Below are 57,671 nucleotides of genomic sequence, written 5' to 3'. Positions count from 1 at the left end.
AAGCAGTATTTTTGAAGAACTAAAAGGGCGCATCGTAAAAGATGACAACACGGTGCCGGTTAAAGATGGCAAGTACTGGTATCACTCAGAGGTACGTGGTGACGATGAGTATTCGCGTCATTACAGAAGCACAAGTATTAACACCGATAACAAGCAGTTACTACTTGATGTAAATGCTTTAGCTCAAAGCCATGAATTTTACGAACTAGGTGAAGTCGCGCTAAGCCCATGCGAGCAATTAATGGCATACAGCGAAGATACCGAAGGGCGCAGAATTTACAGCGTACATTTTAAAAACCTGCAAACAGGTGAAATGCTCAGCGATGTTTTAGAAAACACTGAAGGGCAAGTTGTTTGGGCTAACGACAATAAAACCGTATTTTACGTTAAAAAAGACTTACAAACGTTACTGGGTTTTCAGGTGTTTAGGCATGAACTAGGCACAGCGCAAAGCCAAGATGTTATGGTGTACGAAGAGCACGATAAAAGCTTTTTTATGGGCTTGGGTAAAAGCCGTGACGAGAGCCTTATTATTATTGATTTGGCCACCACCGAAACAAACGATACCTGGGTGCTTGATGCCAATAACCCGCAAGGTCAATTTAACGCATTACTACCGCGCGAAGAAGGGCATGAGTTTGATATAGATAAACACGGCGATACTTTTTACATAGTAACCAACTGGCAAGCTAAAAATTTCAGACTGATGACGGCAACAAGCGAAACGATTGCAGATAAAACGCAGTGGCAAGAGCACACCGCGCACCGTGAGCATGTGTTGCTTGAAGGCGTAGAGATATTTGACGATTTTTTAGTATTAACTGAGCGCGAGCAAGGTCAAGCTCGCTTTGTTGTTATTAACCAAGCTCAAGAGCGCATGGCGCTTGAATTTAGCGACCCATGTTACTATGCCGCTGTGGCGATGAACCCCGAGCCACAGGCGCGTTCGGTACGTATTTATTATTCAAGTCTAACCACGCCAGGAACGTTGTACGATGTTGATTTAGCCACGGGCAAAAAAACATTGTTAAAACAGCAGCAAGTACTGGGCGGGTTTGATAGTGCACTTTATGCCTCTGAGCGCTTATTCGTGACAGCACGTGATGGCGTGCAAGTACCTGTTTCGTTAGTTTATAGAAAAGACACCTTTACCAAAGATGGCACTAACCCACTGTTTCAATATGGCTATGGTGCATATGGTTACACGATAGATCCGAGCTTTTCGAGTACCTCATTGAGTTTGCTAGATCGCGGTTTTGTGTATGCGATTGCACATGTTAGAGGCTCCGAAATGCTAGGACGCCATTGGTACGAGCAAGGTAAAAAAGAGCATAAACAAAATAGCTTTAGCGACTTTATTGATATTACAAAGGCTCTTGTAGAGCAAGGCTACGGTGATAAAAACAAAGTATTTGCCTCTGGCGGCAGTGCAGGTGGTTTGTTAATGGGCGCTGTATTAAACCAAGCGCCAGATCTTTACTTAGGTGTAGGGTGTCATGTGCCATTTTTAGATGTGTTAACCACCATGCTAGATGAAAGTATTCCACTTACCACTAACGAGTATGATGAATGGGGCAACCCAAACGATGAACACTTTTATGATGTAATAGCCGCGTACTCACCGTACGATAATATTAGCGCCCAAGACTACCCGCATATTTTAGTCACCACAGGCCTGCACGACTCTCAAGTACAATATTGGGAGCCTATGAAGTGGGTAGCAAAAATGCGAGAACTCAAAACCGATAACAATATACTGGTATTTAAAACCGACATGGATGCAGGGCATGGCGGCGCATCTGGGCGTTTTAAAAGCCTTGAAGAAAAAGCCCTCGAAATGGCCTTTTTTATCGCGCTTATAAATTAACTGCAAAATACGCAAAATGTATTAAGCTTTAATGAAGCACTGATATATAAAAGGTTATTTATGTTTGGAGCACATGGAGAGTTTTATATTTGCTCTCAGCCACCCACCATGTATTTAAAGCTAATGGGTAGTTTTAATAATGAAGGAATTACTTTACTAACGAATGGCGTGGTGAACGAACTAAGTATGCACCCCAAAGGCGCGGTAAAGTGTGTTGTGGTTAATTTAGAAGAATTTGAGTTAATAACTGTAGATAGCATGGACTCGTTAGAGGCGTACTTTGCCAGCGTAAAAGAGCGTGGCTACGAACGCGTAGATTACTTATATGCAAACATTATTGCTAAAAATATGTTCGAGAAGGTCTGGAACAACAGCGATATTGAAGTTAACTTTTATAAAGACTCAGAAAGTTACCTACATCAACACCCAGACGATGAATACATTAAAACCTACTGGTAAATAGTCATTATAAGCCCCTATGCTACGGGGCTTATAATGCTCTCTAGGCAGTTTTTGTACCTTCTTGATAAATTTAACGAGATATTGTTTTTAAGCTTCACTTTATAGTCGCCGCTGTCTGTTGGCATAAGCTCTTTTATGGCATGTTTTCTAACTAGCGTGGAGCGGTGAATACGTATAAAACCTTCAGGCTCTAGCTGTTGCTCAATGTTTTTCATGGTTTCACGGTGTAAAACGGGGGCGCTGTTACCATTAAAGTGCAGCTCTACATAATTACCCGCACCGTTAATCCATACAATATCGTTAATATCTATTAAACGTACCTTACCTACATCTTTAACAACAATATGTGCAGCAATAGGTTGCTCGTTTTCAGATGCGGCTTTAAACAAGCGCTCGGCTTGTGTGGCTAATGGGCATAAATGAATAAGCTTATCGAAGCATTTTTCAAGCCTTGAAGCGGTTGCATCGACGGTTAAAAAATCGACTGCGCCGACTTCAAACGCAAAATTAGCAAATTCAGCCGACCTAGCAATCACCACCACTTTCATTGTTTTAGCCAATTCAGTTAGGTGCACTATTTGAGTAGGATCATTTAAATTAGATAATTCGTAAAAAAGCACATTAAAACGAGAGGTATCTATTTGATCTAAACGCTGCTCGGGCAGTTGTGTTTGCGAATCAAAGTGACGGTGAGCTTGCACCTGCTGAGTTAAGAATGTTGCAAATTTGCTCGTGCTAACTCTAATTAGTGCATGAAAGTAAGTAATCATAAAAAAATCCATCTCTAGAGTGTGTAGTTATAAAGACCGTGTATTTAATAAAAAATGTTAAAAAAATTTAATCTAATTTATAACAATCTGGGATAAGTACCTTCATCCCATATATCTTGCTGTTTGTACCTGACTAAATGCCTATTAAATAATGCGCATAGTGTCTTAAAATTATTCCACTTAATGTTGAAATGTTTGTAACCAACCAGTTACAAAAATAACATTTCAGGGACATTATAGTATGAAAAAAATAAATAACTTAGATAGTCGTACATTTAAAAAATCTTCATTGTCTTTAGCACTTAGTGCGACAGTGCTTGCTGGCTTTTCTTTTCAAGGTTTAGCCGCAGAAGAAGACGAACTAGAAAAAATAGAACGCGTGCAAGTAACGGGTTCTCGTATTCGTTCAGCCGAGGCGATGTCATCTGCACCTATACAGGTTGTAAGTGGCGAGGCAATTGATGCATCGGGTTCTTTAAACATCCAAAACCTACTGCTAGAAAACCCAGCATTTGGCTCTCCAGCTATTAGCCGTACTAACTCTAACTTTTCGACGGCAAGCGCGGGTGTAGCTACTGTTGATTTGCGTAACTTAGGTTCAAACCGTACTTTAGTACTTGTGAATGGGCGCCGTTATGTATCGGGTGTACCTGGTAGCTCGGCAGTTGATTTAAATACCATTCCTAGTCAATTCATTGAGCGCGTGGAAATTATGACCGGTGGCGCATCATCAGTATATGGTTCTGATGCGGTTGCAGGTGTAGTTAACTTTGTACTAAAAGATGACTTTGAAGGCGTAGAATTTGAAGGCCAATACGGCGAATCAAGCGAAGGTGATGATGAATCTCGCCAGTTTTCTTTTACCTCGGGTTTAACTACGGGTGATGGCAAAGGTCAAGCCATGTTCCACTTAGGCTACTCAGACCAAGGAGCTGTGTTTTCACGCGATCGTGAGCGCTCTGCAGTAGACCAATTTTCAGGTATTTATTTTGAAGACGATCCGGCGGCAAATCCGGGTTCTATTTTTGAAGCCGTTAATCCGTTTTTCTCATCATTTCCGCCACAAGGGCGTTTTGATGCAGGCGATACACGCTTTACTTACGATCCAAACAACAACTTACAAGACTCGTTTAGCACCAATGGCGGTGACGGTATAGATGCCAACGGCTTTAACCGAAGCGGCGTACGTACCATTGCTATACCAACAGAGCGCTACTTATTTGCCTCAAATGGTAGTTACGAGCTAACAGATAAACACAGCTTCTTTTTTGAAGGGACGTACGCATCTAGTACCACTATTTCAGAGTTAGAGCCTTTTCCGTTTGCCTCAGATGACATTTATGCCAATGGCCGCGTGCCAATTGAGTTTGACGTAAATGGCGAAATGCTCAGAAATGCCTTTGTGCCAGATGATATCTACAATGCAGCAACAGACACCGACGGTGATGGTGCTAGAGATATCTTTTTTGCAAAACGTTTAAGTGATGTAGGTAACCGTGGTGCCCGTGCAGAGCGTGATACATTCCGCTTAGCTGTGGGCTTTCAGGGTGAGATTAACGACAGCTGGTTTTACGATACCTACTATGTGTACGGTAAAACGAAAGAGTCGCAAGTCTCTGGTGGCTTAGTAAATGTACAAAGCTTTCGCCAAGGTTTAGAGGCGGTAATTGATAGCCAAGATTTAGATGCGGATGGCATTACCGATGAAGCGATTTGTATTGATGCAACAGCGCGTGGTTTTAATTGTGCGCCAGTAAACATTTACGGATTTAATTCACTATCGCAAGGTGCAATTGATTTTGTTAGTGCGCCAAGTACGCTTTCTACGTCGGTAGAGCAAGAAATTATTGGCGGTAATGTCTCAGGTGATTTATTTGAGCTGCCTGCGGGTATGGTAGGTATTGCGGCTGGTTTTGAATACCGCGAAGAGTTTTCTCGTAGTGAATTTGATGCCCTACAGCAAGCGGGCTTAAATGCCGGTAATGCAATTCCTGCAACCGAAGGTTCTTTTGATGTAACTGAATACTATGTTGAGGCTAACATTCCTGTGCTGGATGCGGTAACAATGAACGCTGCAGTCCGTTTATCTGACTACTCAACAGTGGGTAATACAGAAAGCTGGAACGTAGGTGTTGATTGGGAAGTGATGGATAGCTTACGCCTTCGTGCTACCCGCGCCCGCTCTACACGTGCGCCTAATATTGATGAGTTATTTTCACCGCCTTCGCAAACCTTCCCAAGTGGTTTAAATGATCCATGTATAGGTGTTACAAACAGTGGCGGTGGCGCTGTAGGTGATGCGTGTCGTGCCGATGCGGGTGTTGCAAATAATATTGCATCAAACGGTGAGTTTACCCTTAACCAGTCTGATTTACAGGGTATTAGTGGTTTTAACCGTGGTAACCCAGACTTAAAAGAAGAAGTGGGCGACTCTGTGACTGTGGGTGTGGTATTTACCCCAGAGGAGCTAATTTCGGGCCTTGACGTTACCCTTGATTACTTTGATATAGAAATCACAGATGCGATTGTATCTACACCGCGCCAATTTATTTTAGACCAATGTTATGGCGGTGGTGACGATAGCTTCTGTAGCTTTATAACTCGTCGTAGCGGCCCTTCTGGTAATAATAGCGCAGGGTCACTTGAGTTTATTGACAGTGGTGTATCAAATAGTGGTGGTTTAGGAACTGAAGGTGTTGATTTAACACTAACCTACTCTGCCGACATTGGCCCAGGCGCATTTAGAACTCGCCTCGCATACACTTACTTGATTGACGGTTACACTATTCCGTTACCGGGTGCGGATAAAGATGAGTTTGCAGGTGAAATTGGCGCATCTGAGCACAAAGCTAACTGGAACTTAGGCTATAAGCTTGATGACTTTGATTTTAACTGGAGCATGACCTACATAGGGGCTGCTGACTTTGATGATCAATTCTTAAGTGGCTTTGGTATTCCAGCTGGCGGCGTGGGTATTGGCTCAGTAACCTACCACGATGTACAAGCAAGCTATCATATAAGTGACGCGGTAGAGCTATACGCCGGCGCTAACAATTTATTTGATAAAGAGCCTCCACGTATACTTTCAGGTGTAAGTGGCTCAAGCACAGGTACTGAAACCGACGCAGGTACGTATGACCCAATCGGGCAAACCTTCTATATTGGTTTTAGAAGTAAATTTTAAGCAGTTAATACTGCACAATTGTCGTTTTTCCAGCTTCACTTAATTAAGGAACTGGTATTAATAAAAGCCCCAGCCGTTGCTGGGGCTTTTTAATGCAAGCGCGAAAAGGGTGGGCTGGTTTGCTTTAAAATTATTTATGCTCCGCTTAAACCAAAAACAACGCCACTGGTAACAGTGGCGTTGTTTAGTCAATAGGGGGCGCTAATATAGTATCCGAATCGCAAAGAAATTTACGATTCTCCCTATTTGTAGCCCTCCCCTTTTGAGGGCTTATTTTTTAGCTTAGTCTAAGTACGCTTTTAACATCCATACTAGTTTTTCTTGCTCTGAAATATAATCACCCATTAATGACGCTGTACCTTCATCATCTGCATCACCTGCTTGAGTAAGTACTTCACGTTGCATTTTAATTAGTGTGCTGTAGCCAGCTAATAGGTTTTCTACGGCTGCCGTACCATCGCTAATGTTTTTAGCTTCTTTAATTTCACTTACTTCTAAGTAATCAGAAAACGCATGTAGTGGCGCGCCATCTAACGTTAAAATACGTTCAGCAATTTCATCTACTTTTTCAAGCAGAAGATTGTAAATCTCTTCAAATTTAATGTGTAATTCAAAAAAGTTACGGCCTTTAATATTCCAATGAAAACCGCGCGCATTCATGTATTGAATTTGGTAGCTGCTCAATAATGTATTGAGTGACTTAACAATGTCTTCGCTTTTTGCGCTGTTTAAACCAATTGCATTTACCTGTGACATACCTTGCTCCTTGATGAACCGTTTATTTATGAACTGATGATCATTATTGCTCAGTGCTATTAATTAGTAAAATTGTTTAAACCAGTCAATGCAATAGGTTTTAACTATTAATAACGTGCAGCGCAATAAATCACTCATACAATATAGATGGGTTGAATTTATTAAAATTCTACCCCTTAACAATAAAATAAAGACAAAACATGGATAAATTATGATCTAAAACAAGTTTTCTACAAGGTTGAATATTGGCTATTTGATGTATTGATCTAAATCAGTAAATGCTTATGGCTGTAGCGCATAATTCACTCAAGCAAAATAAATATCTTAAATTTATTGGAGAGCGATTATGGATGCAAAAACAGTAAAACAAAATAAAGCAGAGTTAATAGTGGTAGGTATAGCCGTTATAGCATTTGTATTGGGGCTGGTGGCGCATTTAGCAGGCGCAAGTTTTGCTAATGCCGACACGTTTGGCTACATTGCCGCACCCATGCCACTTATTTTGGGGGTGATATTTTTAATCAGTTATAAAATAGCAGAGGCGGGGGAAGACTAGGCTGCTTCGTTAAGGCACTTAATAATGTATTCAAGCACTTGGCGAGAATAAATCATACTGGTATGGCTTAAATGAAACACTTTATGCTCAGCCATGCCTTTAAGCTTGGTTTCGTCTAGTAAAACGGTGCCATCGGACTGACTGCCTTTGACAATTAACGGCATTAAACCAATGGGCAAATCGCCAGCAATACTGTAAAGCTTGGCCTTAAACGGCCAGTTACCATTTTTAGTGAGTAAAAACTCGACGCTGTTTTTTAAAAAGGTTTCAAACCCTTTTTGCTTCATCTTTTGCGCTATGTGGCTGCCTTGATGGGGTGTGCCAAGCGTAATCACTTTAGTGACATGGTGACTCGCTGGCGTGCCTGCCTCTAAGTAGGCGCGGGCAATTAATCCGCCCATAGAGTGACATACTAATGCAGAGGGCTCATCACCAATAAACTCATCAATTTGTTTAAATATGGTGCTTAAGTTTGGGTCGAGCGTATTGTAAGTGAGATTCAGTACTTTAACTCCAGACTGTTCAAGACGAGAGCAGAGCGGGCGCATAACAAAGCCCGACATATAAAGGCCGTGTAATACAATAACGTGGTTTATTTTCATACGCCCTTACCTACAATTTACATTAACTGTTGTGGTTTTATTTCGATATTAGCCGTATCAGAGCTGACCCACACATCACCATCTTGAACGGTAATGGTAAGTTTTATATTGCGGTCGGCTAAATCTGCAAGTGCCTGAGTAGCGGCGTAATCAAGGCTAAAAATACTTAAGTTTTTAAAATCGTACAATTTAGGTTGATGTTTTTGCCACCAAATAGCTTGGTTGTTTTCGCCATAGGTATAAAGCACCACTTTTTTAGCTTTATTGCAGGCTTTTTTAAGACGCTTTTCATCTGGCAAGCCCAGCTCAATCCACAGCTCTATCTCTTCACTGTAGTTTACATGCCAAAGCTCAGGTTCATCGTCGGCACTTAAGCCTTTGGTAAATTCTAAGCCATCACAACTATTTAGCGCATAGGCTAATAAGCGAATCATCAAGCGTTGCTCGGTTTCAGAGGGATGCTGTGCCAACGTTAAATTAAAATCTTGGTACACGTGGCGGTCCATATCGCTTAACGATAATTGCGCTTTAATAATGGTAGATTTAAGAGCCATAATATCTAATCTAAAAAAATTTGCGCCAGTATAGCGCAATTAAATGAATTGCCAGTTAAAATAGCGTCAAATTATATGTTAGGAGTTAAAAATGGCTATCCAGTGGTTCCCTGGGCACATGAATAAAGCCCGTAATGAGATTAAAGAAATAATGCCGCAAATGGATGTGATCATTGAAGTGCTTGATGCACGCATTCCTTACAGTAGTGAAAACCCTATGGTAACCACGCTTCGTGAAGGCAAGCCGGTCATCAAAATTTTAAATAAGGCGGATTTAGCCGATCCTAAAATGACCCAAGCGTGGAAAGACTATTTTGAGCAAGAAAGTGGCGTTAAAGCCATCGCGTTTGGTCATGATAAAGCCGCTGAGGTGCACCGAATTAATGAGCTTTGTAAAAAATTAGTGCCACATAAAGTGGGCGCCGATAAGCAAATTAAAGCCATGATCATGGGTATTCCAAATGTGGGCAAATCAACGTTAATTAACGTATTAGCTGGGCGCATAGTTGCAAAAACGGGTAACGAGCCTGCGGTAACAAAAGCGCAGCAACGTATTAAGCTTGAAGACGGCATTATGCTTTACGACACGCCGGGTATGCTGTGGCCTAAAGTAGAAAACGAGAACTCGGGTTATCGTTTAGGTGCCACCGGTGCAATACGTGATACAGCGCTTGAATACGAAGATGTGGCAAGTTATACCGCAGAGTATTTATTAAAAGCCTACCCAGAGCTTTTAAAAGCACGCTATAAAATAGATGAACTGCCAGAAAGTGACTGGGAGTTTGTAGAAATGGCCGGTAAAAAGCGTGGTTGTATTCGTGGCGGTAACCAAATAGACACCTATAAAATGTCTGAAATACTGATTAACGAATTACGTGATGGGATTATCGGCCGTATTACCATGGAAACCCCAGCCATGCGTGAAGAAGAAGAAATTATGGTAGCTGACTTACGCGCCGCTGCAGAGGCCAAAAAAGCCGCTAAAGAAGAAGAGAAAAAACAGCGCCGTGCACGTGCACGTAAAAACCGCCGTTAATATGTGAATTTATGTGAGTATGTTACTTACTAAATTACAGACATAAAAAAAGCCCGTAAGGGCTTTTTTAGTTTCATATCTACCGTCACCGATATGAGCAATGTAGCAAGTAAAATAGTAGGGCGGTTACTTATCATCAACATCAAGGGGCGTTGCGGTTCATAACAAGTAACCATAGCTGTTTACGTGCGCCACACGTTGTTTCAGGGTCGAGAAACAAATTAGTTCATTCCGTCACAAGTGGGTATGCATTCCCGTCTTGTTGATATTGATTATCAGTTAGATCTAATAAACTGTCAACACCTAAATGCAAATAATTCTTATTTTATTAAGTGCGTTTTTTAGTCATCGCATAGGTGTACTTCACTACCCTTCTTATTAATTTTTGTTTATGTCTATTTTGTTCATGGTTTTTATGAACAAAATGTACTTTACCGTCATCAATGCACCTTTCCCTCAAAATATTTCGTTAATTTCACGTTAACAATAAGCTGCGCTTTAGATAGCAGTTTGTCGTCGCTTATCTACCTGACAATAAAGATACAAACACAGCGTGGAGAAAATAATGAAAGCAAGTAACACACAGCTCGCTTTAGCAATTACAGCAGCGTTGGCTAGCACATCAGCTTTAGCCGATAACGATACTCAAAAACTACAAGCACAATTAGATGCATTGCAAAAAGAAGTTAACTCTTTAAAAACATCAAGTGGCTTTAATTTGGAGTTTGGAGGACGAGTACAGCTTGATTACAACTATTTTGAAGGTGCCTATAACGCAGGCAATGATGGCTCAGGTGGAAGCGACTTCTTCCCTCGTCGTATTCGTACCTACGTAGAGAGCGAGCATGGAAACTGGGATCACAAATTACTTTTAGAATTTGGCGAAGGGGATGCCGAAATTGTACTTGCCCGCGTGCGCTACGCCTTTGAAAACGGTCTTAAAATTAAAGCGGGTAAAATCCGTGAAGACATGTCGCTAAACGCACTTACTAGCTCAAAGCACATTAATACTATTGAGCGTAGTACGCTTGCTAATACTTTCTCGCCTTTTTTCCGTTGGGGCGTATCTGCTTATCAATACTTTAAAGACTCAGGCTTTCGATATGCCGTTGGGGTTTATAAAAATGATGCCTTTGGTGCAACGGGTAACGATGAAAACGACCGTCTAACGCTTGCTATTACAGGGCGTGCTACGTGGTCAAGTGCAGCACCTGGTGACGTGATTCATTTAGGTGCATGGCATTCATACCGTGATATGGGTGGCAATGAACTAGGCGAGCGTTTTGCGCGTGGTGAAGTGCGCGAAACTAATGTACGCCTTGTTAATTATGCTACAGGCGGCACAGCGGTAGCACTGGATAGCTTATTGCAGTCTGGGCTTGAATTTGCTTTTCAGGCTGACTCTTTAACATTAGAGGCAGAATATGCAAGCCGTGCTTTAGATGCGCTCAATAGCAGCGATGATCTAGATGGCGAACGTTTTGACGGCTTTCATATCTCAGCAAGTTACTTTTTAGGGGGTGAGCAACGACAGTATAAAGCTGGCTCTGCACTATTTGTACAACCTAAAAATATTAAAAATGCATGGGAGTTAGTTGCTCGAGTTTCGCAAATGGATGCAACGAGTAAAAACCAAGGTAGCGAAGTAACTACCTACACACTTGGTACAAGCTATTACGTTAGTAGTGACATTAAATTTATGGGTAATCTTATCTACAGCGATGTAGATGGCCCAGGTACCGCTGCGCTTGTAGGTGATGAAGACTCTGGTATGGGCTTTAGTGCACGTATGCAGTATTTATTTTAAGGGGACACACAATGAAATTATTTAAGTCAGTTAAAACAACATTATTAGCGGCATCATTAGTACTAAGCAGCCCTATGGCATTGGCCGATATTCACTTTTTAGTACCGGCAGGCCCAGGTGGCGGATGGGATACAACTGCGCGCGGTGTAGGTGAAGGTTTAGTAAAGGCAGGCATTGATAATAATGCGTCTTTTCAGAATATGTCGGGCGGTGGCGGCGGGCGCGCCATTGCCTACTTAATAGAATCAGGTACTAAAAAAGGCGATATATTAATGGTTAATTCAACGCCTATTGTATTGCGAGCCTTAACGGGGAAAATTCCCTATAGCTACCGAGATTTAACTCCCGTAGCCAATATGATTGCTGATTTTGGTGCCTTTGTTGTTCGTAACGATTCGCCCTATAAAACCTGGCAGGATGTTATTAAAGCGCTTAAAGAAGACCCAAGCTCAATTAAAGTAGCGGGTGGTTCTGCCCGTGGCAGTATGGATCACTTAGTTGCTGCACAAGCGGCTAAAGCAGGCGGGGTTGATGGCCGCAGAATTCGTTACATTCCTTACGATGGCGGTGGTAAAGCAAAAGCTGGTTTACTCTCTGGTGAAGTAAACTTACTTTCTACCGGTTTAAGCGAGGCGTTAGAAGTTGCAAATGGCGGGCAGGCGAGGGTGTTAGCAGTTACATCGCCAGAAGCTTTAGCGGATTACCCTAAAATACCTACGTTAAAGTCGATGGGTTACGATATGGAGTTTGTTAATTGGCGCGGCTTTTTTGCTGCTCCTAATTTACCTGCCGATAAACTTGCTCAATACACCGAGAAACTTCGTAAATTACAATTAACTCCTGAGTGGGAAACTGTTCGCGCGCGAAATGGCTGGTTAAATCTCTTTCAAGAAAAAGATGAATTTATCCAGTCACTTGAAAAACAAGAAGCGCAGCTTAAAGTGGTAATGCAAGAGCTTGGCTTTATTCGTAAAGCGGATTAATCGAGGTTTTTATGATGAATCGCGAACTACTAGGGCCAAGTTTATTCTTGGCGCTATTTACACTCTACGCCATTGTAGCGTGGCAAATTCCACTATTACCATTTGAAGAGTACGAAACGGTTACTTCTGCTACATTACCAAAAGTATACGCAGCTTTTGGCATTGTGGTGTGCTTGCTTTCTATCGGTTCTACTTTGCTTAAGCCAAACGAAAAAGCGGCAGAAAACCAGCCTCTAGAAAAGTCGCATGTCGTACGAACTTTAGGCTTATTAGTTTTAATGGTGATTTATAGTGCAATGTTGGAGCCTGTTGGCTTTTTAATCTCGACCAGCGCCTTTTTATTAGCGGGTTTTTTTGTAATGGGTGAAAGGCGCAAGAAGATTCTATTGTTTGCCTCTATTCCTGTTGCCGTAGTGTTTTGGTTTTTGATGACTCAAGTATTAGGTATTTACTTGGTTCCGGGCGATTTATGGAGTTAAGTTATGTTTGATGGAATTATGCTTGGTTTGTCGACCGTGCTCGACTTTAATAATTTAATGTACGTGATAGCAGGCTGTTTGGTGGGTACTTTTATTGGTATGTTACCTGGGCTTGGGCCAATAACTGCTATTGCATTGATGATCCCTATTACTTACAGCATAGGTGCTGATTCAGGGATGATTTTAATGGCTGGGGTTTATTATGGCGCTATTTTTGGTGGCTCTACATCATCCATTTTAATAAATGCGCCAGGGGTGGCGGGTACGGTGGCTTCATCTTTTGATGGCTATCCGTTAGCAAAGCAAGGGCATGCTGGTAAAGCCTTGGCTATTGCCGCTTACTCCTCATTTATAGGTGGAACTATAGGCGCCATACTACTTATGGTTGCCGCACCTCTACTAGCAAAGGTTTCGTTGAGCTTTCAATCTCCTGATTATGTTGTGCTAATGTTTTTAGGTTTAACAGCTATTGCTGCATTTTCAAATAAAGGCCAATTTTTAAAAGCAATGATGATGACAGTATTTGGTTTAATGCTGGCAACGGTAGGTATAGATCCATCCTCGGGAACCGAGCGATTTACCTTTGGACAAGCCGACTTACTCGATGGTATTAGCTTTTTATTAATTGCAATGGCAACGTTTGCACTTGCTGAGGCATTAATTAATGTAGTTAAGCCAGAGAAGAAAGACGCTAAAAGTCTTAATGATTCAGATACGCCGCAAATAGGTTCAACTAAATTAACAAAAGACGAAGTTAAAGATATGGCGCCGGTTGTTGGCCGTTCGTCATTTTTAGGATTTATTGTTGGTGTTTTACCTGGCGCAGGAGCCACTATTGCAAGCTTTATGGCCTATGCCACTGAGCGAAATTTGGCACCTAAAGGCCTAAAAGAAAAATTTGGAAAAGGCTCTTTACGTGGTCTTGCCGCTCCTGAGTCTGCAAATAATGCAGCATGCACAGGCTCATTTGTACCTTTATTAACATTGGGGATTCCTGGCTCTGGCACGACGGCCATTATGCTAGGAGCATTAATAGCGTATGGTATTCAGCCAGGCCCTATGCTCATGCAAGAAAACCCAAGTGTATTTTGGTCTGTCATTGTAAGCATGTATTTTGGCAACATTGTTTTATTGATTTTAAACCTACCTCTCATTCCTTATTTTGCAAAAGTATTGGCAATGCCAAAGTCGGTATTAACCATTATGATTTTGTTCTTTAGTTTAATTGGCGTGTACTTGGTGTCGTTTAACACATTCGACTTATTTATGATGGTTGGTGTTGCCTTGGTTGCGTTAATATTACGCCTATTGGCCTTTCCAATGGCTCCTTTGTTACTTGGCTTTATTTTAGGCGATATGATTGAGCGAAACTTTCGTCGCTCAATGATGATTTCGGATGGCTCATTAAGCTTTTTATGGGAGAGGCCACTCACATTAAGTATTTTTATACTTTCTATTTTAGTGTTGTTGTTCCCATTAAAAGATTATTTGAAGCAGCGCCGTGCGGATAAAACAGCTTCTAGGTTACAGCAAGAGCAAGCTTAATAAGGACGTTAATGACAAACACCAACAAACCAAGCCCATTGCAGAGCATGGTAAAAAAACCTAAACGATTAGAAACACGTTTAATTATTTGGGTAACTGGGCTATGTGTTTTACAAGCAATATTGTTTGGGGCGTTGGTGTATCAGCTTACGGCGCAAAGTTTACATAATCACATAGGTGATAAAGCACTCGCTGTAGCAAGTAGTGTCGCAACACGTACCGATGTTATAAATGCGTTAGAGGGAAAAGGTGATTTAACAGCATTTAATTTGCAAATAGAAAGCCTTACGGAGCTAACAAGCGCTGATTTTATAGTGGTTGGCGATATTAATGCACTGCGTATTATACATCCTGATGCGCAAAAAGTTGGCAAACCTATGGTTGGAGGTGATAGTCAGGAGGCCCTTCAAGGCGAGCGCTATATATCGGTAGCTCATGGCAGCATGGGGGAGTCAATTCGCGGTAAAGTACCTGTATATAATGCTAACAATGAAATTATAGGCCTAGTGTCTGTTGGTTTTTTGGTGCAATCAATTGATCCGCTTATTTTATCTCGTAGTGCTGAAATACTTATTTGGGGGCTGATGCTTGTTGGTTTAAGTATTATTGCCGCGGTTTATATTGGTCAACGAGTACGTAATGCTATATTTGGTTTGCAACCAGATGAGATAGCAAGATTATTTTCAGAGCAGGATGCTATTTTAAATACTGTACGTAGCGGCATTATTGCACTGGAGCCTGATGGAACCGTGCGTAAACTAAATCAACGTGCCTGTGAAATTCTTGATAAGCCTACATCTACAATCCATAAAAACCTTACTCTAGAAGACCTATTGCCTGAGCATGCTGAGTTTTTACTGCGCAATCAAAGCCGCAAAATTGTTGGGTTTGAGTTATTTGCTGCAGATAAACGAATTATTTTGTCGCGGTTTTCTTTACAAGTTCAAGGTCAGGATGATGGTATTTTGCTCAGTATGCGCCCGTCTGATGAACTGGAATATTTAAGTCAGCAGCTAACAAAAGTACAAGCATTTGCTGAGTTACTTCGTGTTCAAACACATGATTACTCGAATAAATTAAACCTAATTGGTGCTTTAGTACAAATGGGCAAAAACGAGCAAGCAATTGAACTTATAGGGCAGGAAAGTCAGGGTTCTCAAGCACAAATTCACAACTTACTTGAGCGGATTCAAGACCCCGTATTAGCTGGTTTATTGGTGGGAAAATATCACAAAGCACGAGAGCTTAATGTTGCTCTTGAGCTTAACCAAGATAGTTTGCTTGGTGTTATAGAACGTAAGGATATGCTTGAACGAGTGGTTTCTATTTTAGGCAATTTAATAGATAACGCCATTGAAGCTGCTATTAGATCATCTGATACTCGCCCTGCTAAAGTAAGGGTAACAGTTGACGAAACCAGTCAAACTTTATTGTTTGACGTGGAAGATACGGGGTTTGGCTTAGGCTCTGATCATGAAGTCATTTTTACGCCTCAATTTAGTTCTAAGTCTGGGGCGCAACACGGTATTGGATTGTACTTAGTAAAAACCAATTTAGACTCCTGCCGTGGTAGTTTAGAAATTGGTGAGTCGGATTTATTAGGGGCGCGGTTAAGTGTTTATATTCCAAAATAATAAGAGTAATTAAGCAATGACCTATTCTGTAATTATAATTGAAGACGAAGTTGAAGTTGCACAGCTAATTGCCCAGTACTTATTACTGCCGGGGGGCGCTGCGGGAAGTCAAATTGCAAAACAGAGTTTGCGCCAAGGACAGTACCAAGTGGTTGGAATTGCAGGTAATTTAAGTACTGCAACAGCTCTATTGCAAGCGATAGAGGCAGATCTTATTTTACTCGATATACATTTACCTGATGGTAACGGACTCGATTTATTATCAGATTTACGGCGTCGTGAAATTAAGAGCGAAGTGATGCTACTAACGGCTGCCAAAGAAGTTGAAACACTTGAAAAAGCAATGCAACTTGGTGCCTGTGACTTTTTAGTTAAACCGTTAATGTTAAATAGATTAGATCAAGCTCTTTCGCGCTTTGAGGCGCGTCAACAGTGTTTTTCTGATGCAAACGAAGTGACCCAATCAATGGTTGATGTGTTATTCGGCTCAAAAGAGAAAAAGCAGGGTGCTATTAGGCTGCCCAAAGGCGTTGACCAACTTACATTGCAAAAAATTCATGATGCATTCGTACAGCATGATTCAAGTGCATTTACTGCTCAGCAAATGGGCGATTTAGTGGGGGTAAGCCGCTCAACTGCTCGTCGCTATTTAGAGTTTTTATTAGAGTCTGAAAAGTTAAGTGCTGATCAAAGCTACGGTAGTATTGGCAGGCCAGAGCGTTGTTACAAAATAATTAAGTAACTGAGTGCTCTTCAGATTACAAGAATAAAACATAATCTTTTTAATGGGTTACATAATAATCAGTGCTATTTAACCAGTGCTTGATGTAAATCTAGAAAAATTTTATTGAATTGATTGCATTTTAAGCGACTTGTATGGTGATGTTCGCTTTAAGTAATGCTATACTCCCGCCGAATAATTTATCGACTTTATTAAGAGTAAAATAATGGCAGATTTATCGAAGTACAGAAACATTGGTATTTTCGCGCACGTTGATGCGGGTAAAACCACTACTACTGAGCGTATCCTGAAGCTTACAGGTACTATCCATAAAACAGGTGAGGTTCATGATGGTGAATCTACTACTGACTTCATGGATCAAGAAGCTGAGCGCGGTATTACTATCCAGTCTGCGGCAGTAAGCTGTTTCTGGAAAGATCACCGTTTCAACGTTATCGATACTCCTGGACACGTTGACTTCACAGTTGAAGTTTACCGTTCACTTAAAGTATTAGACGGCGGTGTTGGTGTATTCTGTGGTTCTGGTGGTGTTGAGCCACAATCAGAAACTAACTGGCGTTACGCTAACGAATCAGAAGTTGCACGTATTATCTTCGTAAACAAATTAGACCGTATGGGTGCTGATTTTTACCGTGTAACTGAGCAAGTACGTAAAGTACTTGGTGCTGTACCACTAGTTATGACTTTACCAATCGGTATTGAAGATGACTTCGTTGGTGTTGTAGACGTTCTTACTAAAAAAGCATACGTTTGGGATGACACTGGTCTTCCTGAAAACTACGAAATCACAGACGTTCCTGCAGACATGGTTGACAAAGTAGACGAATACCATGAAATGCTTATCGAAACTGCTGTAGAGCAAGACGATGACCTAATGGAAGCGTACATGGAAGGTGAAGTACCTTCTTTAGAAGATATCAAGCGTTGTATCCGTAAAGGTACTCGTGACCTTGCTTTCTTCCCTACATTCTGTGGTTCTGCATTCAAAAACAAAGGTGTTCAACTAGTACTTGACGCTGTTGTTGATTACTTACCATCTCCTACAGAAGTTGACCCTCAACCTCTTATGGATGAAGAAGGTAACGAAACTGGCGAGCATGCAATCGTATCTGCTGATGAGTCTTTCAAAGCATTAGCATTTAAGATCATGGATGACCGTTTTGGTGCATTAACATTCGTACGTATTTACTCAGGTAAACTTAACAAGGGTGACACTATCCTTAACTCGTTTACTGGTAAAACAGAGCGTGTTGGCCGTATGGTTGAGATGCAAGCTGACGAACGTAAAGAGCTAACTAGCGCACAAGCTGGTGACATCATTGCAATCGTAGGTATGAAAAACGTTCAAACTGGTCACACTCTATGTGATCCGAAAGACAAAGTAACTCTAGAGCCAATGGTATTCCCAACTCCAGTAATCTCGATTGCTGTACAGCCTAAAGATAAAGGCGGTAATGAGAAAATGGGTATTGCTATCGGTAAAATGGTTGCAGAAGATCCGTCTTTCCAAGTTGAGACTGATGAAGATTCAGGCGAAACTATCCTTAAAGGTATGGGTGAGCTTCACTTAGATATCAAAGTAGATATCCTTAAGCGTACTTACGGCGTAGACCTTATTGTTGGTCAACCACAGGTTGCTTACCGTGAAACTATCACTCGTGAAATCGAAGATAGCTACACGCATAAGAAACAATCTGGTGGTTCTGGTCAGTTCGGTAAAATTGATTACCGCATCAAGCCAGGCGAAGCGAATTCAGGCTTCACGTTCACTTCATCAGTTGTTGGTGGTAACGTACCGAAAGAATTCTGGCCTGCAGTTGAGAAAGGCTTCAAGTCAATGATGAACGAAGGTGTTCTAGCTGGCTTCCCAGTACTTGACGTTGAAGTAGAGCTTTTCGACGGTGGCTTCCACGCCGTGGATTCATCTGCAATCGCATTCGAAATCGCTGCTAAAGGCGCTTTCCGTCAATCGATCCCTAAAGCGGGCGCACAACTTCTTGAGCCAATCATGAAAGTTGACGTGTTCACGCCAGAAGATCACGTTGGTGACGTAATCGGTGACCTTAACCGTCGTCGTGGTATGCTAAGCGACCAAGAAGCTGGTTTAACTGGCGTTCGCATTAAAGCAGACGTTCCGTTATCAGAAATGTTTGGTTACATCGGTTCACTACGTACAATGACATCAGGTCGTGGTCAGTTCTCTATGGAGTTCTCACACTACGCAGCATGTCCACAAAACGTAGCTGACACTGTAATCGCTGCAGAAAAAGAGAAAAAAGCAGCTAAGTAATTAGCTCTGTAACTCTTTAAAAAAACCCGCACACGTTGCGGGTTTTTTATTGCCTACGATTTAATTACTCTTTGAGTTAGCGTCTCTCAAAAACAGTAATACCAACAATGACAGCCTAAATAAAAGGCTGCTTAAAGCGGTGAGCTATACATGCTTTAATTAAAGCTGAAGTGATGACCGTAGGAGTAATGGCTGCTTAGCTTCGCACAGAGTGCGTAAGAGCGCTCACCTAATACAGTAATTTTGAGGCGCAGTTATGAAAGGGAAGTTGTATAGCGGCTTATTTTAGGTATAAAAAAAGGAGCAATCATGCTCCTTTTTGTATTTAGTGCGTGCCCATTGCGCTAATTAAACTTCTTAATTGCTTTAGCTCTTAGCGCTTTCATCTTTGGCAAGCGAGGCTTATTAAAGCTTTGTATTGGCATAACCACTAAATGCTCTTGTGGCAGGGCTGGCACCGTTTTAGGGTATTGCCCAGGCTCTGGTACCGAAATCTCTTTTAAATGCACTTTAAGGTTGTTTAGCATAGGGTCGTTATCAACTTCGCTAGGGCAAATAAATATTCCCATTTTACGCAGCTGCACACCTAACTTAATGCTACTGGTGTAGCGTATTATTGGCGCTCCAAGTAATAGACCAAGTAATATAGGCGATAACCACCAAAAGAACACTGGCGTAAAGTAATAGGCTGTAGCGCCCCATACTATGGCAACCAAGGTAGAAAATAGTGTGTAATTAAACGCCTCTTTCCACGGTACCATGCGGCCTTCGCGCGGTTGTGCATCCCACTTAACTTTTTTACCCAAAAATACACACACTACAAAGTAAGCATGAAACACCATCATAAGTGGTGCCACAATAATGGCAAATACAGTCTCTATTATTGAGCCTAGTATTAATTTAAACGAGCCGCCAAAGCGCTTATTTCTGTGCACTAGCGTGACAATTACACCCATTAATTTAGGCACCAATAATATAATAATGGTTAAATAAAGTAGTGAATCAATTAGGTCTGTTTTAGCTATTTGCCACGTTGGGAATAACTGATAAACCCGATTAAAGTACACATCGCTATTTAATGCACGTGTTACCGCATCTATGGTGCTTAGTGCCAGCATAGATAACCAAATAAGCGATGAAATATAAGCGGTTGCGCCTAATAAAAAGTGAAACTTACTCATTAACTTTAATTTAGACGAGCCTAATAAACCAAGATGCTGAATGTTACCTTGAACCCAACGTCTGTCGCGTATGGCATAATCTAAAATGTTACTTGGTACTTCTTCGTAGCTACCTTCAATATCGCTAAGTAATAAAACATCCCAGCCTGCACTGTGCAGTAGTGAAGCTTCTACAAAGTCATGACTTAAAATTTCGCCACCAAAGGGGGCATTGCCTTCAAGCGTAGGTAAACCACAATAGTTAATAAATGCTTCAACACGAATAATGGCATTGTGGCCCCAATAATTAGCTTTGTCGGTTTGCCAAAAAGCAGACCCCGTTGCCAGCATTGGGCTGTAAAGCACTGAGGCAAATTGTAAAAAACGACCAAAGTAGGTGTCTTGACGAACTGGAATAGGAATAGTTTGAATTAAGCCAGCTTGCGGGTTGTTGATCATGCTTGTGGTCAGCTCTAGCATACATTTACCCGTCATTACGCTGTCGGCATCAAGTACAATCATGTGATCGTATTGGCTGCCCCAGCGCTCGCAAAAGTCGGTTAAGTTACCTACTTTACGGTGTTTGTTATCTTCGCGACGACGATAGAAAACCTGTTTTGCAGTATCGCCTAAACGCTCACATAAAGCATGCCATGCGCTTAGCTCGTTTTGTGCTATTTCAGGGTCTTGCGTGTCGCTAAGTAAATAAAAGTCAAAATTGGCAAGTTGCCCAGTCTCTTTTAGCGATTGTAAGCTCACTTCAAAGCCGGCAATAACACGGTGCGTGTCTTCGTTATAAATAGGCATTACTACCGCAGTTTTTTGCTGTGCAAGCGCGGCATTGTCAAACTCAATAGGCTTAATGCGTCTTAGGGTGAGCGGGTCAATACGAAATAATTGCAGTACAAATCCTATCGTGCCGCTACAAAATGCCGTAACAATCCATGCAAAGGTTATTGAAAATAAAACCAATAGCGCGTATTCAAGCAAGGTCATTCCGTTTGAGCTTAAAATTTCAAACATAATGGAGATGCCGTACCCTGAAACAGTGAGTGCAGCAATAGCAAATAACCATACGCGCAGTGTTTTGAATGGCATTGGTGTGCCCTTTCCTTTATTACTTGATGTCATTTGGGTACCAAACATAGCTCCATACCTCACTAATTTCTTTATCACGAAGTTTTAACGATAAACGCATATCTACGGGTTGATCGTCCTGTGGTGCAATTTTAAACGCTACTCGCCAACCAAGAGATTTAGGAAGTTTTTGCACTGTTACATCCCTTACTTCACCTGTTGTAAGCTGAATGTCGGCTTCAAGAGTTAGCTTTTCAGACAGGTTGTTTAAATCGGGGCCTGCAAAGTCAACGGTAAACTGGCGATGGCTTTGCGGTGGTGGATTATCTTCACCTGGCAGCGCTGCGCTACCAATACGTGTGCGTGTTACACGCGCCTTTTGGTGTTGAGTTAAATGGGCGTTAAAGGTGCTCATTTTGTAGCTTAGCTTTAATGAATCACCAGCTTTCATTGGCTTTTCAGGCACCCAGTAACTCACTATATTGTCGTTCGTTTCTGTGTCTGTTGGTATTTCTACTAGCTCAACTCGGCCATTTCCCCATTCACCTTTTGGCTCTATCCACAGGCTTGGACGGTCGTGGTAGTGCGCTTCAGTATCTAGGTAATTGTTAAAGTCACGGTCACGCTGTGCTAAACCAAACCCCTTAGGGTTGGTGTATGAAAACGACGTAACGCTTAACTGTGTTGGGTTGTTAAGCGGGCGCCATACCCATTTGTTATCAGCTGATTGCGTTAACAAGCCGTCTGAGTCATGCACTTCTGGGCGGTAGTCATCAAAAAACTTAGTGCTGTTTTCACCGTGGTAAAACATACTTGTTAAAGGGGCTACGCCTAGCTTTTTAATATCTTTACGGGCAAAAATTTGCATATCAACATCAACTAACATGCTGGTTGTTGGGTCAATATCAAATTTGTAAGCGCCTGATACCGAAGGGCTATCAAGCAATGCAAAAATAGTGATGTTAGTTTGCTCAGCCTGGGGCTTAACAAGCCAAAACTCTTTAAACATAGGGAACTCTTCACCCGATGTTTCGGCGGTATCGATTGCTAATCCGCGTGCTGATAAACCATATACTTGATTAGGACCAACAACTCTAAAATAAGAGGCCCCTTGAAACACCATTACCTCATCTTTGTATTCGTTTGTGTTAATTGGGTAATGTAAGCGAAAGCCTGCATGGCCTAGTTGCGTGCCGGCTACGCTTTTTGCTATTTCGTCTTTTAAAGGGGCGGCTGTGCCATCGTATTGATAAAAATCAGTACTGAAAGGTAGGCGGTTACGTTTTGAGTCGCCTTCTACGGTATTAATTGTTACCGGTGTTTTATATAAAAAACCAGGGTGAAAGAGTTGTAGCTCATACAGACCTTCATCTTTCCACACCGATTTGTCATGCTTAAATCGAATTGAGCGGTAATCTTGGTAATCAATGTTATTTAATGCTTCTAGCTCTATATTTTTTGGAGGTGCATATTCTTGTTCGGCTAGTTTTTTAGCGCGGGCGCTTATTACTTCAAATAGGCTTTCTTGCGGAATTGCTGCATCAACACTTGCTGCTATTGCCTGCGTGCTATAGCCCCAGCCAGAAAAAATAAAAAGTAGACCCAATAATGGCGTTGCTTTTTTCTGCCAAGTAGGAGGTGTTTGGGTTAATTGTTTCATTTCCATTCCTTTATAAAAACACGACTTATTTTTACGCTTAGGGTTTGTTACTTAACTACTACACAAGGGTGACGAATTTATAGTGCAACTTTTAATCCGTAAATAAAGTGTTTACATTTCAACAGTTAAATTTATTAAAAAGGGTTTTAACTACGGCTTATGTGTAAAAAATACTCATTTAATGTATTTGTTGCGCGGCTAATTCTATTAATAGTTAATAAACGGTATGGAAGATATTAAGGGTTGTTTACTGAAGCTTGTCTGAATTACATTTTTATAAGCATAAAAAAAGCCGCAAAAATGCGGCTTTAAAACAAATCACTCGTTATTTTTTCTTAAATCTGCGCACTAATGAAAGTGGTGCTAATAAAAGAGATAACCAAAGCAATGAGCCTGAGTCGTTATCGTCATCACCACGTAGGTTGTTTACTCTTACTACAACCGTTTGTGCTTCAGATACGTTACCTACACTATCCTCTGCTTGTACTGTAAGGGTAATACGATTTTCAAACTCGTAGTCTACTTCGCTTGCAACAATTAACTGACCTTGCTCGTTAATTGATACAGAATCGTTACCTGATACGATAAATTTAACCACAGGTGATACATCAGCGTTAGGGTCACTAAAATCAAGTGTGCCAATCACAGTGCCTACAGCGCTGTTTTCATCTACTGTGAATATTTGATCAGGTGCAATTACCGGTGTTTGCTCTTCAGGGGTAAGTACTACTTCAGATTTTATATCAACAATAACTGGGTCGTGATCAGATGCACGGTATGGCCCTTCTGCGTATAGCGTAGATTGATGACCTTCGCTTTTATACTCTAGGTTGTAATCAAGCACGATAGGCTCATCAGCATTGATATGCCAATCATTTGCTGCAACAACTTTGCTTAGTAAAGACTCGGTTGCTAAAGCATGGTCAAGGCTACCTGCACGACCAGAGAAGCTATAAGAGTAGCTTAGTGTATCGCCATCAAGCTCTGCGACTACGTTTTTATAGCCTTTTTCATCAAACTTACGGATTGGATCTTCCATTGCATAAGCGTTCATATCACCAACAAGAATGATATCTTCGTCATCTACGCCAGTAGGTTTGTTGTCTAACCAATCAGTAAACGCATCAGCAGCTTCGGTACGAATTTCATTCCAACAGCCTTGGCCATCACCTAGGTCGTCGTTGTTATCATCACCACAGCTACCTTTAGATTTAAGGTGTGCAACAGAAACAGTAAATACTTCATCTGTTGAAAGTGACTTAAAGCTTTGTGCAATTGGTGCACGGTTGCTGTAATCAAACGGATAATCAGTAGTAATAGCCGCTGTGCCTACTTCTTCTACTTTATCTGCGCGGTAAATAAGGGCTGTGGTGATTTCGTCGGTACCAATTTGGGCTACGTTAAAATCTACAAACGCGTAGTTGTTAGCGCTGTCAGCATCGTTTAATGCATTTACTAAACTTGCTATAGCACTGAACTCACCAAAGCCATCATTTTCAATTTCCATTAAGCCAACAACATCAGCTTGCATTGCACTAATAGCACTTACAAGTTTTGCTTCTTGACGTACAAACTCTTCTGCTGAGTCTGCACCACGGCTAGTAGGGAAACCACCGCCTTGGCCATCACCGTTAAAGTAGTTGAGTACGTTAAAGCTGGCGATTCGTAAATCGGCTTCTTCACTTTGCTCAGGCGCATCTTCACGCGCATTAGTCGCTATAAACTGTGGTGTAACTGTTGGGTGAATGCGATACGTGCTAAAGCTGTATGTAACTACCCCTGTTACCGCATTTACTGTATTGCCGGTACGTAGAGTATTTTCTGCCGATAGGCCTGGCGCTGGGTAAGCCGTTGGATCTGAGTTTTGAGCTGTAGAGCCATCATCTAATAAGATTTTTTTAGTCAAGTTAGCCGCTTCAACAGCATTGGCTGCATCACCTGGCAATGCAACTTGAGTGCCTTGGTATAAACGCTCAGTGGCTAGTTCTACTTCACCATAGCGACCTAAGCCGTAGTTGTTAGTAACTACAAGTGTTTGATCTAGGCTTACTAGCATACCTTCATAAGCTTCTAGGTCAGCTTGGCTCTCTAAAGGTAAGCTTATTGAGGTTGCAGAGGCCACTTCGTCAGTACCACATACAGCAATTTGTGTTACATCTGCTAGTTGTGTTGAATCATAGTATTCATCAACTGTGCCCTGTACGCGCACGTGGTCACCTACATTTACATCGGTATCAGTAAAGTAAACAAACAAACCTTCAGAGGTCATTGGATCGTTATCTACATCTGCAGCAAGCGAGGTCACAAAGAAACCATCTAAGCCATCTTCACCTTGAAAATCGGCAGTGACAATACCTTCAATTTCAACAAGGGTATCTACTAACGGGCTTGCTTCACCAGAACCTTGCACAGCGCTAATTAGCGTTTTATCTGCGCCACATACAAGCGGTTCTAATGGTTCTGGCTCAGGGTCTGGCGCAGGAGCTGTACCACCATCGCCAGCATGCGAGCCTAAGCCGTCAAAGGTGTCAATATCAAACTGTTCCCATTCATCGCTAGGATTAAAAGTTGCAGTTGAGTCAGTTCGACCCGTTGTGATGCTATTTTTTCTTCGTAAGGTTTTATTTTGAGTTTGTACGGTATCATCAGACCAAAAAGAGCCAGGATCAACACCCACTTGGCCAAAGCTATCAACCACCAAACCATCTTTAGTTAAAACAAGGGCATCGTCACCATTGTAGTAAGTTACTGTGCTGGTTTCATCTGCAATATCAAGAATGGCAGCGGCTGCACTAGGGTTTGAAATTATATAGGTGGTATTGGCAGCCAATGTGCCTGATAAATCAATTGAGTTACCTACCGAACTACTACCATTTGAATAAAGTCCTAAGGTATAACCTTCAAGAGAAAGCTCTGTATCAGCATTGTTATAAAGCTCAATCGCTTTATTGTTGCTGCTGCCTTCGATGTATTCAGAAATGATTAGATCGGCGGAGGCTGGTGCACTGAGGCTTGCTAATACAAGCGCCAGTGGCGTTATTTTCGTTTTTAACATTTTTTATTATTCCCGTGTATTTAAATCCCAAAATGGGACACCAGTTTAGGCAATCTAAATGACAAAAAGAATACAAATATGTTAATGATTGTAAAAAAAATTAAGGCGGCGTACCGCCTTTGATAACATGTTTACTTATTTTGCAGCCATTGCGCGGCCTGCTTGGCAAAATACGTTAAAATACCATCCGCTCCGGCGCGTTTAAATGCCAGTAAAGATTCCATAATTGTGGCTTCTTCACTCAACCAGCCGTTATCGATTGCCGCTTTGTGCATTGCATATTCGCCACTGACCTGATATGCGAAAGTAGGTACACCAAATTCATCTTTAACACGACGAACAATATCAAGGTACGGCATACCGGGTTTCACCATCACCATGTCGGCGCCTTCTTGTAAATCAAGTGCCACTTCACGAATTGCCTCATCAGAGTTGGCAGGATCCATTTGATACGTTTTTTTGTCGGCCCCTTTCAAGTTACCTGCAGAGCCAACAGCGTCTCTAAACGGCCCGTAATAGCTAGAGGCATATTTAGCTGAGTAAGCCATTATGCGTGTGTGAATATGTCCATCTGCTTCAAGTGCTTCGCGAATAGCACCAATACGGCCATCCATCATGTCAGAGGGTGCAACAACATCGGCACCTGCCTCGGCGTGCGAAAGCGCCTGCTTAACAAGAATTTCAGTGGTTATGTCATTAATTACATAACCTTCATCATCAATAATGCCGTCTTGGCCATGAGTAGTAAATGGGTCAAGGGCTACATCGGTAATAACCCCAAGCTCAGGAAAAGCTTCTTTTAAAGCACGAACTGTGCGTTGTGCTAAGCCATCTTCACTGTAGGCTTCTTCGGCCATCAAAGACTTTTTGTCAGCAGGGGTTACCGGAAAAATAGCGACGGCAGGTACACCTAAATCTACAAGCTCTTTAGCTTCTTCAAGCAATAAATCAATTGATAAACGCTCAATTCCTGGCATTGATTCAATTGCTTCGCGGCGGTTTTTACCTTCAAGCACAAATACCGGAAAAATTAAATCGTTCACCGATAGTTGGTTTTCGGCCATAAGACGGCGAGAAAAATCACTGCGGCGCATTCTACGCATGCGGGTATATGGGAAAAGGTCGAGTCCTGATTGGGCCATGTTACTAAGCTCCTACTGTGGAATTGGAAAACTAATTACTTGATTTCGGCCATGTTGTTTAGCGAAATAGAGCGCTTTATCTGCGTCGTCTGTAAATAGCTCAGGGTTACTAATATCGTTTACTACAGCGCTGTTTACGCCAGCACTAATGGTTACTTTTACGGATGTTCCGGCTACGTTTACGGTATTACTTTCTACGGCTTGGCGAATTTTTTCAGCAATATCAACAGCCCCCTCTTTTGGGGTGTTAGGTAGCAAAACAACAAACTCTTCGCCGCCGTAGCGAGCCACTTCATCCAACGGGCGTTTTAAATGCTGTTTTATAATGTCGGCTACAGCGCGTATTACTTGGTCGCCGGTTAAGTGCCCGTAGTTATCATTTACGCGTTTAAACCGGTCTATATCGAGCATAATCATACTCAAAGGCGTTTGTTCACGCCGAGAGCGACGCAGTTCCATCACTAATTTTTTATCAAAAAAGCGACGATTTTTAACGCCACTCAGCGCGTCTTCCATATTAAGTAGCTCAAGCTCGCGGTTTTTATCTTCTAGTTCACGCAAAGTGACTTGTAACTCAAAGGTGCGCTCATCAACTAACGACTCTAATTCTTTTTGTGTTTGGGCTTGCAGCGCGAGTCGCTCATTTAATAGTGTATCTTGGGCTGCATTTTCAGCAATCAAGGTTTGTTGAGCAATAACTTGTTCATCACGCTCTAAAATAAAGCGCTTCATAACGCCATAACATAGGCAAAATGTACTACCAAAAAAGCATATAAAAACAAAAGGTAAGCTACTTCTACCTAAAGGATATAAGCCAAATACAGCAATAATAAGGTACACCATAACAAGTAAAAATAGCATGAGTGCAATTAGCAGTGCTTGAATTGGTTTTGAAGGCGCGTTTTGCTGGCAGATGTAGGCGTTTACCAAGCAATAAATAATAACAATCGGGCTCGCCAGTAAGCTAAATGGGGTAAACACTGTGCTAGGTAAAGCCCACATAAACAGCAGGCTAATTGCGTAAATATTAGCAACAATGGTTTGCCATTTTAGTAGTTTAGAGGCTTTAGGTTGGCACAGTTGTTTTTGTAGCGGCACAAAAGCAAGCGTAGTGAGCATTAGTAAAACAGGTATCATTACTTGCTGTAATGAAGGCGAATTTGGATGAAAATAACGAGCGCCAAAACCGCATAAATAAGCCAGAAGCACACCTAAGGTCAGCGTAATAATGCCTGCATAAGCAAAATACAACTTGCGCGAAAACCCATACAAAACCAAGCAACTTATGGCCAATGAAAATAAAAAACCAATGAGTAAGCCATAAATTAAATTAAGCTTACCTTTATGCGCTAGGTAGGCATCTGGTTGCCATAAAGTCAGCGGGATGCGTAGCCCAGCACTGTTGTTAACCTTCATTATTACGGTGCTAATACTATTTGCCGGCAGCCTCAAGGTTGCTAATAAAGATTCACTTTTTATTAGCCGTGATGAGAGCTTAAAGTTATCGCCAGTTTGCATGTGTGAGAGCAATGCTGAATTATAAAAATGAAAAATTTGCGCTTCATTTAACAGCGGGTTATCGAGTGATAAAATAGGGCTTATATTGTTATTTAAGGTATTTTTAACTGTAAACTTGACCCATACAGGGCGTTGTTCAAACCCTAAATTTAATGGCTTATCACTTACTGTTTGCCAGTCGCTAACCTCATGGTAGGCATTGTTTGCTGTGGTAGGCGTAAACGAATAGCTCAGGGTGTCTATTTTTATTGATTTAAAATTTTCAGAAATTACGGGGTTTGCAACACTGCAAAATGAACAAAGGAGCATAAATAGGCTAAATAGCGCCTTTGGGCTTGTCATTAGCGACCTGCTATATCAAATAAGCTATAAAAGTTAGCCGTACTATGGGCGGCAATAGTACTTGGTTCAACGTTATAAAGCTTAGCGAGTGTTTCACACACATAACTAAGATAGGCGGGCTCATTTTTACGTGATTTTGGTTTAGGGGTTATTGTGCGTGGAATTAAAAAAGGCGCATCGGTTTCTATTAATAACCGCTCAAGCGGGATACTTGGCACCAATTGTTGCAATGCTTTACCGCGGCGCTCATCACACACCCACCCAGTAATGCCAATATAAAGGCCTAATTCTAAATAGTCGTTAAGTGCTTGGGCATTGCCCGTAAAGCAATGCAGCACGCCACGTACGTTATAGTTAGCCAAAATATTTAGCATATCTTCGCTTGCGTCACGTTCGTGTAAATAAACAGGTAGGTTTAGTTTTTCAGCTAACGCTAACTGGCGTTTTAATACGCTGCGCTGAATATCGCGAGGAGAAAAATCGCGAGGAGAAAAATCGCGATTATAATCAAGCCCACACTCACCAATGGCCACAACGCAATCGTTACTAGCAAGCTGCGTTAAAGTGGTTTCAAGTTCATCGGTGGCGTCTTTGGCGTCATGTGGATGCACGCCAGCAGTAGAAAACTGATTATATTGTTTTGCTAATGTAAGCGATTGTTCGCTACTAGGCACATCGCAGCCGATCAGTAACATAGCTTGCACGCCCGCGGCATTTGCGCGGGCAATAATGGCCTGATGCTCACCTTCAAACTGGTGATTGGTTAAATTAACGCCGGCATCAACTAACGTGTAGGTCATTACTGAGTGCGCTTCACACGGATTGAGCGGTTTTGACCATCTTTACGAAGTAAAAAAGAATTAAATACACCGCGGCTAATAACCACTGTGTCTGACTCTTTTAATTTAAGGCTGTCAGAGCCAATTTGACGCCATTGCTGATCGTTATCAAGGGTAATAATGAGCTCGCCATAAGGAGCTTTTCTAACTGATGATACTGACGCTGTGATATTTTCGTCTTTATCTTTAGTGATCTCTTTATGCTCAAGGCCAAAATCATCTGCTTTAGCAGCAGGCGCTGCTTTAGAAACAGCTGCAACAGGTGCACTTACGTTTGGCGATACATTGGTTACGGCTTTTGGTGGGGTAAGGGTTTTTTTCTCACTAGGTTTAGTAAGCGGTTTACCTGCCACTGTGTTGTCATAACATAGTAAACGGTTAAAGTCGTTTTCAATAAAGCTACATGCTTGCAAAGCTTGCACGTTAATTTCTTGCGCTGCAAACGTCGGTGCGCTTAGTAAAACCAGTAGTGAGAGTAGTTGTTTTTTCATTTTATTCCTCAGATTCCTGTTGTTCTTTAGCGCTATAAAATTTCGCTAAAATTAACCCTAGCTCAAATAAAAGCAGCATAGGAAGTGCTAATAGTGTTTGTGATAACACATCGGGCGGTGTTAAAAACATCGCCACAACAAATACACCAACCACAATATAAGGGCGTTTTTGCTTTAAACTCTGCGTGGTTGTAGCGCCACTCCAACATAGCAACATTATGGCTACGGGTATTTCAAACGCCACACCAAATGCAAAAAATAGCTTAAGTACAAATCCTAAATAGCTACTAATATCCGGTGCTAGGGTCATCATTTGCGGCCCTACACTAGTAAAAAAGCCTAATATAATAGGGAGCACTATAAAGTAGCAAAAAGCGATACCGCCATAAAATAGCAAAATACTCGAGGCCAAAATTGGCATTAGCATGCGTTTTTCGTGTTGGTATAAGCCAGGTGCTATAAATCCCCAAATTTGATGCAATATCCACGGAATAGCGCCAAACAAGGCAACAAATAGCGTTAGCTTAAACGGTGCAAAAAACGGTGCCGTAACATCGGTAGCTATCATAGTGGCAGTGCTTGGTAAATGTGCGACTAAAGGGGCGGCTACAAACTCATATATATCATTGGCAAAATACACTAGGCCAATAAATATCACTAAAATACTAAAAAGTGATTTAATAAGCCGATCGCGCAGCTCAATTAAGTGAGCGACGAACCCTGATTTAGCTTGTTCAGACATTATTTTTTATACCACGTAATAAGTTGACCACAAATAGGGGAATTAATTTCACTTTTTTTCATCGAGTTGTTCGTTAGATGACGTGCTTGAAGTGTTTTTATAGCTATGAGTAACCGACTGCGCTGCTTTTTGCAGTTCATCAACCGATTGTTGTAGCTCAGGGCTTAAATCTTTAAGCTCTTGTTGCTCTGCTTTTTTTAGGTTTTCGTGAAGCTCGTGTATGCGTAGCTCTTCACTCACTTCTGCTTTAACTGAGTTGGCCATCGACTTAACGGTTTTTACCCAGCGCATTACGGTGCGAATGGCAACCGGTAACCGCTCAGGGCCAAGTACCACTAGGCCAACAATAAAAACAACAACGAGCTCCCACATTCCCATATTGCTTAAACCTTAGTATCGTCTTTGGTTTTTTCAGTGCTTTGTGTCTGTGTTGGCGCTGCTTTTTGAGACTCTTGGATTTGCTCTGCTTTTTCGCTTTCAGTCTCTTTAGTTTGATCATCAGACATGGCTTTTTTAAACCCTTTTACTGCACCGCCTAAATCACCACCCATGCCGCGTAGTTTTTTAGTACCAAAAAGAAGTACGATAATCGCTAAAACAATCAATAATTGCCAAATACTAATGCCACCTAACCCCATGGTTATCTCCAACTGATAAATGCTTAAATGTTTATTTTAAGTACTAATTATACGCCCTGTGGCATAAATAGCACTTAGTTTATGTGTTACGCCACGCCACAATAAAGCTAATTGCAGACGCTGCTAATGTTACGCCTGCCGCTATGAGGTCGTGCTGCAGATAACACAGTGCCGATACAATCAGTGTAGCACTGCCAAATAGGCTAAGTACTAGCGCTTTGTGTGACACTTTACTTGGCTGAGAATGCTGTATTTGCGGACTACGTTTTAAATTTTGATAAATTAAATCAGGTAGTTCTGGCATTTTTTCAGCCCAAAATGGCAAGTTAGCATACATTTGTTTCATTACTGATAACGGTCCAACTTGTTGTTTTACCCAATCTTCTAAAAATGGCTTAGCGGTTTTCCACAAATCAAGCTGAGGATAAAGCTGACGCCCTAAGCCCTCAACGTATAATAACGTTTTTTGTAATAATACTAACTGCGGCTGTACTTGCATGTTAAAGCGGCGTGCGGTGTTAAATAAATTAACGAGTACATGGCCAAACGATATCTCAGCCAGCGGCTTATTAAATATAGGTTCGCACACGGTACGAATTGCAAATTCAAACTCTTCTATGCTGGTATCGGGTGGAACCCAGCCCGAGTCAACATGTAGCTGAGCAACTTGGCGGTAGTCACGATTAAAAAAGGCGATAAAGTTTTCAGCGAGATAGCGTTTATCTTCTTTGTTTAATGTGCCAACAATGCCACAGTCGATACCAATATACATGGGGTTTTCAGGGTGCTCGCGAGAGACAAATATATTGCCAGGGTGCATATCAGCATGAAAAAAACTGTCTCTAAATACTTGCGTAAAAAACACTTCTACACCGCGCTCAGCGAGTAATTTCATATTGGTATTTTGCGCAATTAACGACTCAGTATCTGAGACCGGGATTCCGTAAATACGCTCCATAACCAAAACGTTACTGCGGCTATAATCGCTATAAACAGCCGGGATATATAACGAATCAGAGCCTTCAAAGTTACGCTTAAGTTGTATGCCATTTGCGCCTTCGCGCATTAAATCGAGCTCATCTAACAAGGTTTTTTTATACTCTTTCACCACCTCGACAGGGCGTAACCTTTTTGCTTCGCTGTGTACATTGGCAAGTACTTTAGCGAGCTTTTCCATAAGTGCTAAGTCGGCATTAATTTGTGTTTTTATGTTTGGCCTAATCACTTTTATAACAACATCTTGGGTATTGTTATGGGCATCAACTAGCTTAGCAGTATGCACTTGCGCAATAGACGCTGAGGCCAATGGGGTTTGCGAAAACTCACTAAACAACTGGTTTATATCGCTAATTTCGAGCGCTTTCTCAATTATTTTTTGGGCAAGTTCGCCTTCAAAAGGCTCAACTTGGTCTTGCAAAAAAGCAAGCTCTAACGCAATGTCGTGAGGAAGTAAGTCTCGGCGGGTAGAAAGCATTTGGCCAAACTTAATCCACACTGGGCCAAGCTCTTGCAAGGCTAAGCGCAGGCGCAAGCCCGCTGGTTTATTTTTGTGCTGGTTACGTAACCAAAACAAGCTACCACGCGCAATTTTAGCGTACCAAGGTATTTTTTGTTTTGGTATTAACTCATCTAATCCGTAGCTAAGTAATGTTTTAGTGATGTAATACAATCGAGCAGTCGACACAAAAAATCCTTAGCGGCTGTTGGTGTTAGAAGAGTTGATTAATGCATTTATGCGTTGTTCTATAGCGGCCACTTGCCCTTTTAGCACTCGGTTTTGTTGTTTAAATTGCTCAAGCTCTAAAGGGTGAATAGTTACAGCGAGCTCATCTTGGCATAGGCTGGTTAATGTGGTGCTAATTTGCTGACGCGCTTTACGCTCTTTACTGCGTAAAGCGTTTAGCTGTATGTAAAGTTGTTGTGCGGGCGCATCGCCAATATAGTGCGATAGTTGCTCAGGCCAATCTATATCTAGCCCAGAAAATGCGGCGCTGTATGCCTGAGCGACGTTTAAGTCGCCTTGCAGGTCTAGCTTATCTTGACGAATGAGCTGTGTAAGCATGGCTGGGTCTTTAAGTGCCATAAGAGTATCTATATCTGCGCTGATCATACACTCTGCGCTATCTTCATCGCTGGCACTGTAAAGGTGTAATAGTTTACCATCAAAGGTTAATACTATTTGCTGCTGCCAATTGCGGATTTCGACCTTTAATGGTTTGTGCTTAACGGCACTGAGCTTATCTATTAAGGTGGCGTCGAGTTGCAGTACCTTATTAAGCACTCGCTCTATAAGCGAAAGTACAAAATTAGGTAACATAAAAAACTGCGAATCGGGTTTTGCTGCGACCACTTGCTCGCTTTTTTGCTCAAACGCCATAACTGCCTGCCTTAATATTTAAAACCACGGTGCAGTGCAACAATACCACCGGTTAGGTTTTGATACGTTGTTTGTTCAAAGCCTGCTTCTTCCATCATTGCTTTTAAGGTTTCTTGGTCTGGGTGCATACGAATCGACTCAGCTAAGTATTGGTATGACTCGCTATCGTTCGCCACTACTTTACCCATAGTTGGTAATAGATTGAACGAGTAAAAATCGTACGCTTTACTTAAAATTTCATGCTCAGGTTTGGAAAACTCTAATACTAATAAACGTCCACCTGGCTTTAATATACGGTACATAGAGCGCAGGGCTTTGTCTTTATCGGTTACATTACGAAGGCCAAAGGCAATCGTGATCACATCAAAGCTGTTATCTGGAAATGGCAGCATTTCGGCATTCATTTGCACGTAGTCGATATTGCCAACTAAACCCAGGTTGTGCAGCTTTTCACGGCCCACTTTTAACATTGATGAGTTAATGTCGCCTAAAACTACTTGGCCGGTGTCACCGACTAGCTGGCTAAATTTTGCTGTTAGGTCGCCAGTGCCGCCTGCTAAATCAAGGACGTGGTGGCCTTTGCGCACACCTGAGCTGGCTATAGTTTGACGTTTCCATAATCGATGTACACCAAAAGACATTAAATCGTTCATTACATCGTACTTTGCTGCAACCGAGTGAAATACGTCTGCAACCATTGAGGCTTTATCGTTTTCGGCTACGGTTTTATAGCCAAAATGCGTGGTCTTTTGCTCTGTTTCGTTCATGGTTAGTCTCTATCGTGGCAATAAAGACTAGTGTACTTGATTGTATACTGCAGGTGCAATTTGAATATGATTTATCAGGTAATTTAGCGTAAAACCTAGTGGCCAGCTGTAAAGCTACTTTGCCCCAGTGAGCGTGCTTTAAATGCCGCTTGCGAGGCTTTTTTAGCTAACTGGTTAAAGTCATCATTTTTAAGCTGCTGCGCTATGCCTAAAGATAAGTTAATACCAGGCAGCTTAGTGCCGCTTTTTGAGCTAACAAAACGAAGTTTTTCTACGCCATTACGCACTTTTTCAGCAATAACATTAGCGGTTTCGGGGTCTATATCTGGCAGTAATACAGTAAATTGGTCCTTTGCTGTGCGCCCAGGTAAACCACTTTGAAAGACATATTTTTTTACTTGTTTAGCCACTTTGTTCAAAATAACTTCGCCAATTATATCGCCGTAATTGTCTACAAAATGATCTAAATTATCTATTTGAATAGCAATTGCGCAAATTGATTTGTCCTGGTTGCTCCATAGTTGGGTTTGCTGTGTTAAATAATGACGTTTATACAGCCCCGTTTGTGAGTCAATAATGTGCTGCTTACGTAATTGCGCCAGCTGTTTTTGGGTTTTTTCGTGTAACTTTTTAGCTTTATATAGCTCGTGTTTAAAGTGCTTGTGTTGCTCAAGTAACGTGGCTGATTGCGTGTTTAACGTATCGAGTGCTTGGCGGCTTTGCTCTATATTATTCTCATCAAGCGTGTGCATGCACTCACTTACTTGGCCGGCAAAGCTAACAATTTGTTTTTCGGTTGATTGCGCATTGCGCGACAATGAATCAATAACCCCATTTACGTTATTAATCATTGCCACTTGCGTGGTATGCCCTTCGTTTAAAAACTCAAAGTAGAGCTGCTCAATCAAAATACTATCAATTTGGGCTTTATTAGTAATGGCCTCGTCTATGGCGTTATTTAGCTGAGGATTTACTTTACTAATATAGGTATAGGCAACGTGGTAATTTAACGGAGAGGGAGGCAGCGTATGACGTTCTAAAAACAGGCATACATTCGTCATTTTTTCTTGAGCTACAGCCATGGAATCATGGAACATCATTTTAACTACCAACTAAGTACGCATTAAATTACACATTAAAATAACTCTTCAATGAGGCGGCAATGCATCCAAGCTTTATTATTTTTTTACTACAATAATCGTTAAGCAGGCTATTTAAAAGTAAAAACCAGTATTAGTGAACTTAATTTTTTACTTTTGCTGCCTAATAGCTGATTTTATCATCAAAGAGCACGTATTTAGCTTAATTTAGGCGGATTCAGCTTATTTTACCCGCTCCAATTAAGCGTGTGTTATTGAGATTAATCGCATTTGTCTTGCTATTTACTCAGCCTACGATAGTTTTGTGAAATCTATTGTATGGTTAAGTAAAACTAAAATGAATTATTCCTTACACCCGCGAATTGGCCGCACACTGCTTGTGCTATCACTTTTTGGCACGCTAAGCGCATGTACATTAACAAGCCCCAACGCAAACACACAATTTGAACAAGTGGCGCAAAGTATTGTTGATTACCGCAAACGTGTTAATCCCTACACTCAGCCTGAAGGGGTTGATGGCTATTTATTACCTAATTTATCGGCTGAATTTTTAAAGCGGCAATATGAGGAAAAAACAGCATTATTAAGTCGTTTAGATGCAATTGATAGCGATGAGCTTTCAAGTGAAAACAGTATTAACCTCAGTATTATTCGTGCGCAAGTACAAAATAGTGTTGATGAATATGTATTTAATGCGCACTACATGCCGCTAACTTCTGAGTATGGGTTCCATTCTAGCTTGTCTTATATGATTAATAGTTCGCAGTACAAGCAACCGCAACAGTTAGAAACGTATTTAGCCCGCCTTGAACAAGTGCCGCGCTTTTTTGAGCAAAATATACATTGGATGAAAAAGGGGCTCGAAACGGGGCTTACTCAACCACAAGCGGTATTAGCTGGGTATGAAGACTCAATAAGCGCTTACATAGTGGATGATGTAACGCAGTCAGACTTTTACTCCCCGTTTAAAACGAACACAGCAGGGCTAAGTGAAAACGACTTTAAAGCGTTGCAGCAAAAAGCCAAACGCATCATAAAAAATGATGTTATTGCCTCTTACAAAGCGTATTTAACATTTTTTACTACGCAATATCAGCCAGGGGCACGCACTACGATTGGTATTTCGCAAACCCCTTATGGCAAGGCGTTTTATAAAAACCGCGCACAGTATTACACCACCACAAATATGAGCATTGATGAAATACATCAGCTGGGGTTATCTGAAGTGGCGCGTATCCGCAGTGAAATGCAGGAAATAATTAAAGAAGTAGGCTTTGAAGGCACGTTTGCCGATTTTATCCACTTTTTACGTACCGAGCCGCAATTTTACGCCACCACTCCAGAGCAGCTATTAAAAGAAGCTGCTTATATAGCTAAAAAAATGGACGCGCAGCTGCCTAAGTTATTTCATACACTGCCACGTATGCCCTATGGCGTTGCACCTGTACCTGCAAATATAGCCCCTAAATATACAACCGGTCGCTATGTTGGCTCGAGCCGAAGCGATCAAGCGGGTTATTATTGGGTAAATACATATGCGCTAGATAAGCGCCCATTGTATGTATTAGAGGCGCTGACCTTACACGAAGCCGTACCGGGGCATCATTTACAAATATCGCTTAATGCAGAGCTTGAAAACTTACCAAGCTACCGACGTGATGCCTACCTTTCGGCTTTTGGTGAAGGGTGGGGGCTTTATTCTGAATACTTAGGTATAGAAGCAGGCTTTTACCAAGACCCATACAGCCGATTTGGCCGTTTAACCTATGAAATGTGGCGTGCAGCTCGTTTAGTGGTTGATACAGGCATGCACATGTACGGCTGGAGCCGAGAGCGCGCTATGAACTTTATGAGCGAAAACACGGCGCTTTCATTACACAATGTTAAAACCGAAACCGACCGCTATATTTCGTGGCCGGGGCAAGCTTTGTCGTACAAAATTGGCGAGCTGACTATCAAGCGTTTACGCACAGAGGCCGAGCAAGCGCTTGGGCCACGTTTTGATATTCGTGAGTTTCATCATCAAGTATTGCGTCATGGTTCAGTGCCGTTATCAGTGCTTGAAGAGCAAGTTCGTTTGTATATAAAAGCTGAGCTTGAAAACACGCAAAGCTAACAATCTAAAGGTATAAACCTTGAACAACGAAAGGTGTTGTGTCATTTTGACGCAACACCTTTTTTATTTTTAAAAACAGCCATCAAGGGGCCTTGGATGAGCGATTTTATTATTTTTAGTATTGATGTATTTGCGAGTATTTTTATTGTTGCATTAGGATTAATTGTACTTACCGTTATTGTTTTTTATTTTCGTGATATTACTCAAACAAAGCATGCAATTAGGCGAAATTACCCGGTTATTGGTCGCTTTAGGTACTTTTTTGAGCGCCAAGGCGAGTTTTTTAGGCAGTACTTTTTTGCCCTCGATAGAGAAGAAATGCCGTTTAACCGAGCAGAGCGCAGCTGGGTCTATCGTGCTGCAAAAGATGTCGATCGTACCGCTGCATTTGGCTCCACGCAAAGCTTAGAGGTAACAGGTACAGTGATGTTTATGAACTGTGCTTTTCCTACCTTAGATGAAGAGGCGCTGGACCCAAGTAATGTAACTTTAGGCCCTTATTGTAAAACGCCGTACACCACTAACTCATTGTTTAATATATCGGGAATGAGCTTCGGCGCGCTCTCAAAACCGGCTGTTAGAGCGTTATCAAAAGGGGCAAAATTAGCCGGCTGCTGGATGAATACTGGTGAAGGCGGGTTAAGTCCTTATCACTTAGAGGGCGGAGCCGATTTGGTGTTTCAAATTGGTACGGCTAAATATGGTGTGCGCGACGAGCTTGGAAATTTAAGTATTGATAAACTTAAAGAAATTGCGGCGCATAAAAACGTAAAAATGTTTGAGCTTAAATTAAGCCAAGGTGCCAAACCAGGTAAAGGCGGTATGTTACCAGGTAAAAAGGTTAATGCTGAAATTGCTAAAATAAGGGGTATTCCTGAGGGTAAGGATTCAATTAGCCCAAATGGGCACCCAGAGATCAAAAAGCCAAGCGACATATTAGATATGATTGCAACAGTGCGAAACGCCACAGGCAAACCTACCGGCTTTAAAGCCGTTATTGGTGATTACACTTGGCTAGAAACGCTATTTGCAGAAATAAACCACCGCGGGCTTGAATCAGCACCGGATTTTATCACTATTGATAGTGCCGATGGCGGTACGGGCGCAGCGCCACAACCCTTATTAGATTCGGTTGGTTTACCGCTGCGCGAAAGCTTACCGCTGGTTGTTAATATGCTTGAAAAACACGGCTTAACAGGGCGGGTTAAAGTCATTGTTTCGGGTAAGTTAATTGTGCCCTCTAAGGTAGCATGGGCGCTTGCTTTGGGTGCTGATTTTGTTGTTTCTGCGCGTGGTCATATGTTTGCGTTAGGCTGTATACAGGCCATGCAATGTAATAAAGACACCTGCCCAACCGGTGTAACTACCCATAACGAGCGGCTACAGCGTGGTTTAAATGTTGCAGATAAAGCTCAGCGGGTTGCCAATTATAATAAATATATTCATTACGGCGCTGGCTTAATTGCCCACTCATGTGGTGTAACGAGTGCGCGGGAATTAAGGCGTAAACACGTGCGTATAGTGCAAGAAAGCGGGCTGTCGGAGCCGCTCGATAAAATTTACGAAAACTACCAATAACGGTATTAGTATAAAAAAGGCGCTTTGGCGCCTTTTTTAATTTAGTTGGCTTATTAATAAACTAAAAAAGGCATCTTTGTTGTCGCAGCTTTTGGCATTTAAAATAAGTTGCTCACCTAAGCTCAGCGTTTGTTTTTGTACTGCAAGGCGCGTATTTTCATCTTCAATGCTGTCAATATCTACCACATGCGCGAGCCCTATGGTGCGCCTAATTAGTTCTGTTCCACAATAACCTATGGCGTGTTGTAATACGGTTTTCATAAAGTACTGTGGGTAGCCCTCGGTATTAAGGGTGTGATCTGTGCTGTGGTTGGCAATTAAAGTTAACCATTGTTGCTCGAATAAATTATAGCTTTCAACAATGCAGCTAAGTAAATGCGTTTGATAGTTTCGTCGTGCTACAAACTCTTCAATATGCCCTGCTTGTGCGCAGTAATTTAATAGTAAATTGCCAATAAAAGAGCCTATATCAAAGCCAACAGGGCCAAAAAAGCCAAACTCGGGGTCAATCACTTTAGTGGTATTGGTATCTACAAAAATACTGCCGCTGTGCATATCGCCGTGCAGTAATGTTTGCGGGTTAGATAAAAAATTAGCTTTTAACTTTGCAACTTCTAACTTAAGTGCCGTGTTATCGCGCAAAGCGTGTACATGTGTAGTAAGTTGCTCGTCAAAGTGATTGCGTTCGTGATCTGTATACGGATCGCTAAAAAATAAATCTTCTGTAATTTGGCAAAGCTCAGGGTTAGTAAATTGCTGTACGAGGGCCTTTTTATGCTGGGCGGTTAGGTAAAAATCTGAATTATAAAACCCGGTATGGCTTAAATACGTAGCTACGTGCTCGGCTAACTTAGGAAATTGCTCCGCGTTATTTTGCGCAGTGCGCAATATTTTTAAGTGACCTAAATCTTCTAAAATAGTAAGTGCGTAAGCTTGGTTATAGTGCAGTACTTTAGCGGTATTTTGTGGGCAAATAGCGCCATGGTTAAGTAACACTTGCGCCTCAATACGGGCTCTATCAAGCGTGAGCGGCCATGATTCACCTACACAACGAGCATAAGGCAGTGCTTGCTTTAAAATAATGCTGTTATGGTGCTCATCGCTAATTCTAAATACTAAATTAAGGTTACCGTCACCAAATTCGTACGCAGTTAAGGGTGCGCCAGCATTAAAAAAATCATACTGCTTAGAGTCAATTAGCGAATTTACATATTCAATTGCGCGCTGCGCATCAAACGCGACATAGTTAGCCATAGTGAGTTCTCAAATAACCTTTTTGGGCATTCTATACCTTTAAATGTTTAGATGTCTACAAGTCTAACTTGAGAGTTATTCAAACTGATGTAAAATACCCTTACGCATTTTATTTAAGCAGCCTCACCATGCAAAACCTTATCGCAAGCAGTTTAAAATATGAAAACGGCACATTAAGTGTGCTTGACCAGTATTTACTTCCTCATCAGCAGGTATGGCACGAATGCCATAGTGTTGAGACGATGAAGGAGCTGATCATCAGTTTAAAAATTCGTGGCGCACCATTAATAGGCTTAGGGGCGAGTTTGCTGGTTGCTCATTTAGCGCAGCAGGGGACAACTCAAGCGGCGCTTGCAAAATCAATTGATGAGCTTGAAGCCACAAGGCCAACCGCTGTTAATTTAATGCATTGCATGGCTACATTAAGAGAGGCCCTTAAAAGCGATGACTTTGTAGCAGCAGTGGTGTGCAGCGCTGAGCGCCTTTTTATTGAAGACATTGCCCTATGTGAGCGCATGGCAACGCGCGGAGCTGAGCTTATAAACAGCGGCGACAATATTTTAACCCATTGTAATACCGGCGCATTAGCGACTGCTGGTATTGGTACAGCATTAGGCGTTATTTACAAAGCGCAGCAACAACACGGCAATATACATGTGTGGGTTGATGAAACGCGGCCCTTGTTGCAAGGCGGGCGTTTAACCGCGTTCGAACTTGAGCGCTGGCAAGTACCGTATACGCTTATTTGCGATAATATGGCAGCAAGCTTAATGGCCGCAGGTAAGGTAGATAAAATAGTGGTAGGCGCCGATCGTATTGCTGCTAATGGCGACTTTGCTAATAAAGTGGGAACTTATAATTTAGCTGTATTGGCCCATTTTCATGATATTCCCTTTTATGTTGTCGCGCCTTTAACTACGCTTGATACACAAACAGCTTGCGGTAGCGATATAGCAATAGAGCAGCGAAATAGCGCAGAGGTACGCGGCGTAAGTGGCAGTTTTGGTGAGGCGCTGTGGGCACCCACTAATGCCAATGTGTATAATCCCGCATTTGATGTAACACCTGCAAAACTAATAACAGCTTGGGTGTTAGATACCGGTGTTTACAATAAAAGTGATGTAGAGAGTGGGGCGTTAACAGCGCTTAAGTAGTTTTTAAACATCGCTCCACTTATCCCTTTGTGGAGCGTATTACTTTTGCTATGCGAGCAACGGAAACTGCTTCGCAATTTCAGACTCTGTGCTTTTTGCAACCCAGCCCTCGGTATTATTAAATAATCGAATGGCGGTAAATTCTGGGTCGCTCCCCATATCAAACCAATGTGGGGTAAGAGTTGGGACCGAAATTAAGTCACCTTGCTGGCATAATACTTGGTAAATTTTGGCATCAATATGTAGGCAAAATAACCCTTGGCCTTTTACAAAAAAACGAACTTCGTCTTCACTATGAGTGTGCTCAAATAAAAAATTTTCTCGCATTTGTGTCGCTGCAGGATTACCTTTTGCAAGCGAAATAACATCCACCGTTTGGTAGCCATTTTGCGCTTTTAAGCGCGCTATATCATTTTTATACGCTGCAATAATTTGCTCATTTGTGGTGTGCTCATTAATGGGTGCGGTTGCTTGCCATTGTTCAAAACGTACATTTACTTTTGCTAATTGCTGAGTAATTTCGCTTAAATCACAGGTGTTTACCAGCGCATTACTTGGATTGTTGTTAGCATAAATTGTTAATTGGCTCATGCAAATTGCTCCAATTTAACTGTGCTAAAGTCATGTACGTATGGGTGCGCGCTTTGTGCTTGGCCATCACGTATTAAGTGCAAGGTTTTAAGCCCTGCGGCTTTAGCTGCATCAAGCTCACCTGCCACATCACTTAAAAACAAGATTTCGTTAGCACTAAAAGGGAGCTGGTTAACTATAGTGTTATAGGCTGCTTGCTCTTGCTTTGCGCCGACTTTGGTATCAAAAAAATCATTAAACAGGGGGCGAATATCGCCATAGTCACTGTATTTAAAGAGTAACTGCTGCGCCCTTACCGAGCCTGATGAATAGACATAGAGTGCGGTGCCTTGAGCATGCTGAGCTTGTAAAAACTCAAACGCATCTGCGTATAGGTGGCCTTTAAAATCACCGTGCTCGTAGCCCGTTTGCCAAATTAGCCCTTGTATTTGCTTTAAAGGGGTAATTTTTTTATCTTCTTCAATCCACTTTAGTAACACGCTAATGACATTTTCTATATCGGCATCTGGCTCATTAATAATGGCTTTAACAGCCGCTATTTGCTCAGCGACATGGGGTTTATTTTCGTTTAAGCGCATAAACGTTGCTAGTTGCTTGGCTGCATACGGAAACAGCACCTCTTTTACAAATGAGATACGTGTTATGGTGCCTTCAATATCAGTTAAAATTGCTTTTATCATTATAGCTGTGCCCCAATACCTTCTATTTTTAACCGTTCCAGCTCGCAACTAAATAAAAACTCTAACCCTTCTAAATGGCGAAGTGCTTGCTTGTAATTACGCCCTACTACATAAACGCCATGCCCACGAATTAACACTGCATGCTCAATGGGTGTATGTAAGTGGTGATCGCTAAGCAGCAAGCTTAAGCGGTCTATGTCTTGGTCGTTTTCAAAAATAGGAATGCTGAGCGTATCTAAATGCGAAGTTACCCCACTGAGTGACTTTTGCATTTCGTAACCGCTTAAATTTAATGCATGGCTTTTAATTACACGCGATAGTACGGTGGCTGCTACTGAGTGAGTATGCAGCACCACGTTTGCGTGCGGAATAAGCTTATACATGCCTAAGTGCAATTGCGTTTCGGCCGATGGGTTGCCAGCACCTTTAGTGCGATTACCTTGATGATCAAGCTCAATGAATGTGTGTGTACCGAGCTGACCTTTATCAAAGCCGCTAGCGGTAACCACATACCCTGTTGCGGTGCGCGCCGAAAAATTTCCGCCGGTGGCGGGAACCCAGCCTTTTTGACTGATCCATTTTCCGGCTTCAATAAGTTGCGAAATAGCGGTATTGTTGTGCATACATTCCTCACCAATGAGTGTAATACCAATGCGTAATAATACTTAATGCGTTTGAGGCGCTAAACCAAACGCGAGCTGCGTTTTTGCTACCTCAAAATAACTCAGTTAATTAAGCAAATTGATATAAAGCTATTTAATTTTAGACGGCTATACTTCTGTTTTAAGCAATGATAGCATCGCTTTAAGCGCAAAACCATCATTAAGGGCCTGTCGTGTTTGAAAGTAAATTACCAAATTTAAGTGTTAGTATATTTAGCCAAATGAGTGGCTTGGCAAGTCAGCATTCGGCAATAAATTTATCGCAGGGTTTTCCTGAGTTTGATGCGCCAGAACTACTGAAAAACCAGCTAAATTTTTATGTTCAGCAAGGGGTTAATCAATACTCGCCATCCAGTGGTGTGCCCCGTTTACAGCAACAAATAGCAAATTTAGTTTCGCGTAAATACGCGGCTAACATTGATGCAGCTGAGCAAGTTACGGTAACGTCGGGCGCCACCGAAGCATTATTTGTGGCTATTCAAACTATAGTACGCCCAGATGATGAAGTCATTGTGTTTGACCCCGCTTATGACTCTTACCAGCCTGCCATTGAGCTTGCTGGCGGTAAAACAGTTCATATTGCATTGCATGCCCCCGATTATGCTATTGATTGGCAAACTGTTCGCAGCGCAGTGAGCAAAAACACGCGCGCTATAATTATTAATACGCCACACAATCCAAGCGGAAAAATACTTAAAAGCGATGATATAAACGCGCTCAAATCGTTAGTAAGCGACCACGATTTATATGTAATAAGTGATGAAGTTTACGAACACATTACCTTTGATGGCGATAAGCACTTAAGCATGCTTTGTGATGAGCAACTACGTGAAAAAAGCTTTGTTATATCAAGCTTTGGCAAAACGTTTCACAGTACCGGCTGGAAAATGGGGTACTGTATTGCGCCTGCACCGCTCGCTACTGAATTTAGAAAAATACACCAGTACGTTACTTTTTCAAGCTTTACACCTGCACAACACGCATTGGCCGACATGCTTGAACAACAAGGCGAGCATGTCGATGAGCTGAGTAATTTTTATCAGCAAAAGCGCGACTTACTGACGCAGCACTTAAGTGACAGCCGTTTTAATATTTTACCAAGCCAAGGTACGTACTTTTTATTACTCGATTACAGTGAAGTGTCTGATCTTAATGATGTAGATTTTTGCCACTGGTTAGTAGAGCAAGCTGGGGTTGCAGCTATTCCTTTAAGTGTGTTTTATAAGCAACCTTCAAATGATAAAGTGATTCGACTGTGTTTTGCTAAAAACGATGAAACCTTAATAGAGGCCGCGCAAATATTATGTCAACTTTAACGCTTACACTCGTTCAAAGTGCGCTGCATTGGCTTGATAAAGACGCCAATTTAGCCATGTTTGATAAAAAATTAGCAGCGATGAGCGCTCAACCTGATTTAATTTTACTACCCGAAACCTTCGCCACAGGCTTTGCTATTAACCTTGATTGCGCAGAGCCCGAAAATGGCAAAGTGCTGAGCTGGCTAAAAACCCAAGCACATAAACATAAAGCTGTTATTGCAGGTTCGGTTTTGGTTGCTCAAGGCGATAAAAAAGCGAATCGCTTTTATTGGGTGACCCCAAGTGGCGAGGTAAATTATTACGATAAACGTCATTTATTTCGCTTAGGCAGTGAGGGCGATTACGTTGTCGCAGGGCAAGCACGTAAAACGTTTGAAATTAACGGTTTTAAGTTACTGCCGCAAGTATGTTACGACTTGCGCTTTCCGGTTTTTCAGCGCAACAATAATGATTACGATGTAATGATAAACGTTGCTAACTGGCCTGCGGTTCGTCGCCATATTTGGGATACGCTATTAATGGCGCGCGCTATGGAAAACCTATGTTATGTAGTAGCCGTTAACCGTGTTGGCGACGATGGCAATGGTGTTGCGCACAATGGCGGCACGGCTGTGTACGACTTTAAAGGCGATACAATCGCCAAAGCAAAAGACAATTCACAAGAGTTACTTACCGTAACACTTGAAAAAGCACCGCTCGATGATTTTAAAGCCTCGTTTCCTGCTTATTTAGATGCCGACGCGTTTACCTTGGTATAAATCGCTAAGCATTAGCGCCTAGCCAATAAAGTGCTAAAATAGCCGCTGATATGTTTATTGGCGGCTTTATGAATACAACCCTTATTACACCGGTAATTTTAGCGGGCGGCATTGGCACACGGTTATGGCCGCTTTCTCGCCAAGCTATGCCTAAGCAATTTTTACCTCTGCTTGATAACAAACACTCACTATTACAAAGCACGTTAGCGCGTGTGTCGGGCAAGGAGTTTGCAAAGCCAATACTTGTTTGTAACGAGCAGCACCGCTTTATTGCTGCTGAGCAAAGTGCACAGGCCCCTCCTCATGCACTTTTGTTAGAGCCGCAGGGTAAAAATACCGCGCCTGCCATTGCGCTGGCAGCACACTACGCTTTACAGCAAGGCATAACAGGGCCAATACTGGTGATGCCTGCCGATCATCATATATCCAACTTTACTGAGCTCACACTTAAATTAAACGATGCAATTGAATTAGCCCAGCAAGGTATGCTGGTCACGTTTTCAATTACACCAACACAGCCCCACACTGGGTTTGGCTACATTAAGCAAGGTAGTAAAATAGCAGGCTCAAATTGCTATAAAGTGGCTGAGTTTAAAGAGAAGCCAAGCTTGGCTACCGCTGAGCATTATTTAACTCAAGGCGGTTATAGCTGGAATAGCGGGATGTTTTTATTTACACCACAAGCCTATTTAAATGAGCTAGAACGCTTTGCACCAAAAATTGCACACAGTGTAAGCGCGGCGGCTAATTTCTCTGACGATTTAGGGTTTACAAGGCCGGTAAGTGAGCCACTTAAAACCTGCCCAAGTGACTCTATCGATTACGCCATTTTAGAGCGCAGTAATAATGTAGCAGTGCTGCCTGTTGCTCTTAATTGGAGTGATGTAGGCAGCTTTAGTGCCTTGGCTAGCCTTATTAAAAAAGATGCACATGGCAATAATGAAAACGACAGCCATAGCGCGCAAAATAGTACTAATAATTTTGTTTTAAGCGAAAACGATCACAGCGTTGCTACCCTTGGGGTTAGCGACTTAGCTATTATTCATACCCACGATGCCACCCTCGTTGCCAATAAAAACAAGCTCGATGGTCTGCCTTTATTGCTCAAGCAATTAGCGGTTAGCCAAAGTGATAAACTCAATCACCATCAGGTTGTGTATCGGCCATGGGGCAATTACCGCACTTTAGTAACAGGGGCAGGGTTTAAAGTTAAAAAAATAACCGTAAACAGCGGGGCTAAACTTTCAACGCAGCGCCATCAGCATCGTGCAGAGCATTGGGTGGTGGTATCGGGGATTGCCGATGTACGTATTGATAAGCAAGCATTAACACTTAGCCACGACCAATCTTGCTACATTGCAGCAAAACAAATACACAGCTTAGCGAACAATCAAAAAGAGCCGCTAATTGTCATTGAAGTACAAACTGGCGCCGTACTAGATGAAAGTGACATAGAGCGTTTTGATGATAAGTATGGAAGAGAGTAAACAGCTTAATCTGTAATAGAAAAGCCCATTAACTTAACTGCCCGCGCACGTACTTTAAGTATTGTTCTAGGCTGCGCTGCCATAGCTCTAACGCCTCATCTAGCAGGTTATTATGGGGTTTGTTATCAAGCAGGCGGCGCTCTATTTTTTTAAGCTCAATACCGTAACGGTTAAAGCCTAATTGCAGCGCGGTGCTTGCTTGGCGGTGCAATAATTTAATGCACTGCTCTGGTTGCTGGTCAATAAGTTCTTGGCATCGGGTTAGTTTAGTCCGTGCTGAGAGTACAAATTCATTGTAAATCGACGACACTTCATCCTCACTAAATGAGCTGGTTAGCGTTTCTGCTGCGGTTTCGTCGTACAAGGTGTCTACTAGCTCTACAGCTATATTTGCAGTTTGATTGGATTGTGAATCACTCAGTGCTTGGCGAAGCTTTTGCTGCTTAATTGGTTTGCCTACTATGTCTTTTATTCCCAGGGCTAAGTATTCTTTTACCTCATCAGGGCTTAAGCTTGCTGTAAAAGCCAGTACGGGCGTGCGCTGGTTTTTATGCTCCAAACGCTGCAGTCGTTTTAATACTTCTTGGCCGGTAAAGTCTGGCAGGTTCATATCCAGTAAAATAACGTCAAAGTGATGCGTTTGCAGCAGTTCAATAGCGCTTTTGCCATCTTTGGCGAGCTTTATTTTATGCTCATCTTCGGCCATAAATTCAATGGCAATTTTTTGATTTAAATCTAAATCTTCTACTAGCAGTACTTCAAGGCCGGTTAAGTAGTCTTTGTTTTGATGTCGCTGCTCTACCAAACTAAGCTCCCCTAGCGTAAAGGTGGTGGTAAAGCTAAATACGCTACCAGTGCCTAGTTGACTGGTTATTTCTAAACGGCTGCCTAACTTTTCTAGTAAGCGGCTGGTGATGGCAAGCCCAAGGCCGGTGCCGCCTTTTTCTTTGCCGGCGCTACTTTGTACATAGGGTTCGGTTAAGTAGGCTATTTCGTCTTTTTCGATACCAGGGCCTGAGTCTTTAACGCTAATTTTTATGGTGTGCTCAAGTTGCCTATCGCTTATTAAATCAACCTGAATTTTTACTATACCGTGGTCGGTAAACTTAATGGCGTTACCAACAAGGTTAATAATAATTTGCCTTAATTTTTGCTGATCGCAGTAGTAACAGGCTTGTTCAGGGATATTACATACCAGTTCAAACTTAAGCTGCTTTTGCTCCGCCAATGGGCTGAGTAATAAACACAAATTGTTTAACCAGGTTTTAAATTCAATGTCTTCTTCGTAAAGTGCTTCATCACTTTGATCTAGGCTTGCGTAGTCGAGCACTTTATCAACCAGTAAATTTAACGACTCGGCTGAATTAATGATGGCCTCACAATAGGCTTTATTGCGGGTGTCGGTGCTTTGGTTCATAACCAATTGGGCGCTGCCTAATATGCCATTAAGGGGGGTGCGAATTTCATGGCTAATTGTTGATAAAAACAGGCCTCTAATTTCTAAATCTTTTTGGGCTTTGTCGGCTAGCTTGTTAAGGTTTTTTTCTCTGCGTTCATTACACAAAAGCGCCATACCGGCGGCATAAAACATAGGTGCAATAACGCCATTTAAAAACAGTAAGCTGCTAAACCATGGGCTTTGCAATAGCAGGGGTTGTTCAATATTAACCATAAATAGTGAGCGGCTGATAAAGCTCAGGCCAACTAAAGTTAATATTAAAATGTAAACAATGGTGCCATTTGGGTAGGGCTTTCGGGCATATTTAATAAATAAAAACAGCAAAAAAGCGGCTTCTGCAATGTGCTGTACATCCGAGACGTAAATTCGCTCGCGTAAAGAAGGGTCAATAAAAGAATAATACCCCAACATTACGGCGCTAAACGCGGTAAAGGAGCACAGTAGCTTAAAGCCAATACCCCGATAATCTAAAAATTGGCATATGGCCAAGCTGTGCACAATTGATGCGCCAAACATCATACTGCTGGCAATACTAATCACAATAAGGTTGTGCGTTTTACCAATAAGCGTAAAGCCAATTACTGCACCTAGTAATAAAACTGGGTAAAAAATATAAAGCAGCGTACCTGGGGTACTTTTGTTGGTACGCCAAGTTAAAAAGTTAAGAAGGGTCATTACAATAATAACGGCAATGCTGGCAAAAAAGAGGGTAAATGAGTCGAGCATAGAGGTTCCAGCAATGGGTACTTTAAATAGAGTAATAAAAAGCGATTAATTTAACAAGCATGCAGCATAAACAAAAACAGGCACCATAAGTGCCTGTTTTTAAATTACGAAATTGATTAACGAATTTCGTCTGGAATGTTTTGTTGAGCCCAAGATAGTAGCTCAATACGGTTACGACATTTAGTTTTTCTAAATGCGCTGTATAAATGTGTTTTAACTGTGTGTGGGCTGATGCTTAAATCTTCAGCAATTTCTTTGTTTTTAGAACCCTTACTCATTAACGAGATTATTGCTTTTTCTCGTTTAGTGAGTTTAATTGGCTCTATGTCACCTTCGGTCAGCTTGTGTAGTGCGTCTTTATTAAACTGCAGCATGCGGTTTAATGCATTACACATAATGTCACGTCTGTACCAAAGCTGATCTTCTAAAAGTAAGCGAATACCTTTCATTAATACATCAGCGTTATCTGTCGTATAAAACACGCCACGAATACCGCTCAACAGCGCGCGGTTAGCGAGCTCTGGGTTTTCGTCTAGGTTAAATAATACGATATCGCACTTGGTGCGCAGGTTAACTAGCTGTTCTTTTAGTTTACCCCATGCATCGTTACTTGATGTTTCAATGAACAGTAATCGAGTCCCTTCTGGTACATCTAAAATATTTGTACCCGTGGTTACGTCAAGGCCTTGCGTTTTTAACAAAGGTTCTAAAACGTTAATGCCAATGGTGTTAATTGGCTCTTGATCTAATAACAAAAAGGCTGAACTGCTCATGTTTTTATACTCTTTTTATAAAGCTGACTAGTTAAGTTTATCACGACTTCCACACCTTTTGTATTAGAAAGTCGGGTTTCGCCTTGTGAACAAGTACGATTTTACGATTATTTAAACATAAAATGTTGCAAATAAGTAATTATTTTTCACTTTATATACATGATAAACCATAACATTTGTAACTAGCTAAATACTAATAATTCCAGTGAATTTTTATTATTAAATTTTTAATTTTTTAGCTTCTTGATACGGAGGCCAGCCCATTTCTTTGCCTGCAAGCATATGTAAATGTATGTGATACACGGTTTGCCCGCCGTGTTTATTGCAGTTCATTACTACTCTGTAGCCATCGTCACTAAAGTTAAATTGCTTGGCTAATTTAGCAGCAACCTCGTATAAATTTCCAACTAAGTGTGAGTTTTCGCTGTTAATATCATTGATAGTGGCAATTGCTTTTTTTGGAATAATTAACACATGAAAAGGGGCTTGCGGGTTTATATCTTTAAATGCAAGGGTGGTGTCGTCTTCGTAAATAATGTCGGCAGGAATTTCGCGGTTAATAATTTTTGTAAATATTGTTTCTGTGCTCATAATCGTTTCAGTGTAAGGGTTGAATTTAAAGTCACTAATGACAAATTTTGTTTGCAGTGTCAAACTCAAAACAAATAAAGGAGTTTTTATGCGTAAACCAATGTTAATAACTGCAGCTGCGGCACTATTGATGAGTATGTCAGTAAGTGCCGGGAATATTCACTTTCCTGAAGAGTTAGTGCCTTTACAAGTCGGCGAAAGAGTGATTGAAAGCTCTTTATTTAGCCGCGTTGACGACATTGAACTTGCCCCTGGGTCTTATCGATTAAAATTAAAATACACCGATTTATACGAGCTAGGCTTTGACGACCATGAGGTAATAGAGTCTGAACCGTTTTGGGTAGATATTACTATTGACGATAACAAAGACTACGACATGGTGTTTAATCGTGCCGATAACGCGGTATCAGCGAAAATATTTGCTGAGGCACCACAGGTAAGTTTAAAAGCAAAGGGCGCGTCTGTGGCACAGCCGCTTAGTGTTATTTCAAATACACAGCTTGCAAGTCAAAAGCCTGCTTTACAAAATACGGTGCCAGCGGGTCCAACGCGTCCAAGCCAACCTATAAAGCCTATTGCGCCTATTAATGGCAAAGGCATGCCAAGTGCACCGCAAATGCTAGAATTTTGGTGGCAGCAAGCCACGCTTGCTGAGCGAAAAGCCTTTTTAGAAAAGGTAACGAACCAAGGCGCTGAGTAATAAACTTATCTCAAGCTACTAATGTTAAGCGCTAACTGCGCTGAGCTTAGTTACAGTTTTTAGCTTGAGAAAATTACAGTATTAAAAAGGCCGATAAATCGGCCTTTTTAATGGTTTTGCTGCTTTACCCTAAAGGTGTGAACACCTTTAGGGATGGCACAGGTTGCTTATTTATCAAATAAAGCGTCAATGGTGCCTTGTGCAAGTGGGTGGTAGCCTGGGCGTGCTTTGATGTATACATCGTGTGCCCACTCACGCTTACCATTTTTAATAAGTGCTTTGTATAACGGCACAATTAATTTACGGCGGCCAATACCTGATAAGTGCTTATCAAGCGCTGGGTAAATAGGTTGGTAACCATTACCTACCGCTAACATAAACCATGCAAACGCGCGCTCTGCATTGGTTGATTGCGTTAAGTTAAATTGCTTATCAAGCTCGCTCATTTTATCTAAGCTTAAATCACGTGGTAGGTTATTTAAAAAGTGTAACCATTCGTGCACTGTCCACTGAGCCGTAGGTAATTGTGCTGCGCTTGTTTCACCTTTTAACCATGCTGCGCTTGCTGTATCTACTTTATCAAACGCATCCGATGTTGGGTTAGGTGCATCGCTTGGTAAACCTGGCTCAAAAATCCACTCATTCACTTTATCCATGCTTACAACGCCTGGGTATTTTTCAATTAAGTTAGCTTTTAAGTAAGTAACAAATTGCGCAGTAGTCAGCGATTTAAATGCAAACTCATTAAAGTAGGTCTTAACAAAGTCATCAAACTTATCTCGGCCGTATTTTTCTTCTAGGTAGATTAAAAATAGCTGCCCTTTAGTGTATGGCACTGAGCTAAATGCATCATCTGGATCGCGGCCATTAAGTTTTAAATTAAGGCGCGTATCGGGTGCATCAATGGTTTTAAGCTGAGCACGTAAGCCTGCTGCATCTAAAGCTTGCTCCATTACGGCGCGGTCGCGGCCAAACACTTCTTCCATGATGCGGTTTTCAACGTAAGAGGTAAAACCTTCGTTTAACCATAAATCTTCCCACGTAGCGTTGGTAACTAAGTTACCAGACCAAGAGTGTGCAAGCTCATGCGCAATAAGGTTTACTAAGCTTTTATCGCCAGCAACTACGGTAGGGGTAATAAACGAAAGACGCGGGTTTTCCATACCACCAAACGGAAAGCTAGGCGGTAACATTAATAAATCGTAACGGCCCCATGCATACTCACCATACATTTCGTTGGTTTTGTCGATCATGGCTTGGGTGTCGTTAAACTCGGCAACCGAAGCATCTAAAATTTCAGGCTCGGCAAATATACCTGTTTGTTTTGACATGGCTTTAAATTCTAAATTACCTGCACCAATCGCAATTAAGTACGGCGAAATAGCTTGTGGCATTTCAAAGTGGTAGTCGCCATCTTTGTATAGTGCGTCTTTGTTATCGGCGCTCATTACGGCACGTATATCTTTTGGTGTATGAATACGGGCAGAGTAAGTAACGCGCATGGCAGGGGTATCTTGTACTGGTAACCAGCTACGAGCGTGAATAGCCTGCGATTGGCTGTACATAAACGGGTGCGTTTTGCTGGCTGTTTGCTCTGGTGTTAACCATTGCAGGCCAGATGCTTCTGGGCGGCTGTTGTAGTAAATTCGTACTTTTGACGCTTGGCTTTTTAAAGTAATTGTTAGTTTTGAGCCTTTAACATCATCGCGATCTGCCAGTGTAAATTTAGCTTTGTGCCAATCGCCCGAGGTGTCTTGGTACATTACTTTATCAATGTCTAAGTCGCGGGTATCAAGTACCAGCTTTTTACTCGTGTCATTGTTCCACTTTAGCGTGTGCTCAACAAAACCTTCTAATTGCTTGTCGGCAAAATCGACATCTAAATCAAGGTTTAAGTGTGTTGTTACCACATCATCTAGGTTGGCGTATGAGTTTTGATCAATCGCGTTTGCCATTGCTTGCGAGCACATACCGGCCATAGCGAGGCTTAAAAAAAGAGGTTTAATTTTCATAAAATACCCTGAACACTAATAATAAGTGCAGGTTTTATATCATGATTGATACAGCGGGTTGAGTGATTTTTACATTCTTTGCGACAATAAGGTAAACTACTGCGATTAGTTACCAGTACACTCAGAGACCTTTGTGGCGCACTCATTAAAACCTTTACATACCTTTGCACTAAACAATCAATGCCAGCATTTTGTTGAAATAACCTCGGTTGAGCAACTTAAAGCACACCGTTTTAGTGCTCCGTTTTGTTTATTAGGGGAAGGTAGCAACACAATATTTTTAGAAAACTACGCAGGCACCGTAATTAAAATGGCCACTAAGGGCATTACTATTACCGAGCGTGAAAATGACGTATTAGTGAGTGCAGCTGCGGGCGAGAACTGGCATAAGCTAGTAAGCTATTTACTTGATAAAGATATTGCAGGGCTTGAAAACCTAGCCCTTATTCCGGGCACCGTTGGGGCGTCGCCGGTACAAAACATTGGTGCTTATGGTGTTGAGCTTGCTCAATTTGTAGAGTCGGTTGAATACATTGATATAGCCACAAAAACCAAGGTGACTTTAACTAACGCACAGTGTGAGTTTGCTTATCGTGACTCTATTTTTAAACATGCTTTAAAAAACAAAGCGGTGATCACTCAAGTTAATTTAGCGCTCCCTAAGAAGTGGCAGCCAGTTTTAAGTTATGGCCCACTCAAAGTATTGCAAAATCCCACCCCTAAAATGGTATTTGAGCAGGTTATTGAAATTCGTAACGCTAAGCTGCCAAACCCATACACTTTAGCCAATGCGGGTAGCTTTTTTAAAAATCCGATTATTAGCAATGCGCGTTTAGAAGCGCTGCTTGTGCGGTTTAATGATTTACCGCATTACCCCTATGGGGAAAGCCATCACAAAGTGGCGGCAGGTTGGCTAATTGACCAAGCGGGCTTGAAGGGCTTTACAGTAGCAGGGATTGAGGTGCATCAGCAGCAGGCGCTGGTATTAGTTAATCATGGTGATAGTAAAGGAAGCGATTTAATCACTATGATCACGCATATACAAAATACGGTGTTTGCACGTTACGGCATAATGCTAGAGCACGAAGTAAGGCTTATAAACACAAATAGTGAGTGCCATATTACTACGGAGCACGCGTAATGAAAGCACCAGATGGAAATAAACTAGCAATATTAAACGCACTTAACCAAGGTGGCTTTGTATCGGGCCAAGTCCTTGGCGAGCAACTGGGTATAAGCCGTGCGGCAGTGAGTAAACATATACAAACACTGCAAGACATGGGGCTCGATATATTTAAAGTGACGGGTAAAGGTTACAGTTTAAACAATGCGGTGGGTTTGCTAAACCGAGACGATATAACCAAACATTACCATGCATTAGGTGCTAATATAGCCCAAGTAGAAGTACACCCTATTATAGATTCAACCAACAGCGAGCTAATGCGCCGTATTCAAAATAAAGTCGCGCTTGAGTCTGGCACTGTTGTGGTTGCCGAAATGCAGCAAGCAGGGCGCGGAAGGCGAGGGCGGGTATGGCAATCTCCATTTGGGGCTAATTTATATTACAGTTATTTTTGGCGCTTAGATGATGGCCTGCAAGCTGCTATGGGCGTATCAATTGCAGTAGGGCTTGCGGTATATGATGCTATAAAAGCACTTTACGATATAGACATTGAACTTAAATGGCCAAACGACATATACATAAATAAGCAAAAACTAGCTGGAGTATTAGTTGAGCTAGATGGGCAACCGCAAGGCCCTTGTCAGCTAGTCATTGGTATTGGCATTAATCTACACATGCCGCAAAACACCAGCGAACACATTGACCAAGCATGGACTGATTTAAGCCAACACACCACCGCGCTTGATAAAAACCAGTTAGTTGCTTCGCTTACCTTTTATTTAGAGCAGCGTTTGGCAGATTACCAGCAAGACGGGCTAAACAGTATGTACGCACAGTGGAACGCCCTAAACGCCTTTGCAGGAGAATGCGTAGAGCTAAATACGGGGCACAGAAGCTGGCGGGGTATTTGTGAGGGTATTGATCAGCACGGCGGAATACGTATTCGCCAAGACGGCGAAGTTAAAAGTTACTATGGCGGCGAAATCTCGTTAAGAAAGGCGGAATTATGAAACTGCTAATAGATGTAGGTAATACGTCATTAAAAGCGGCCTTATGGCGCGAGCAACAAGCAACGCCCGTTTCTATGAGCGACGTGCCGTGGCAAGCAATAACTGAGGTTGTGTATGCTTGTGTAGGTAACAGTGAATTATTAAATGACGCGCTCACATTAGCCGCCAAAAAAAGTATTCCGTGTTTTGAGGCGCATGTTAGTAAAAATCTCAGTGGCTTAAGCTGCGCATATGAACAGGTTAGCAATTTAGGTATTGACCGCTGGCTTGCGCTGGTGGCAGGTTTTACACTTTACCCAAACAGAGCGAGTATTATTGTTGATGCTGGCACAGCAACCACTATTGATGTACTGAGTGGCGAAGGCGAGCACTTAGGAGGCTGGATATTGCCCGGCCTTGATTTAATGACTCGCTCATTAACACAAAATACTCAACGCGTGTTTGATGATGCCAATACCCCCTTTTTAAACGAGCTAGGTAAAAACACACCCAATGGATTAAAAAATGGCGCGCTGGTGGCAACATTAGGCGCTATTGAGCAGGCCAAATATCAACTTAAACACATCGCAGGCGAACAAAAACCACAAATTTTGTGCGCAGGTGGTTACGGTTTGCTGTTACAGCAGCAAATAAGTGGCAGTATTTTTGATTCTTTATTGGTTATGAAAGGATTAAATTATTGGCATGAGCTAAGTAAAAACGACGAAAAACAGCAAAATTAAGCACTTTTGCATGAATTGTGAGCATTTAAGCTAAAAAATTACATTTTTTTTAATTTTATAGTTGCATCATAATAAACCTTACTCTAATATCTCGCCCCGTACTAAAGCAGTGCCGACTTAGCTCAGCTGGTAGAGCAACTGACTTGTAATCAGTAGGTCAACCGTTCGACTCGGTTAGTCGGCACCACTTTCCTTTTACCGAAAGTGAATTAGTAAAGAATTATCGTGGAGGGGTTCCCGAGCGGCCAAAGGGATCAGACTGTAAATCTGACGGCTCAGCCTTCGCTGGTTCGAATCCAGCTCCCTCCACCACTTTATTCTTGACGGTTAGAGGTAGTTTAAGAACAGGTTCCTAAAGCGGGCATCGTATAATGGCTATTACCTCAGCCTTCCAAGCTGATGATGCGGGTTCGATTCCCGCTGCCCGCTCCAATTATGGTGTTGCTGATATAGCTCAGTTGGTAGAGCGCACCCTTGGTAAGGGTGAGGTCGGCAGTTCAAATCTGCCTATCAGCACCAGTCATATGAATCTCCTTGAATACTTCCTTTATCTGTCAGAAAAAACTATTTGAAATTTGAAAAAATTAAATTAATCTACCTCTGGTGGATTATTTTCATATGTAATCTAGATACACAAAACTGATAGGTTCCGTCATGGCAAAAGAAAAGTTTGAACGCGTAAAACCGCACGTAAACGTTGGTACAATCGGCCACGTTGACCACGGTAAAACTACACTAACTGCAGCAATCACTAACGTACTTGCAAAAGTATACGGCGGTG

General features: G+C 41.9%; 49 protein-coding genes and 4 tRNA genes (1 of these 53 running past the window's edge). 27 read left to right on the top strand and 26 right to left on the bottom strand.

All coding sequences use genetic code 11. From position 1 onward, the window contains the following. Both PSH41_RS16065 and PSH41_RS16060 read left to right on the top strand, forming a co-directional pair. On the top strand, positions 1-1,867 hold the 3' portion of the coding sequence (locus tag PSH41_RS16065) for a S9 family peptidase (protein WP_443197755.1). The gene continues 251 nt to the left of window position 1, outside the view; only the last 1,867 of its 2,118 coding nucleotides appear in the window; its start codon lies off the left edge, out of view; the stop codon is at positions 1,865-1,867. A gap of 60 nt (positions 1,868-1,927) precedes the next feature. Continuing rightward, on the top strand, positions 1,928-2,326 hold the full coding sequence (locus tag PSH41_RS16060; RefSeq protein WP_273589491.1) for a hypothetical protein: 399 nt from the start codon (positions 1,928-1,930) through the stop codon (positions 2,324-2,326). A 17-nt stretch (positions 2,327-2,343) separates the two neighbouring features. Here the strand turns inward: PSH41_RS16060 and PSH41_RS16055 are convergent, their stop codons facing one another. Next, a complete protein-coding gene (locus PSH41_RS16055) occupies positions 2,344-3,099 on the bottom strand; it encodes a LytR/AlgR family response regulator transcription factor (protein ID WP_024033980.1) in 756 nt (251 codons plus the stop codon). 241 nt (positions 3,100-3,340) lie between these two features. Between PSH41_RS16055 and PSH41_RS16050 the strand changes: the two genes are divergently transcribed. After that, positions 3,341-6,283, top strand: coding sequence for a TonB-dependent receptor domain-containing protein (locus PSH41_RS16050; protein ID WP_064385953.1), 2,943 nt, complete (start codon positions 3,341-3,343; stop codon positions 6,281-6,283). Between the two features lie 282 nt (positions 6,284-6,565). On the opposite strand, the gene PSH41_RS16045 is transcribed toward PSH41_RS16050, so the two are convergent. After that, positions 6,566-7,039 (bottom strand): Dps family protein, encoded by a 474-nt coding sequence (locus PSH41_RS16045; protein ID WP_004585992.1) that lies wholly within the window; start codon positions 7,037-7,039, stop codon positions 6,566-6,568. Positions 7,040-7,385: 346 nt separating this feature from the next. Here PSH41_RS16045 and PSH41_RS16040 point away from each other — a divergent pair, with 346 nt between their 5' ends. Then, a complete protein-coding gene (locus tag PSH41_RS16040) occupies positions 7,386-7,595 on the top strand; it encodes a hypothetical protein (RefSeq protein ID WP_024033977.1) in 210 nt (69 codons plus the stop codon). On the opposite strand, the gene PSH41_RS16035 is transcribed toward PSH41_RS16040, so the two are convergent. Then, the gene (locus PSH41_RS16035; protein ID WP_004585990.1) at positions 7,592-8,197 is read right to left on the bottom strand and encodes a PGAP1-like alpha/beta domain-containing protein; all 606 of its coding nucleotides are present in this window, start codon (positions 8,195-8,197) and stop codon (positions 7,592-7,594) included. The two genes, PSH41_RS16040 and PSH41_RS16035, sit on opposite strands and share 4 nt — an antisense overlap. 17 nt (positions 8,198-8,214) lie before the next feature. Next, positions 8,215-8,751 (bottom strand): YaeQ family protein, encoded by a 537-nt coding sequence (locus PSH41_RS16030; RefSeq protein ID WP_024033976.1) that lies wholly within the window; start codon positions 8,749-8,751, stop codon positions 8,215-8,217. A gap of 91 nt (positions 8,752-8,842) precedes the next feature. Between PSH41_RS16030 and ylqF the strand changes: the two genes are divergently transcribed. The 8 genes from ylqF (at position 8,843) to fusA (ending at position 19,267) form a co-directional block, all read left to right on the top strand. Then, positions 8,843-9,787: a ribosome biogenesis GTPase YlqF gene (ylqF, locus tag PSH41_RS16025; protein ID WP_273589490.1), complete on the top strand. Its 945-nt coding sequence runs from the start codon at positions 8,843-8,845 to the stop codon at positions 9,785-9,787. 565 nt (positions 9,788-10,352) lie between these two features. After that, entirely contained in the window at positions 10,353-11,594 is a 1,242-nt protein-coding gene (locus PSH41_RS16020; RefSeq protein WP_273589489.1) for an OprO/OprP family phosphate-selective porin, read from the top strand. Positions 11,595-11,605: 11 nt separating this feature from the next. Beyond that, positions 11,606-12,577: a Bug family tripartite tricarboxylate transporter substrate binding protein gene (locus PSH41_RS16015; RefSeq protein ID WP_273589488.1), complete on the top strand. Its 972-nt coding sequence runs from the start codon at positions 11,606-11,608 to the stop codon at positions 12,575-12,577. A gap of 11 nt (positions 12,578-12,588) precedes the next feature. Then, positions 12,589-13,056 (top strand): tripartite tricarboxylate transporter TctB family protein, encoded by a 468-nt coding sequence (locus tag PSH41_RS16010; protein WP_004587461.1) that lies wholly within the window; start codon positions 12,589-12,591, stop codon positions 13,054-13,056. Between the two features lie 3 nt (positions 13,057-13,059). Further along, positions 13,060-14,601 carry a tripartite tricarboxylate transporter permease gene (locus PSH41_RS16005; RefSeq protein ID WP_273589487.1) on the top strand — a complete coding sequence of 514 codons (1,542 nt, stop codon included), beginning with the start codon at positions 13,060-13,062 and terminating at the stop codon, positions 14,599-14,601. Positions 14,602-14,612: 11 nt separating this feature from the next. Beyond that, positions 14,613-16,235 carry an ATP-binding protein gene (locus PSH41_RS16000; protein ID WP_273589486.1) on the top strand — a complete coding sequence of 541 codons (1,623 nt, stop codon included), beginning with the start codon at positions 14,613-14,615 and terminating at the stop codon, positions 16,233-16,235. Positions 16,236-16,251: 16 nt separating this feature from the next. Beyond that, complete coding sequence (locus PSH41_RS15995; protein WP_004587464.1) at positions 16,252-16,977, top strand: response regulator; 726 nt, start codon at positions 16,252-16,254, stop codon at positions 16,975-16,977. Between the two features lie 205 nt (positions 16,978-17,182). After that, positions 17,183-19,267 (top strand): elongation factor G, encoded by a 2,085-nt coding sequence (fusA, locus tag PSH41_RS15990; RefSeq protein WP_024033968.1) that lies wholly within the window; start codon positions 17,183-17,185, stop codon positions 19,265-19,267. 344 nt (positions 19,268-19,611) lie between these two features. Here fusA and mdoH read toward each other — a convergent pair whose 3' ends face one another. From mdoH to PSH41_RS15920, 14 genes are all read right to left on the bottom strand, one after another. After that, positions 19,612-21,573: a glucans biosynthesis glucosyltransferase MdoH gene (gene mdoH / locus PSH41_RS15985; RefSeq protein WP_054983609.1), complete on the bottom strand. Its 1,962-nt coding sequence runs from the start codon at positions 21,571-21,573 to the stop codon at positions 19,612-19,614. Beyond that, positions 21,545-23,164, bottom strand: coding sequence for a glucan biosynthesis protein (locus PSH41_RS15980; protein WP_273589485.1), 1,620 nt, complete (start codon positions 23,162-23,164; stop codon positions 21,545-21,547). Before PSH41_RS15980 ends, mdoH begins: the two co-directional genes overlap by 29 nt. A 325-nt stretch (positions 23,165-23,489) precedes the next feature. Then, positions 23,490-26,219, bottom strand: a complete 2,730-nt coding sequence (locus PSH41_RS15975) for an ExeM/NucH family extracellular endonuclease (RefSeq protein ID WP_273589484.1) — start codon at positions 26,217-26,219, stop codon at positions 23,490-23,492. 131 nt (positions 26,220-26,350) lie between these two features. Beyond that, positions 26,351-27,361, bottom strand: coding sequence for a porphobilinogen synthase (gene hemB, locus PSH41_RS15970; protein WP_029772896.1), 1,011 nt, complete (start codon positions 27,359-27,361; stop codon positions 26,351-26,353). A gap of 12 nt (positions 27,362-27,373) precedes the next feature. Next, positions 27,374-29,221 (bottom strand): sensor domain-containing diguanylate cyclase, encoded by a 1,848-nt coding sequence (locus PSH41_RS15965; protein ID WP_273589483.1) that lies wholly within the window; start codon positions 29,219-29,221, stop codon positions 27,374-27,376. Then, complete coding sequence (locus tag PSH41_RS15960; protein ID WP_273589482.1) at positions 29,221-30,021, bottom strand: TatD family hydrolase; 801 nt, start codon at positions 30,019-30,021, stop codon at positions 29,221-29,223. The genes PSH41_RS15965 and PSH41_RS15960 overlap by 1 nt, the downstream gene beginning before the upstream one ends. Continuing rightward, on the bottom strand, positions 30,021-30,551 hold the full coding sequence (locus tag PSH41_RS15955; RefSeq protein ID WP_096042484.1) for a hypothetical protein: 531 nt from the start codon (positions 30,549-30,551) through the stop codon (positions 30,021-30,023). The genes PSH41_RS15960 and PSH41_RS15955 overlap by 1 nt, the downstream gene beginning before the upstream one ends. A 1-nt stretch (position 30,552) precedes the next feature. Further along, positions 30,553-31,293 (bottom strand): twin-arginine translocase subunit TatC, encoded by a 741-nt coding sequence (gene tatC / locus PSH41_RS15950; RefSeq protein ID WP_004587473.1) that lies wholly within the window; start codon positions 31,291-31,293, stop codon positions 30,553-30,555. Positions 31,294-31,341: 48 nt separating this feature from the next. Further along, the gene (tatB, locus tag PSH41_RS15945; protein WP_232423994.1) at positions 31,342-31,665 is read right to left on the bottom strand and encodes a Sec-independent protein translocase protein TatB; all 324 of its coding nucleotides are present in this window, start codon (positions 31,663-31,665) and stop codon (positions 31,342-31,344) included. A gap of 11 nt (positions 31,666-31,676) precedes the next feature. Then, positions 31,677-31,931 carry a Sec-independent protein translocase subunit TatA gene (tatA, locus tag PSH41_RS15940; RefSeq protein WP_004587475.1) on the bottom strand — a complete coding sequence of 85 codons (255 nt, stop codon included), beginning with the start codon at positions 31,929-31,931 and terminating at the stop codon, positions 31,677-31,679. Positions 31,932-32,010: 79 nt separating this feature from the next. Continuing rightward, positions 32,011-33,615 carry a ubiquinone biosynthesis regulatory protein kinase UbiB gene (gene ubiB, locus PSH41_RS15935; protein ID WP_138577397.1) on the bottom strand — a complete coding sequence of 535 codons (1,605 nt, stop codon included), beginning with the start codon at positions 33,613-33,615 and terminating at the stop codon, positions 32,011-32,013. Positions 33,616-33,624: 9 nt separating this feature from the next. Beyond that, entirely contained in the window at positions 33,625-34,308 is a 684-nt protein-coding gene (locus tag PSH41_RS15930) for a ubiquinone biosynthesis accessory factor UbiJ (protein WP_126008587.1), read from the bottom strand. A gap of 11 nt (positions 34,309-34,319) precedes the next feature. Then, a complete protein-coding gene (gene ubiE / locus PSH41_RS15925; protein ID WP_004587478.1) occupies positions 34,320-35,075 on the bottom strand; it encodes a bifunctional demethylmenaquinone methyltransferase/2-methoxy-6-polyprenyl-1,4-benzoquinol methylase UbiE in 756 nt (251 codons plus the stop codon). 95 nt (positions 35,076-35,170) lie between these two features. Next, the gene (locus tag PSH41_RS15920; protein ID WP_055019619.1) at positions 35,171-36,157 is read right to left on the bottom strand and encodes a GGDEF domain-containing protein; all 987 of its coding nucleotides are present in this window, start codon (positions 36,155-36,157) and stop codon (positions 35,171-35,173) included. A gap of 355 nt (positions 36,158-36,512) precedes the next feature. Here PSH41_RS15920 and PSH41_RS15915 point away from each other — a divergent pair, with 355 nt between their 5' ends. Further along, the gene (locus tag PSH41_RS15915) at positions 36,513-38,291 is read left to right on the top strand and encodes a DUF885 domain-containing protein (RefSeq protein WP_273589481.1); all 1,779 of its coding nucleotides are present in this window, start codon (positions 36,513-36,515) and stop codon (positions 38,289-38,291) included. Between the two features lie 96 nt (positions 38,292-38,387). Beyond that, entirely contained in the window at positions 38,388-39,869 is a 1,482-nt protein-coding gene (locus tag PSH41_RS15910; protein WP_004587481.1) for an FMN-binding glutamate synthase family protein, read from the top strand. A 36-nt stretch (positions 39,870-39,905) separates the two neighbouring features. On the opposite strand, the gene mtnK is transcribed toward PSH41_RS15910, so the two are convergent. After that, the gene (gene mtnK, locus PSH41_RS15905; RefSeq protein WP_273589480.1) at positions 39,906-41,123 is read right to left on the bottom strand and encodes an S-methyl-5-thioribose kinase; all 1,218 of its coding nucleotides are present in this window, start codon (positions 41,121-41,123) and stop codon (positions 39,906-39,908) included. Positions 41,124-41,251: 128 nt separating this feature from the next. On the opposite strand from mtnK, the gene mtnA reads away from it, so the two are divergent. Then, on the top strand, positions 41,252-42,277 hold the full coding sequence (gene mtnA, locus PSH41_RS15900; RefSeq protein ID WP_273589479.1) for an S-methyl-5-thioribose-1-phosphate isomerase: 1,026 nt from the start codon (positions 41,252-41,254) through the stop codon (positions 42,275-42,277). Positions 42,278-42,325: 48 nt separating this feature from the next. On the opposite strand, the gene PSH41_RS15895 is transcribed toward mtnA, so the two are convergent. The 3 genes from PSH41_RS15895 to PSH41_RS15885 are packed head-to-tail and all read right to left on the bottom strand — an operon-like array spanning position 42,326 to position 44,171. After that, positions 42,326-42,868: a 1,2-dihydroxy-3-keto-5-methylthiopentene dioxygenase gene (locus PSH41_RS15895; protein WP_273589478.1), complete on the bottom strand. Its 543-nt coding sequence runs from the start codon at positions 42,866-42,868 to the stop codon at positions 42,326-42,328. Continuing rightward, positions 42,865-43,548, bottom strand: coding sequence for an acireductone synthase (gene mtnC, locus PSH41_RS15890; RefSeq protein ID WP_264390902.1), 684 nt, complete (start codon positions 43,546-43,548; stop codon positions 42,865-42,867). The genes PSH41_RS15895 and mtnC overlap by 4 nt, the downstream gene beginning before the upstream one ends. Continuing rightward, positions 43,548-44,171 carry a methylthioribulose 1-phosphate dehydratase gene (locus PSH41_RS15885; RefSeq protein ID WP_004587487.1) on the bottom strand — a complete coding sequence of 208 codons (624 nt, stop codon included), beginning with the start codon at positions 44,169-44,171 and terminating at the stop codon, positions 43,548-43,550. The genes mtnC and PSH41_RS15885 overlap by 1 nt, the downstream gene beginning before the upstream one ends. 212 nt (positions 44,172-44,383) lie before the next feature. On the opposite strand from PSH41_RS15885, the gene PSH41_RS15880 reads away from it, so the two are divergent. The 3 genes from PSH41_RS15880 (at position 44,384) to PSH41_RS15870 (ending at position 47,774) form a co-directional block, all read left to right on the top strand. Beyond that, positions 44,384-45,526 (top strand): methionine aminotransferase, encoded by a 1,143-nt coding sequence (locus tag PSH41_RS15880; RefSeq protein WP_273589477.1) that lies wholly within the window; start codon positions 44,384-44,386, stop codon positions 45,524-45,526. Continuing rightward, positions 45,514-46,287: an amidohydrolase gene (locus PSH41_RS15875; protein ID WP_024033950.1), complete on the top strand. Its 774-nt coding sequence runs from the start codon at positions 45,514-45,516 to the stop codon at positions 46,285-46,287. The genes PSH41_RS15880 and PSH41_RS15875 overlap by 13 nt, the downstream gene beginning before the upstream one ends. Positions 46,288-46,355: 68 nt before the next feature. Then, on the top strand, positions 46,356-47,774 hold the full coding sequence (locus PSH41_RS15870; RefSeq protein WP_273589476.1) for a mannose-1-phosphate guanylyltransferase/mannose-6-phosphate isomerase: 1,419 nt from the start codon (positions 46,356-46,358) through the stop codon (positions 47,772-47,774). 28 nt (positions 47,775-47,802) lie between these two features. Here PSH41_RS15870 and PSH41_RS15865 read toward each other — a convergent pair whose 3' ends face one another. The 3 genes from PSH41_RS15865 to PSH41_RS15855 form a co-directional block, all read right to left on the bottom strand. After that, on the bottom strand, positions 47,803-49,959 hold the full coding sequence (locus tag PSH41_RS15865) for an ATP-binding protein (RefSeq protein WP_024033948.1): 2,157 nt from the start codon (positions 49,957-49,959) through the stop codon (positions 47,803-47,805). A 116-nt stretch (positions 49,960-50,075) separates the two neighbouring features. Continuing rightward, on the bottom strand, positions 50,076-50,732 hold the full coding sequence (locus PSH41_RS15860; RefSeq protein WP_004587492.1) for a helix-turn-helix transcriptional regulator: 657 nt from the start codon (positions 50,730-50,732) through the stop codon (positions 50,076-50,078). Between the two features lie 219 nt (positions 50,733-50,951). Next, a complete protein-coding gene (locus PSH41_RS15855; protein ID WP_004587493.1) occupies positions 50,952-51,323 on the bottom strand; it encodes a histidine triad nucleotide-binding protein in 372 nt (123 codons plus the stop codon). Between the two features lie 88 nt (positions 51,324-51,411). On the opposite strand from PSH41_RS15855, the gene PSH41_RS15850 reads away from it, so the two are divergent. After that, positions 51,412-52,023 carry a DUF2057 domain-containing protein gene (locus tag PSH41_RS15850; RefSeq protein WP_248452286.1) on the top strand — a complete coding sequence of 204 codons (612 nt, stop codon included), beginning with the start codon at positions 51,412-51,414 and terminating at the stop codon, positions 52,021-52,023. A gap of 167 nt (positions 52,024-52,190) precedes the next feature. On the opposite strand, the gene PSH41_RS15845 is transcribed toward PSH41_RS15850, so the two are convergent. Further along, entirely contained in the window at positions 52,191-54,035 is a 1,845-nt protein-coding gene (locus PSH41_RS15845; RefSeq protein WP_273589475.1) for a M1 family metallopeptidase, read from the bottom strand. A gap of 133 nt (positions 54,036-54,168) precedes the next feature. Between PSH41_RS15845 and murB the strand changes: the two genes are divergently transcribed. The 8 genes from murB to PSH41_RS15805 form a co-directional block, all read left to right on the top strand. Continuing rightward, entirely contained in the window at positions 54,169-55,176 is a 1,008-nt protein-coding gene (gene murB / locus PSH41_RS15840; RefSeq protein ID WP_273589474.1) for a UDP-N-acetylmuramate dehydrogenase, read from the top strand. Then, positions 55,176-56,168: a bifunctional biotin--[acetyl-CoA-carboxylase] ligase/biotin operon repressor BirA gene (gene birA / locus PSH41_RS15835; protein ID WP_029774311.1), complete on the top strand. Its 993-nt coding sequence runs from the start codon at positions 55,176-55,178 to the stop codon at positions 56,166-56,168. Before murB ends, birA begins: the two co-directional genes overlap by 1 nt. After that, positions 56,165-56,890, top strand: a complete 726-nt coding sequence (locus PSH41_RS15830; RefSeq protein WP_029774310.1) for a type III pantothenate kinase — start codon at positions 56,165-56,167, stop codon at positions 56,888-56,890. The genes birA and PSH41_RS15830 overlap by 4 nt, the downstream gene beginning before the upstream one ends. Positions 56,891-57,001: 111 nt before the next feature. Further along, positions 57,002-57,077 (top strand) — tRNA-Thr (locus PSH41_RS15825). A gap of 40 nt (positions 57,078-57,117) precedes the next feature. Continuing rightward, positions 57,118-57,202, top strand: a tRNA-Tyr gene (locus tag PSH41_RS15820). A gap of 45 nt (positions 57,203-57,247) precedes the next feature. Then, positions 57,248-57,322, top strand: a tRNA-Gly gene (locus PSH41_RS15815). Positions 57,323-57,333: 11 nt separating this feature from the next. Continuing rightward, positions 57,334-57,409: transfer RNA gene (locus PSH41_RS15810), tRNA-Thr, on the top strand. A 135-nt stretch (positions 57,410-57,544) separates the two neighbouring features. Beyond that, on the top strand, positions 57,545-57,671 hold a 127-nt coding region (locus PSH41_RS15805; RefSeq protein ID WP_033023824.1), incomplete at its 3' end, for a GTP-binding protein.

This window comes from Pseudoalteromonas sp. CST2 (genome assembly GCF_028599385.1).
GTDB classification, from domain to species: Bacteria; Pseudomonadota; Gammaproteobacteria; order Enterobacterales; family Alteromonadaceae; genus Pseudoalteromonas; species Pseudoalteromonas atlantica.
The sequence above is the reverse complement of the archived record's forward strand: the minus strand, read 5'-3'. Positions and strand labels throughout refer to the sequence as shown.

What these genes read in the sequence shown, in the direction of transcription:
- PSH41_RS15895 (WP_273589478.1), bottom strand. Translation starts at nt 42,868, where the DNA reads ATGAGCCAATTAACAATTTATGCTAACAACAATCCAAGTAATGCGCTG.
- birA (WP_029774311.1), top strand. Translation starts at nt 55,176, where the DNA reads ATGAAAGCACCAGATGGAAATAAACTAGCAATATTAAACGCACTTAAC.
- PSH41_RS15965 (WP_273589483.1), bottom strand. Translation starts at nt 29,221, where the DNA reads ATGACAAGCCCAAAGGCGCTATTTAGCCTATTTATGCTCCTTTGTTCA.
- PSH41_RS15885 (WP_004587487.1), bottom strand. Translation starts at nt 44,171, where the DNA reads ATGCACAACAATACCGCTATTTCGCAACTTATTGAAGCCGGAAAATGG.
- tatB (WP_232423994.1), bottom strand. Translation starts at nt 31,665, where the DNA reads ATGTGGGAGCTCGTTGTTGTTTTTATTGTTGGCCTAGTGGTACTTGGC.
- PSH41_RS15910 (WP_004587481.1), top strand. Translation starts at nt 38,388, where the DNA reads ATGAGCGATTTTATTATTTTTAGTATTGATGTATTTGCGAGTATTTTT.
- fusA (WP_024033968.1), top strand. Translation starts at nt 17,183, where the DNA reads ATGGCAGATTTATCGAAGTACAGAAACATTGGTATTTTCGCGCACGTT.
- PSH41_RS16015 (WP_273589488.1), top strand. Translation starts at nt 11,606, where the DNA reads ATGAAATTATTTAAGTCAGTTAAAACAACATTATTAGCGGCATCATTA.
- PSH41_RS15920 (WP_055019619.1), bottom strand. Translation starts at nt 36,157, where the DNA reads ATGGCTGTAGCTCAAGAAAAAATGACGAATGTATGCCTGTTTTTAGAA.
- PSH41_RS15865 (WP_024033948.1), bottom strand. Translation starts at nt 49,959, where the DNA reads ATGCTCGACTCATTTACCCTCTTTTTTGCCAGCATTGCCGTTATTATT.
- PSH41_RS15845 (WP_273589475.1), bottom strand. Translation starts at nt 54,035, where the DNA reads ATGAAAATTAAACCTCTTTTTTTAAGCCTCGCTATGGCCGGTATGTGC.
- PSH41_RS16055 (WP_024033980.1), bottom strand. Translation starts at nt 3,099, where the DNA reads ATGATTACTTACTTTCATGCACTAATTAGAGTTAGCACGAGCAAATTT.
- mtnK (WP_273589480.1), bottom strand. Translation starts at nt 41,123, where the DNA reads ATGGCTAACTATGTCGCGTTTGATGCGCAGCGCGCAATTGAATATGTA.
- ubiE (WP_004587478.1), bottom strand. Translation starts at nt 35,075, where the DNA reads ATGAACGAAACAGAGCAAAAGACCACGCATTTTGGCTATAAAACCGTA.
- PSH41_RS16040 (WP_024033977.1), top strand. Translation starts at nt 7,386, where the DNA reads ATGGATGCAAAAACAGTAAAACAAAATAAAGCAGAGTTAATAGTGGTA.
- PSH41_RS16030 (WP_024033976.1), bottom strand. Translation starts at nt 8,751, where the DNA reads ATGGCTCTTAAATCTACCATTATTAAAGCGCAATTATCGTTAAGCGAT.
- PSH41_RS16060 (WP_273589491.1), top strand. Translation starts at nt 1,928, where the DNA reads ATGTTTGGAGCACATGGAGAGTTTTATATTTGCTCTCAGCCACCCACC.
- PSH41_RS16050 (WP_064385953.1), top strand. Translation starts at nt 3,341, where the DNA reads ATGAAAAAAATAAATAACTTAGATAGTCGTACATTTAAAAAATCTTCA.
- PSH41_RS15955 (WP_096042484.1), bottom strand. Translation starts at nt 30,551, where the DNA reads ATGAAAAAACAACTACTCTCACTACTGGTTTTACTAAGCGCACCGACG.
- PSH41_RS15930 (WP_126008587.1), bottom strand. Translation starts at nt 34,308, where the DNA reads ATGGCGTTTGAGCAAAAAAGCGAGCAAGTGGTCGCAGCAAAACCCGAT.
- PSH41_RS15870 (WP_273589476.1), top strand. Translation starts at nt 46,356, where the DNA reads ATGAATACAACCCTTATTACACCGGTAATTTTAGCGGGCGGCATTGGC.
- tatA (WP_004587475.1), bottom strand. Translation starts at nt 31,931, where the DNA reads ATGGGGTTAGGTGGCATTAGTATTTGGCAATTATTGATTGTTTTAGCG.
- mtnC (WP_264390902.1), bottom strand. Translation starts at nt 43,548, where the DNA reads ATGATAAAAGCAATTTTAACTGATATTGAAGGCACCATAACACGTATC.
- PSH41_RS15830 (WP_029774310.1), top strand. Translation starts at nt 56,165, where the DNA reads ATGAAACTGCTAATAGATGTAGGTAATACGTCATTAAAAGCGGCCTTA.
- PSH41_RS16035 (WP_004585990.1), bottom strand. Translation starts at nt 8,197, where the DNA reads ATGAAAATAAACCACGTTATTGTATTACACGGCCTTTATATGTCGGGC.
- PSH41_RS16010 (WP_004587461.1), top strand. Translation starts at nt 12,589, where the DNA reads ATGATGAATCGCGAACTACTAGGGCCAAGTTTATTCTTGGCGCTATTT.
- PSH41_RS15995 (WP_004587464.1), top strand. Translation starts at nt 16,252, where the DNA reads ATGACCTATTCTGTAATTATAATTGAAGACGAAGTTGAAGTTGCACAG.
- PSH41_RS15960 (WP_273589482.1), bottom strand. Translation starts at nt 30,021, where the DNA reads ATGACCTACACGTTAGTTGATGCCGGCGTTAATTTAACCAATCACCAG.
- PSH41_RS15980 (WP_273589485.1), bottom strand. Translation starts at nt 23,164, where the DNA reads ATGAAACAATTAACCCAAACACCTCCTACTTGGCAGAAAAAAGCAACG.
- PSH41_RS16045 (WP_004585992.1), bottom strand. Translation starts at nt 7,039, where the DNA reads ATGTCACAGGTAAATGCAATTGGTTTAAACAGCGCAAAAAGCGAAGAC.
- PSH41_RS15850 (WP_248452286.1), top strand. Translation starts at nt 51,412, where the DNA reads ATGCGTAAACCAATGTTAATAACTGCAGCTGCGGCACTATTGATGAGT.
- mtnA (WP_273589479.1), top strand. Translation starts at nt 41,252, where the DNA reads ATGCAAAACCTTATCGCAAGCAGTTTAAAATATGAAAACGGCACATTA.
- PSH41_RS16020 (WP_273589489.1), top strand. Translation starts at nt 10,353, where the DNA reads ATGAAAGCAAGTAACACACAGCTCGCTTTAGCAATTACAGCAGCGTTG.
- PSH41_RS15915 (WP_273589481.1), top strand. Translation starts at nt 36,513, where the DNA reads ATGAATTATTCCTTACACCCGCGAATTGGCCGCACACTGCTTGTGCTA.
- PSH41_RS15975 (WP_273589484.1), bottom strand. Translation starts at nt 26,219, where the DNA reads ATGTTAAAAACGAAAATAACGCCACTGGCGCTTGTATTAGCAAGCCTC.
- PSH41_RS15875 (WP_024033950.1), top strand. Translation starts at nt 45,514, where the DNA reads ATGTCAACTTTAACGCTTACACTCGTTCAAAGTGCGCTGCATTGGCTT.
- PSH41_RS16005 (WP_273589487.1), top strand. Translation starts at nt 13,060, where the DNA reads ATGTTTGATGGAATTATGCTTGGTTTGTCGACCGTGCTCGACTTTAAT.
- mdoH (WP_054983609.1), bottom strand. Translation starts at nt 21,573, where the DNA reads ATGTTTGGTACCCAAATGACATCAAGTAATAAAGGAAAGGGCACACCA.
- PSH41_RS15860 (WP_004587492.1), bottom strand. Translation starts at nt 50,732, where the DNA reads ATGAGCAGTTCAGCCTTTTTGTTATTAGATCAAGAGCCAATTAACACC.
- tatC (WP_004587473.1), bottom strand. Translation starts at nt 31,293, where the DNA reads ATGTCTGAACAAGCTAAATCAGGGTTCGTCGCTCACTTAATTGAGCTG.
- hemB (WP_029772896.1), bottom strand. Translation starts at nt 27,361, where the DNA reads ATGGCCCAATCAGGACTCGACCTTTTCCCATATACCCGCATGCGTAGA.
- PSH41_RS15855 (WP_004587493.1), bottom strand. Translation starts at nt 51,323, where the DNA reads ATGAGCACAGAAACAATATTTACAAAAATTATTAACCGCGAAATTCCT.
- PSH41_RS16000 (WP_273589486.1), top strand. Translation starts at nt 14,613, where the DNA reads ATGACAAACACCAACAAACCAAGCCCATTGCAGAGCATGGTAAAAAAA.
- ylqF (WP_273589490.1), top strand. Translation starts at nt 8,843, where the DNA reads ATGGCTATCCAGTGGTTCCCTGGGCACATGAATAAAGCCCGTAATGAG.